Annotated in this window: 53 protein-coding genes; 27 read left to right on the top strand and 26 right to left on the bottom strand. The window is 53.2% G+C overall.

Annotated features, from left to right (window positions below; all coding sequences use genetic code 11):
- Positions 1 to 165: 165 nt before the first annotated feature.
- From FHW66_RS19365 to FHW66_RS19350, 4 genes are all read right to left on the bottom strand, one after another.
- Positions 166 to 1599: an NAD(P)(+) transhydrogenase (Re/Si-specific) subunit beta gene (locus tag FHW66_RS19365; RefSeq protein WP_183381474.1), complete on the bottom strand. Its 1434-nt coding sequence runs from the start codon at positions 1597 to 1599 to the stop codon at positions 166 to 168.
- Positions 1596 to 1925 carry an NAD(P) transhydrogenase subunit alpha gene (locus FHW66_RS19360; RefSeq protein WP_183381473.1) on the bottom strand — a complete coding sequence of 110 codons (330 nt, stop codon included), beginning with the start codon at positions 1923 to 1925 and terminating at the stop codon, positions 1596 to 1598. Before FHW66_RS19360 ends, FHW66_RS19365 begins: the two co-directional genes overlap by 4 nt.
- 63 nt (positions 1926 to 1988) lie before the next feature.
- Complete coding sequence (panD, locus tag FHW66_RS19355) at positions 1989 to 2351, bottom strand: aspartate 1-decarboxylase (RefSeq protein WP_183381472.1); 363 nt, start codon at positions 2349 to 2351, stop codon at positions 1989 to 1991.
- 66 nt (positions 2352 to 2417) lie between these two features.
- Entirely contained in the window at positions 2418 to 3533 is a 1116-nt protein-coding gene (locus FHW66_RS19350; RefSeq protein WP_183381471.1) for a Re/Si-specific NAD(P)(+) transhydrogenase subunit alpha, read from the bottom strand.
- Positions 3534 to 3741: 208 nt separating this feature from the next.
- On the opposite strand from FHW66_RS19350, the gene FHW66_RS19345 reads away from it, so the two are divergent.
- The 9 genes from FHW66_RS19345 to bfr all read left to right on the top strand — a co-directional run bounded on the left by FHW66_RS19345 (position 3742) and on the right by bfr (position 9019).
- Positions 3742 to 4245, top strand: a complete 504-nt coding sequence (locus FHW66_RS19345) for an NUDIX hydrolase (protein ID WP_183381470.1) — start codon at positions 3742 to 3744, stop codon at positions 4243 to 4245.
- Positions 4238 to 5335 (top strand): tRNA 2-thiouridine(34) synthase MnmA, encoded by a 1098-nt coding sequence (gene mnmA / locus FHW66_RS19340; protein WP_255459075.1) that lies wholly within the window; start codon positions 4238 to 4240, stop codon positions 5333 to 5335. Before FHW66_RS19345 ends, mnmA begins: the two co-directional genes overlap by 8 nt.
- Before the next feature lie 206 nt (positions 5336 to 5541).
- Positions 5542 to 5730 carry a hemin uptake protein HemP gene (gene hemP / locus FHW66_RS19335; RefSeq protein WP_183381469.1) on the top strand — a complete coding sequence of 63 codons (189 nt, stop codon included), beginning with the start codon at positions 5542 to 5544 and terminating at the stop codon, positions 5728 to 5730.
- A gap of 112 nt (positions 5731 to 5842) precedes the next feature.
- Entirely contained in the window at positions 5843 to 6166 is a 324-nt protein-coding gene (locus tag FHW66_RS19330) for a hypothetical protein (protein WP_183381468.1), read from the top strand.
- A gap of 30 nt (positions 6167 to 6196) precedes the next feature.
- On the top strand, positions 6197 to 6421 hold the full coding sequence (locus FHW66_RS19325; RefSeq protein WP_183381467.1) for a bacterioferritin-associated ferredoxin: 225 nt from the start codon (positions 6197 to 6199) through the stop codon (positions 6419 to 6421).
- Between the two features lie 28 nt (positions 6422 to 6449).
- Entirely contained in the window at positions 6450 to 7127 is a 678-nt protein-coding gene (locus FHW66_RS19320) for an energy transducer TonB (RefSeq protein WP_183381466.1), read from the top strand.
- Positions 7128 to 7157: 30 nt separating this feature from the next.
- Entirely contained in the window at positions 7158 to 7892 is a 735-nt protein-coding gene (locus tag FHW66_RS19315; protein WP_183381465.1) for a MotA/TolQ/ExbB proton channel family protein, read from the top strand.
- Positions 7892 to 8308 carry a biopolymer transporter ExbD gene (locus tag FHW66_RS19310; protein ID WP_183381464.1) on the top strand — a complete coding sequence of 139 codons (417 nt, stop codon included), beginning with the start codon at positions 7892 to 7894 and terminating at the stop codon, positions 8306 to 8308. The genes FHW66_RS19315 and FHW66_RS19310 overlap by 1 nt, the downstream gene beginning before the upstream one ends.
- Before the next feature lie 237 nt (positions 8309 to 8545).
- Positions 8546 to 9019 (top strand): bacterioferritin, encoded by a 474-nt coding sequence (gene bfr, locus FHW66_RS19305; protein ID WP_183381463.1) that lies wholly within the window; start codon positions 8546 to 8548, stop codon positions 9017 to 9019.
- Between the two features lie 105 nt (positions 9020 to 9124).
- Here the strand turns inward: bfr and FHW66_RS19300 are convergent, their stop codons facing one another.
- Positions 9125 to 9730 carry a glutathione S-transferase N-terminal domain-containing protein gene (locus tag FHW66_RS19300; RefSeq protein ID WP_183381462.1) on the bottom strand — a complete coding sequence of 202 codons (606 nt, stop codon included), beginning with the start codon at positions 9728 to 9730 and terminating at the stop codon, positions 9125 to 9127.
- A gap of 197 nt (positions 9731 to 9927) precedes the next feature.
- Here FHW66_RS19300 and purB point away from each other — a divergent pair, with 197 nt between their 5' ends.
- The 5 genes from purB to FHW66_RS19275 all read left to right on the top strand — a co-directional run bounded on the left by purB (position 9928) and on the right by FHW66_RS19275 (position 14668).
- Positions 9928 to 11295, top strand: coding sequence for an adenylosuccinate lyase (gene purB, locus FHW66_RS19295; RefSeq protein ID WP_183381461.1), 1368 nt, complete (start codon positions 9928 to 9930; stop codon positions 11293 to 11295).
- Positions 11296 to 11370: 75 nt separating this feature from the next.
- The gene (locus tag FHW66_RS19290; protein WP_183381460.1) at positions 11371 to 11895 is read left to right on the top strand and encodes a cytochrome b; all 525 of its coding nucleotides are present in this window, start codon (positions 11371 to 11373) and stop codon (positions 11893 to 11895) included.
- A gap of 73 nt (positions 11896 to 11968) precedes the next feature.
- Positions 11969 to 12493 (top strand): YceI family protein, encoded by a 525-nt coding sequence (locus FHW66_RS19285; protein WP_255459077.1) that lies wholly within the window; start codon positions 11969 to 11971, stop codon positions 12491 to 12493.
- Between the two features lie 264 nt (positions 12494 to 12757).
- The gene (gene pdxH / locus FHW66_RS19280) at positions 12758 to 13393 is read left to right on the top strand and encodes a pyridoxamine 5'-phosphate oxidase (protein ID WP_183381459.1); all 636 of its coding nucleotides are present in this window, start codon (positions 12758 to 12760) and stop codon (positions 13391 to 13393) included.
- Between the two features lie 63 nt (positions 13394 to 13456).
- Entirely contained in the window at positions 13457 to 14668 is a 1212-nt protein-coding gene (locus tag FHW66_RS19275) for a cyclopropane-fatty-acyl-phospholipid synthase family protein (protein WP_183381458.1), read from the top strand.
- 15 nt (positions 14669 to 14683) lie between these two features.
- On the opposite strand, the gene msrA is transcribed toward FHW66_RS19275, so the two are convergent.
- Positions 14684 to 15235, bottom strand: coding sequence for a peptide-methionine (S)-S-oxide reductase MsrA (msrA, locus tag FHW66_RS19270; RefSeq protein ID WP_183381457.1), 552 nt, complete (start codon positions 15233 to 15235; stop codon positions 14684 to 14686).
- Between the two features lie 227 nt (positions 15236 to 15462).
- Between msrA and FHW66_RS19265 the strand changes: the two genes are divergently transcribed.
- The gene (locus FHW66_RS19265) at positions 15463 to 15969 is read left to right on the top strand and encodes a flavin reductase family protein (RefSeq protein ID WP_183381456.1); all 507 of its coding nucleotides are present in this window, start codon (positions 15463 to 15465) and stop codon (positions 15967 to 15969) included.
- Between the two features lie 76 nt (positions 15970 to 16045).
- On the opposite strand, the gene FHW66_RS19260 is transcribed toward FHW66_RS19265, so the two are convergent.
- The 8 genes from FHW66_RS19260 to FHW66_RS19225 form a co-directional block, all read right to left on the bottom strand.
- Positions 16046 to 16813 (bottom strand): OmpW family protein, encoded by a 768-nt coding sequence (locus tag FHW66_RS19260; RefSeq protein WP_183381455.1) that lies wholly within the window; start codon positions 16811 to 16813, stop codon positions 16046 to 16048.
- A 267-nt stretch (positions 16814 to 17080) separates the two neighbouring features.
- Positions 17081 to 18103, bottom strand: a complete 1023-nt coding sequence (locus FHW66_RS19255; protein WP_183381454.1) for an L-threonylcarbamoyladenylate synthase — start codon at positions 18101 to 18103, stop codon at positions 17081 to 17083.
- A 10-nt stretch (positions 18104 to 18113) separates the two neighbouring features.
- Positions 18114 to 19340, bottom strand: coding sequence for a 5-(carboxyamino)imidazole ribonucleotide synthase (locus tag FHW66_RS19250; protein ID WP_183381453.1), 1227 nt, complete (start codon positions 19338 to 19340; stop codon positions 18114 to 18116).
- Entirely contained in the window at positions 19337 to 19840 is a 504-nt protein-coding gene (gene purE, locus FHW66_RS19245; RefSeq protein WP_183381452.1) for a 5-(carboxyamino)imidazole ribonucleotide mutase, read from the bottom strand. The genes FHW66_RS19250 and purE overlap by 4 nt, the downstream gene beginning before the upstream one ends.
- 8 nt (positions 19841 to 19848) lie before the next feature.
- Positions 19849 to 20745 (bottom strand): phosphoribosylaminoimidazolesuccinocarboxamide synthase, encoded by an 897-nt coding sequence (locus tag FHW66_RS19240; RefSeq protein WP_183381451.1) that lies wholly within the window; start codon positions 20743 to 20745, stop codon positions 19849 to 19851.
- A gap of 135 nt (positions 20746 to 20880) precedes the next feature.
- Entirely contained in the window at positions 20881 to 21945 is a 1065-nt protein-coding gene (gene fba, locus FHW66_RS19235; RefSeq protein ID WP_183381450.1) for a class II fructose-bisphosphate aldolase, read from the bottom strand.
- Positions 21946 to 21969: 24 nt separating this feature from the next.
- Entirely contained in the window at positions 21970 to 23400 is a 1431-nt protein-coding gene (gene pyk, locus FHW66_RS19230) for a pyruvate kinase (protein WP_183381449.1), read from the bottom strand.
- A gap of 89 nt (positions 23401 to 23489) precedes the next feature.
- Positions 23490 to 24680: a phosphoglycerate kinase gene (locus FHW66_RS19225; RefSeq protein WP_183381448.1), complete on the bottom strand. Its 1191-nt coding sequence runs from the start codon at positions 24678 to 24680 to the stop codon at positions 23490 to 23492.
- Positions 24681 to 24951: 271 nt separating this feature from the next.
- Here FHW66_RS19225 and FHW66_RS19220 point away from each other — a divergent pair, with 271 nt between their 5' ends.
- The 5 genes from FHW66_RS19220 (at position 24952) to FHW66_RS19200 (ending at position 28263) form a co-directional block, all read left to right on the top strand.
- A complete protein-coding gene (locus tag FHW66_RS19220; protein ID WP_183381447.1) occupies positions 24952 to 25872 on the top strand; it encodes a branched-chain amino acid transaminase in 921 nt (306 codons plus the stop codon).
- A gap of 79 nt (positions 25873 to 25951) precedes the next feature.
- Positions 25952 to 26149: a zinc-finger domain-containing protein gene (locus FHW66_RS19215; RefSeq protein ID WP_183381446.1), complete on the top strand. Its 198-nt coding sequence runs from the start codon at positions 25952 to 25954 to the stop codon at positions 26147 to 26149.
- 84 nt (positions 26150 to 26233) lie between these two features.
- Positions 26234 to 26665, top strand: coding sequence for a nuclear transport factor 2 family protein (locus FHW66_RS19210; protein ID WP_183381445.1), 432 nt, complete (start codon positions 26234 to 26236; stop codon positions 26663 to 26665).
- Positions 26666 to 26710: 45 nt separating this feature from the next.
- Complete coding sequence (locus FHW66_RS19205) at positions 26711 to 27664, top strand: YheT family hydrolase (RefSeq protein WP_183381476.1); 954 nt, start codon at positions 26711 to 26713, stop codon at positions 27662 to 27664.
- Entirely contained in the window at positions 27664 to 28263 is a 600-nt protein-coding gene (locus FHW66_RS19200; protein WP_183381444.1) for a DUF2946 family protein, read from the top strand. The genes FHW66_RS19205 and FHW66_RS19200 overlap by 1 nt, the downstream gene beginning before the upstream one ends.
- 13 nt (positions 28264 to 28276) lie before the next feature.
- Here the strand turns inward: FHW66_RS19200 and FHW66_RS19195 are convergent, their stop codons facing one another.
- Entirely contained in the window at positions 28277 to 29794 is a 1518-nt protein-coding gene (locus FHW66_RS19195; RefSeq protein WP_255459073.1) for a M48 family metalloprotease, read from the bottom strand.
- Positions 29795 to 29934: 140 nt separating this feature from the next.
- On the opposite strand from FHW66_RS19195, the gene moaC reads away from it, so the two are divergent.
- The gene (gene moaC, locus FHW66_RS19190; protein WP_183381442.1) at positions 29935 to 30459 is read left to right on the top strand and encodes a cyclic pyranopterin monophosphate synthase MoaC; all 525 of its coding nucleotides are present in this window, start codon (positions 29935 to 29937) and stop codon (positions 30457 to 30459) included.
- Between the two features lie 97 nt (positions 30460 to 30556).
- Here moaC and FHW66_RS19185 read toward each other — a convergent pair whose 3' ends face one another.
- From FHW66_RS19185 to recA, 5 genes are all read right to left on the bottom strand, one after another.
- On the bottom strand, positions 30557 to 31045 hold the full coding sequence (locus FHW66_RS19185) for a pilin (protein ID WP_183381441.1): 489 nt from the start codon (positions 31043 to 31045) through the stop codon (positions 30557 to 30559).
- A 285-nt stretch (positions 31046 to 31330) separates the two neighbouring features.
- Positions 31331 to 32212, bottom strand: a complete 882-nt coding sequence (gene sucD / locus FHW66_RS19180; protein ID WP_183381440.1) for a succinate--CoA ligase subunit alpha — start codon at positions 32210 to 32212, stop codon at positions 31331 to 31333.
- A 17-nt stretch (positions 32213 to 32229) separates the two neighbouring features.
- Positions 32230 to 33396 carry an ADP-forming succinate--CoA ligase subunit beta gene (gene sucC, locus FHW66_RS19175; RefSeq protein WP_183381439.1) on the bottom strand — a complete coding sequence of 389 codons (1167 nt, stop codon included), beginning with the start codon at positions 33394 to 33396 and terminating at the stop codon, positions 32230 to 32232.
- A 351-nt stretch (positions 33397 to 33747) separates the two neighbouring features.
- Positions 33748 to 34224, bottom strand: coding sequence for a recombination regulator RecX (recX, locus tag FHW66_RS19170; RefSeq protein WP_183381438.1), 477 nt, complete (start codon positions 34222 to 34224; stop codon positions 33748 to 33750).
- Between the two features lie 96 nt (positions 34225 to 34320).
- Positions 34321 to 35367, bottom strand: a complete 1047-nt coding sequence (gene recA, locus FHW66_RS19165) for a recombinase RecA (RefSeq protein ID WP_183381437.1) — start codon at positions 35365 to 35367, stop codon at positions 34321 to 34323.
- 445 nt (positions 35368 to 35812) lie between these two features.
- Between recA and FHW66_RS19160 the strand changes: the two genes are divergently transcribed.
- The 4 genes from FHW66_RS19160 to FHW66_RS19145 all read left to right on the top strand — a co-directional run bounded on the left by FHW66_RS19160 (position 35813) and on the right by FHW66_RS19145 (position 40106).
- Entirely contained in the window at positions 35813 to 37444 is a 1632-nt protein-coding gene (locus tag FHW66_RS19160) for a tetratricopeptide repeat protein (protein ID WP_183381436.1), read from the top strand.
- Positions 37445 to 37446: 2 nt separating this feature from the next.
- On the top strand, positions 37447 to 38052 hold the full coding sequence (locus FHW66_RS19155) for a sensor histidine kinase KdpD (protein WP_183381435.1): 606 nt from the start codon (positions 37447 to 37449) through the stop codon (positions 38050 to 38052).
- A 143-nt stretch (positions 38053 to 38195) separates the two neighbouring features.
- Positions 38196 to 39185 carry an aliphatic sulfonate ABC transporter substrate-binding protein gene (locus tag FHW66_RS19150; protein ID WP_183381434.1) on the top strand — a complete coding sequence of 330 codons (990 nt, stop codon included), beginning with the start codon at positions 38196 to 38198 and terminating at the stop codon, positions 39183 to 39185.
- A gap of 24 nt (positions 39186 to 39209) precedes the next feature.
- Positions 39210 to 40106: an ABC transporter permease gene (locus FHW66_RS19145; protein WP_183381433.1), complete on the top strand. Its 897-nt coding sequence runs from the start codon at positions 39210 to 39212 to the stop codon at positions 40104 to 40106.
- A gap of 21 nt (positions 40107 to 40127) precedes the next feature.
- Here FHW66_RS19145 and FHW66_RS19140 read toward each other — a convergent pair whose 3' ends face one another.
- From FHW66_RS19140 to FHW66_RS19120, 5 genes are all read right to left on the bottom strand, one after another.
- Positions 40128 to 41924, bottom strand: coding sequence for a M61 family metallopeptidase (locus FHW66_RS19140; protein WP_183381432.1), 1797 nt, complete (start codon positions 41922 to 41924; stop codon positions 40128 to 40130).
- 146 nt (positions 41925 to 42070) lie between these two features.
- A complete protein-coding gene (locus FHW66_RS19135) occupies positions 42071 to 43534 on the bottom strand; it encodes a glutamate synthase subunit beta (RefSeq protein ID WP_183381431.1) in 1464 nt (487 codons plus the stop codon).
- A gap of 104 nt (positions 43535 to 43638) precedes the next feature.
- Positions 43639 to 48315: a glutamate synthase-related protein gene (locus FHW66_RS19130; protein ID WP_183381430.1), complete on the bottom strand. Its 4677-nt coding sequence runs from the start codon at positions 48313 to 48315 to the stop codon at positions 43639 to 43641.
- A 184-nt stretch (positions 48316 to 48499) separates the two neighbouring features.
- On the bottom strand, positions 48500 to 49228 hold the full coding sequence (locus tag FHW66_RS19125; RefSeq protein ID WP_183381429.1) for a transposase: 729 nt from the start codon (positions 49226 to 49228) through the stop codon (positions 48500 to 48502).
- 96 nt (positions 49229 to 49324) lie between these two features.
- Positions 49325 to 50278, bottom strand: coding sequence for a TerC family protein (locus tag FHW66_RS19120; protein ID WP_370543503.1), 954 nt, complete (start codon positions 50276 to 50278; stop codon positions 49325 to 49327).
- A gap of 154 nt (positions 50279 to 50432) precedes the next feature.
- On the opposite strand from FHW66_RS19120, the gene nhaR reads away from it, so the two are divergent.
- Positions 50433 to 51350 carry a transcriptional activator NhaR gene (gene nhaR / locus FHW66_RS19115; RefSeq protein ID WP_183381428.1) on the top strand — a complete coding sequence of 306 codons (918 nt, stop codon included), beginning with the start codon at positions 50433 to 50435 and terminating at the stop codon, positions 51348 to 51350.
- 278 nt (positions 51351 to 51628) lie between these two features.
- On the opposite strand, the gene FHW66_RS19110 is transcribed toward nhaR, so the two are convergent.
- Positions 51629 to 53143 (bottom strand): AMP nucleosidase, encoded by a 1515-nt coding sequence (locus FHW66_RS19110; protein ID WP_183381427.1) that lies wholly within the window; start codon positions 53141 to 53143, stop codon positions 51629 to 51631.
- Between the two features lie 373 nt (positions 53144 to 53516).
- Here FHW66_RS19110 and FHW66_RS19105 point away from each other — a divergent pair, with 373 nt between their 5' ends.
- Positions 53517 to 54584, top strand: coding sequence for a type II asparaginase (locus tag FHW66_RS19105; protein ID WP_183381426.1), 1068 nt, complete (start codon positions 53517 to 53519; stop codon positions 54582 to 54584).
- Positions 54585 to 54788: the final 204 nt, after the last annotated feature.

The raw sequence follows: 54788 nt of genomic DNA, 5'->3' as shown, positions 1-54788 counted from the left end.
TAAGCAATTATTTAAACTTTTTACCAAACCCCTCGCAAACCCACGCCCACACTCACTCTCTTCGAACAAACAAAAAAAACCAACACCATAAACAACAAGGCCATCCCTGCGGGATGGCCTTATTGTTTTACAAAACTACTCAATTACTAGCAACGGGTCATGCAATCACTCGACAGCCTTGACCATATCTTCAATGACCTTCTTGGCATCACCGAAGACCATCATGGTCTTGTCCATATAGAAAAGCTCATTATCAAGGCCGGCATAGCCAGCTGCCATTGAGCGCTTATTGACGATGACTGTCTTCGCTTTGTAAGCCTCAAGGATAGGCATGCCAGCGATCGGCGACTTCGGATCCTTCGCAGCAGGGTTCACGACGTCATTGGCTCCAAGCACAAGAACCACATCAGCCTGACCAAATTCGCTGTTGATATCTTCCATTTCGAAAACCTGATCGTATGGAACTTCGGCTTCTGCAAGCAGTACATTCATATGCCCAGGCATCCGTCCCGCAACCGGATGAATTGCATATTTCACCGTCACGCCATTATGGGTAAGCTTCTCAGTTAACTCTTTGAGTGCATGCTGCGCCCGTGCAACTGCCAGACCATAACCGGGAACGATAATCACGGTTTCGGCATTTCCCATCAAGAACGCAGCATCATCAGCAGATCCTGACTTGACGTTACGCTGTTGCTGAGCGCCGCCAACCGCTGCTGTCGCTTCGCCGCCAAAACCACCAAGAATCACGTTGAAGAACGACCGGTTCATCGCTTTGCACATGATGTACGAAAGGATTGCACCAGACGAGCCCACCAGGGAGCCAGCAATGATCAACATCGAATTGTTGAGCGAAAAGCCAATACCAGCCGCGGCCCAGCCTGAATAGCTGTTGAGCATGGAGACCACCACCGGCATATCTGCACCACCGATGGGAATAATGATCAGCACTCCCAAGATAAAGGCGATGGCAGCCATAATGATGAAAGGCAGCCAACTTTGTGTCAGCACAAAGATCACGCCAAACCCAATCATGGCCACGGCCAGCAACAGATTCAACAAGTGCTGACCAGCAAAACTGACTGGCGCGCCTTGGAACAAACGGAACTTGTATTTACCAGAAAGTTTTCCAAAAGCAATGACAGAGCCCGAGAACGTGATTGCTCCTACAAACGTACCAATGAAGAGTTCGACACGGTTACCTAAAGGGATTGCCTCGCCGTGTGCCGCAATATTAAAGGCCCATGGCTCTGCAACGGCAGCAACGGCAATACATACAGCGGCCAAACCAATGAGCGAGTGCATCGCAGCGACCAGCTCTGGCATTTTGGTCATCTCGACATTACGTGCCAAAAAGGCACCAACTCCGCCACCGACAACAACACCGCCGGCAACCAGCCAGAAACCAAGCCCGGAGGCCGATAAATCGCCCTTCAACTTAATAATCAATGCGATAGTCGTCAGAACAGCGACACTCATGCCAATGATGCCAAAGGCATTACCTCTGCGTGCAGTAGACGGATGCGACAAACCCTTCAAGGCTTGAATGAAGCAAACCGATGCAATCAGATACAGCAAAGTGACCAGATTCATACTCATGCTGATGCCCCCGAATTTTCCTTGTTGTTCTTGGCCTTAGGTTCCTTTTTCTTGAACATTTCGAGCATGCGCTGGGTGACCATGAAGCCACCAAATACATTCACCGCAGCTAGCGCAACGGCCAATGTTCCGGCAATACGGCCAACTGGGCCTTCCGTCAAGCCTGCTGCAAGCATGGCGCCAATGATAATGATTGCTGAAATAGCGTTCGTCACCGCCATCAGCGGTGTGTGTAACGCAGGTGTGACGGTCCACACGACGTGGTAACCGACATAAATTGCTAGTACAAAAATAATCAGATTGATGATGGTGTGACTGACTTCCATGATCTTATTCCTTTCAATGGTGCATGCTGACGCATCTCCCCGCCAATATGCACCTGGGTAGTTTTAGATGGTCTTCAGGCTGGTGATGTGATTCTTGTCATCGACAAACACGATCTTGGGAACATAGGCTGCAACTTGCTCCTCAGTCATCGGCGCATAAGTGCAAATGATCAGCAAATCTCCGAGATGGGCGAGTCTTGCTGCGGCACCGTTGAGAGAAATCTCGCCACTACCACGCTTGCCACGAATGGCATAGGTTGAGAAACGCTCTCCATTGTTGACGTTATAGAGCTCGATTTTTTCGAATTCCCGGATATCTGCTGCTTCCAGCAAGTCTTCGTCAATACCACAGGAACCTTCATAGTTCAGATCACATTGGGTGACAGAGGCGCGATGTATTTTTGCGCGCAGCATGATTCGTTGCATAAGACTTTACTCGTCGTTACTGACCTTCAGCGAGAAGGTCATTGTGTTGAAAATGGATTGAATGAATTATTTGCGCAGAATTTCGCCATCACGGCACAACAGTGTCGCAGCGACGATGTCATCTTCACGATTGATGAGAAGCTTGCCCTCTGCATCCACGATGAGCTTGAGGAAATCGAGCACATTGCGGGAATACAGCGCCGACGCATCGGCAGCAACCAGTGCAGCCAGATTGCCTTCACCAATGATATGCACGCCATGCTTGACCACTGTCTTTCCGGATTCCGATAAGGGGCAGTTACCACCCTGATCTACTGCCATATCGAGAATCACGGAGCCGGGCTTCATGGCCTTGACGGTTTCTTCGCTGATAAGTACAGGAGCCTTTCGTCCCGGAATCAGCGCGGTCGTAATAATGATATCGGCCTGCTTAGCCCGTTCATGGACCAGCTCAGCTTGGCGTCGCATCCAGTCCGCAGGCATGGGGCGTGCATAGCCGCCTACGCCTTGTGCGATTTCCTTTTCTTCTTCCGTGATGAAAGGCACATCGAGGAATTTCGCGCCCAATGACTCGATCTGCTCTTTAACAGCCGGACGCACATCTGATGCTTCAATCACGGCACCGAGACGTTTAGCGGTCGCAATCGCCTGCAAACCAGCCACGCCAGCACCCATGATCAGAATACGCGCCGCTTTTACTGTGCCAGCTGCCGTCATCAGCATTGGCATGAATCGCTGATAGGTATTAGCAGCAAGCAACACCGCCTTGTAACCTGCGATATTGGCCTGGGATGACAAGACATCCATTGATTGCGCACGCGTGGTCCGCGGCGCAGCTTCCAGCGCAAAGGCAGTCAGTCCGGCCTGCGCCATGGCAGCAATATTGTCGACATCGAAGGGATTCAGCATCCCGACGACCACGCTACCAGCCTTGATACGCGCACGTTCTTCCGCGTTCGGTGCCCGCACCTTTAATAAAGCATCCGCAGCATAAACTTCATCTGCTGAAGCGATCTTGGCGCCAGATGCCACATAGGCCTCGTCAGTGATGCTGGATTTTAGTCCTGCTCCAGACTCCACAAGCACTTCATGCTTGGCGGCCACTAGTTTCTTGATTGTCTCCGGCGTTGCTGCGACACGCGTCTCTCCTTCCCGACTTTCGACGGGGATGCCTAGCCTCATTCAAAGCTCCTAAAGTAATAAATGTAGTAAGTTGTAGTGGATTGTAGTGAATTCTTACCTGAATCTTACACGGAAAATTTAAACGTTCATCAATTTTGTCAATCATGCAAATTCATGCTGAAAATACTCCTGCACCAAGCCGGTTATGCCTGCGGCAACTGAAAGCTTTATCAAGCCACGGTAAAATAATGCCTCTTGAAGGAAAATCATGCTTGATGTTTGGAAACCCTCTGTTACCGTCGCGGCGATCGTTGACCGCGATGGGCGTTTTTTATTGGTGGAAGAGCAAGCCGCCGACGGCTTGCGCCTGAATCAACCTGCCGGCCATCTGGAAGAAGGCGAAGCATTAACCCAGGCGGTCGTGCGCGAGACACTCGAAGAAACTGCATTCGGTTTTACACCAACCGCATTGGTTGGTATGTATATGTCACGCAATGTGTCTTCACAGCGTTCCAATGCAGGCGTTACTTACCTCCGTTTTGCATTCGCGGGCACACTTGGCGCACAGTATGATCGAGCACTGGATACAGGCATCGTCAGAACACTCTGGATGACCCGCGACGAGCTCGCTGCCTGTCCCGAAAGACATCGTAGTCCTTTGGTATTACGCTGTGTCGATGATTATCTTGCTGGCCAGCGCGCGCCGCTATCTCTGCTTTACACGGATGCCAGTGTCGGCGCTGAAAGCAGCATTGGGGACAACCATGGCTAAAAAGCGCGTAGTCATTGGCATGTCCGGTGGCGTAGACTCCTCCGTATCGGCCTGGTTGCTAAAAGAACAAGGCTACGAAGTCATTGGCCTGTTCATGAAGAACTGGGAGGATGACGATGATTCCGAATACTGTTCAACCCGAGAAGACTGGATTGATGCCGCAAGCGTCGCCGATGTAGTGGGAGTTGACATCGAAGCAGTCAATTTTGCAGCTGAATACAAAGAACGGGTTTTTGCCGAATTCCTTCGCGAGTATCAGGCTGGACGCACGCCGAATCCAGACGTGTTATGCAATGCCGAGATCAAATTCAAGGCATTTCTAGATCATGCAATACGCCTCGGCGCCGATCTGATCGCGACAGGACACTACGCACGTGTGCGCGAAAACAAGACAGGTACGTTCGAATTATTGAAGGCAATTGATGCGAGCAAGGATCAAAGTTATTTCCTGCACCGTTTAAATCAGGCTCAGCTCTCAAAAACCCTGTTCCCGCTGGGTGAAATCCATAAAACCGAAGTCCGCAGGATTGCCGAGCAGCTCAAATTGCCAAATGCAGCAAAAAAAGACTCGACCGGGATTTGCTTCATTGGTGAACGACCGTTCCGGGAATTCCTGAATCGCTACCTGTCTTACAAGCCAGGCCCGATGAAGACGGCTGAAGGCGATATCGTTGGCGAGCACGTCGGGCTTAGCTTTTATACTCTGGGGCAACGCAAGGGAATCGGCCTGGGCGGCATCAAAGCACACCAGAATGCTGATGGCCAAAGCGATGCGTGGTACGTTGCACGCAAGGATATCGGCACCAATACGCTGTATATCGTACAAGGCCATGATCATCCCTGGTTACTGTCGACGCAGCTTGCTGCGAGCCAAAGTAGCTGGATCTCAGGCAGTGCGCCAGATGTTGAGGCACTCAGCGCCAAGACACGCTATCGACAGGCAGATGTGGCCTGCTCAATCAGCGATGCGGGTGCGGATCGCTTTGCGCTGCACTTCCGCGATCCACAATGGGCAGTCACTCCCGGACAGTCAGCAGTCCTTTATGACGGCGATATCTGCCTCGGTGGCGGGATTATCGAATCGATCTGAGACTCGATACTTCTCAAAAAACAACACCATGTAAACGCCCCGCTATGGCAATAGCGGGGCGTTTTTTATTGTGCAGACCATTTTTAGCCTTGTTCTCAGAATTGCCAACACTAACTCACCTACTCCTCTGCATAAAGAGCTTGCAATCTGAAACCAAATGAAGAATAATCTAAATAAGAATTGTTCGCATTTAATAGGAGGTCATCATGAACCAACTGATTGAGCACGGAAACGAACGTCAAAACACCCAGGCTACAGCCGCTAACGGTACGCCCATCACGCGCATTAAAAGCCAGGATTTGTTTCGTCAGATGCGCGAATTGGAAATTGATCACGGTGGACGTATTTACAAACTCCGTCTGACGCAACTGAACAAGTTGATCTTGACGGCGTGAACTGGCGAAAAGCGCCGCGAACCGAGTCATTTCATTGATAGCAATACCAGCCAGCAGACCGTGAAGAATTCTTCACCGAAGCCAGCCAAGCTTCCTGACCAAGGAGAGTTTGATGGTTAACGACAAGATCGATTCCGCCTTTGTAGAACCGAACACCGCCCCGGCGCAGCCGGAGTTGCTGGTATCTGCGGTATTGCATCTGATGTCTCATTACACGGCAAATAATGACAAGGAATCCAGAAGCTGCGTCAAATTGGCATCAGTCATCGAGCGACATCTGAAAGCACTGGCAGATTTGCCGAACCTGGCACCAGTTTTACGCGCAACCTGTCAGCAACTTTCAGAACAATGGGCCTTGGTAGTCGAACGCAGCATGCCACAGCCTGAAAAATTCAATCTATTCACGCGTATTGTTTCCGGCGCGAGAACTATATAGGACCTGCAGAGCCAGGTAGCAAGGCATAAAATGATTGTCTGTGTTTGTCACAATGTCTCCGAGGGAAAGATTCACCAAGCCGTCAGTTCTGGAATGCACTCGATGGCAGAGTTGCGCAAAGAGCTGGGAGTTGGTACTTGCTGCGGCAAATGCCACAGCTGTGCCAAACAAGTCTTGCGAGAATGCCTGAGCAGCGTCAGTCAAACCCGTTCGCCGTTGCAGAGCGTGGTATTTCACCGCGCTATGTCTGCCTGAAACCATCGTTTTTGCACTGTCTTTCATCATGCGCAGCACTTATTACCAGCTTCAGCCCCTATTGAAGCAAAGCCAAAAAGTTAGTTTATTAGGTCTCATAGTCCTGCTGCACGTGGCCTTTTTTTATGCACTACAAAGCGGCCTCACGCTTCAGGTCAGCAGTGTCGCGCCAAAGGATGTATTGGTATCTTTCCTCACACCTGAACACGCACCTGAGCCAACACCAGCCAAGACGCCTCCAGCACCGCCCAAAGTCGTGCCGACGGTAAAAAAATCTGTCCCGCAACCTCCGATACCGTTGACACAAGCGCCGGCACCGACGGCAGTAAGCTTGCCCACAACACCACCGCAACATGCCGAACCTGCACCAGCGGCAGTTCCCGCCCCTGCGGCACCGGCATCGCCGCCGGGCCCAGTGTTACCAAAGCAGATCACTTCAGGTATTGAATATATCGAGTCTCCGGCAGTGACCTATCCCCCGGCATCTCGTCGGCTGGGCGAACAAGGCGTGGTGCAATTTCGGGTTCTGGTCAATACCAGTGGAAAAGCAGAAAAAGTGGAAATCATCAAAAGTTCCGGCTTTACGCGGCTTGATGACGAGGCTAAACGCGCAGTTATGCGCGCTGTGTTTAAACCCTATATCGAAGATGGCAAGCCGATCCTGGTATCGACCACCGGCGTCATCAATTTCAAGCTGGATCGTTAGTTCATCAAATTCAACACAAAGGAAGTCAACATGGAAGTAAGTCCATACGGATTGCAGAGCCTCTGGGCACAAGGTGATTTTGTTACCAAAGGCGTCGCCATACTGCTGCTCTCGATGTCTATCGCATCATGGTATGTCATTGTTACCAAAGCATTTCAGTTACTGCGTTTTCGTCGCGCCTCGGCGGCAGCTGGACATACCTTCTGGGATACCACCAGTCTGCCAGAGGGCGTTGCAACGCTTGGCAATGACAATCCTTTTTCCGATGTCGCCAAAGTTGGCGTGACCGCAATGACGCATCATGCCGCCCACAAAGGCCATCTGCATGACCAACTCTCAGTGAGCGACTGGATCACACTCTCCTTGCGTCAGGCAATTGATGAAGCGTCAGGGAAATTACAGGCAGGTATGGCCGTACTCGCATCAGTCGGCTCGACAGCTCCATTTGTTGGCCTGTTCGGCACCGTCTGGGGCATTTACCATGCCTTGGTCTCGATTGGCACCTCTGGCCAGGCTAGTATCGACAAGGTTGCCGGCCCAGTCGGCGAAGCGCTGATCATGACAGCCTTAGGTCTGGCCGTCGCTATTCCTGCAACCTTCGGCTACAACGCACTGGTCCGCGGCAACAAAACCACTATCGCTAAGCTCAACAAGTTCGGCTTCGACTTGCATGCACTGTTCGTCACTGGTGCGCGCACCAGCTCAGAGGACGGTCAGAACGGGAATAGCAAAAGTGCCAAGCTGACCGCAGTAGGAGGCAAATAATGGCCATGGGATCATTGTCCGATGGCGAGGACGACTTCAATCCGGAGATCAACACGACGCCGTTGGTCGACGTCATGCTAGTGCTGTTGATTATTTTCATCATCACCATCCCTGTCATGAATCATGCTGTCAAAATTGATTTGCCACATGCCAGCAATCAGCCGGAAGAGGCCAAGCCCCAAAATATCAATCTAGCGATCGATGCATTAGGCAAGCTGTACTGGAACGACGAACTGATCGACTCCAATCAATTGACGCTTCGCCTTGCTAACGCTGCCAAGAAGCAGCCGCAACCGGAACTGCATTTACGCGCCGAACGTACGACTCAGTATGAAAAAGTAGCCCAGGTCATGGCTGCAGCACAATCGGGCGGACTGACTAAAATTGGCTTTGTCACGGATCCAAAAGCCAAATAAAGCCAACCCACGCCAATCTTCAAGCCTCCATCGAATCTGATGGGGGCTTTTTCAATTTTGAACTGATCGCAAGCTCAAACAAAGGCAAGAATGATTCGCGCTAAATATTGCTGATCTGTCTTCTCTACTGCGTTATGATCCGCCCATTGAGCTGCCCGGCAGCAAAGGTTGATTGCAAAAAAACAATCGACATGCCAGACAGTCTCGTTCTCCCACACCATTTTCCAAGAGGTAGCTATGAAAGGCGATCCAGCAGTCCTGAAGTTGCTCAATGCGCAACTGACCAATGAACTGACAGCCATTAATCAGTATTTTTTGCATGCTCGTATGTATAAGCACTGGGGCTTCGAAAAAATCGCAAAAAAGGAATACGCCGAATCGATCGGTGAAATGAAACATGCCGACAAGCTGATTGATCGCATCCTGATGCTGGACGGTCTTCCGAATCTGCAGGCATTGCACAAGTTGATGATCGGAGAAAACACGGCGGAAATGCTGGAATGCGACCTGAAACTGGAAAAAGCCGCACAAAAAACAGTCAAGGAAGGTATCGCCACCTGTGAACAACAGGCGGACTATGTGTCACGCGAGTTGTTCCAGTTGATTCTGGATGACACTGAAGAGCATATCGACTGGCTCGAAACACAGATCGACATCATCGATAAAATCGGCATCCAAAACTACCTGCAAACGCAAATCATTGAAGAGTGATGCGATTTTTCAGGCGATCAGATATCGATAGCAGTTACTGAAAAGCAAAAAAGCGCGATCAAATCGCGCTTTTTTATTGCCTGGCCGCAAATGGCAAAGCTGCTCCTAACCGGGCACAGTGTCCTTGAACGACTGGCGCTCCGACAGTTTCTCAAACAAACGCTCAAGCTCTGGATAGGGCTCGCGCCAGTCCGTTTCCGGAAACCGAAAATCCAGCCACCCCAGCGCACAGCCCACCGCAACATCGGCTAGCGAATAATGATTACCGACACAATACGACTTTTCACCCAGACCAACCGCCATGGCGTGTAAGGCAGCCTCAACCTTGCTCCATTGGCGCCTGATCCATTCCGGACTCTGCTGACGCGTAGGACGTTGTTTTTCGCGAAATACCAGGATAGCCGCATCAAGCAGGCCATCCGCAAGGGCTTCCCAGCACTTGACTTCGGCCCTATCTCGGCCGCCTGCCGGCAGCAGCTTGCCAACCGGTGTCAAGACATCGAGATACTCCGCGATGACGCGCGAATCAAACATGGCACCACCGTCATCCATCATCAGACAGGGAACCTTGCCCAACGGATTGAATTGCTGGATCGTGGTAGTTTCGGCCCACACGTCTTCCAGCACGAGCTCGTAATCGATCTTTTTTTCCGCCATGACAATGCGGACCTTGCGAACGAAGGGGCTTCTCAGCGAGGCAATCAGTTTCATAGGGTTTCTTGTAATAATCCGTTTTGATTATAGCATCGGCTAAAACGCGATCATGTGAACAAGCGTGCACCGCAGCAGTCCCCATACAGATTTCGGGGGAATGGTAAAATCTCCCTTTGACGCAGACAAATCCGGCTATGCATGTCCTCCCGCTGGCCAGTCTTCTTATTTCAACGTACATCACTCCTCTGTTCATCATGTCCCTGTCCCCACTTTCCGCTCTCTCACCACTCGACGGTCGTTATGCCTCAAAAACCGACAAATTGCGTCCAATTCTGTCGGAAGCCGGTTTTATGCACCATCGTGTAAAGGTTGAGATTGCCTGGTTGCAAGCATTGTCTGCTGCAGGTTTTGCCGAAATCAAGCCATTTTCGGCAAGCGCATCGGCACTGCTGGATAAGTTAGCAAGCGACTTCACTGAAGCCGATGCAGCGCGCATCAAGGAAATTGAAGCCGTTACCAATCACGACGTGAAGGCAGTCGAATATTGGCTCAAGGAAAAGGTCAAGGACGTACCTGAACTGGTCGCAGCCTCGGAATTCATCCACTTCGCCTGCACTTCTGAGGACATTAACAATACCTCCCACGGCATGATGCTCAAAGCAGCACGTGAGAGTGTCGTCCTGCCAGCATTGCAAGGACTGGTCGACAAGCTGACTGAACTGGCGCACGAGCACGCTGCGGTGCCAATGCTGTCGCGCACTCATGGCCAACCCGCTAGCCCCACCACGCTAGGCAAGGAAATCGCCAACGTCGTTGCACGTCTACAACGGGCTGTACAGCGCATCGCCAGTGTTGAGATCCTCGGCAAGATGAACGGTGCGGTTGGCAATTACAACGCCCACCTGTCTGCCTATCCGGAAACTGATTGGGCTGCCTTCTCCAAAAACGTGATCGAGCAGCGTCTCGGGCTCGTATTCAATCCCTACACCATTCAGATCGAGCCACATGATTACATGGCAGAGCTGTTCGATGCGATTGCGCGTACCAACACCATTCTGCTCGACCTGAATCGCGATATCTGGGGTTACATTTCGGTCGGCTACTTCAAGCAACGTACCAAGGCGGGTGAAATCGGCTCGTCAACCATGCCACACAAGGTCAACCCTATCGACTTTGAAAACTCCGAAGGCAACCTCGGCATGGCCAATGCGGTACTCAAGCATCTTTCTGAAAAACTCCCCGTATCTCGCTGGCAGCGTGACCTGACAGATTCAACAGTCCTGCGTAATATTGGTGTCGCCTTTGGTTATGCGGTCCTCGCTTACGACAGCTGCCTGCGCGGCCTCAATAAGCTCGAAGTCAATCCTGTGCGCCTGGCAGAAGATCTCGATGCCACCTGGGAAGTGCTGGCGGAACCGGTTCAAACCGTGATGCGTCGCTATGGCATTGAAAATCCCTATGAGCAGCTCAAGGAACTGACCCGCGGCAAGGGTATTTCCAAAGAGGCATTACGCGACTTCATCAATGGTTTGGCCATCCCGCAGCAAGCCAAGGACCAGTTGCTGGCGATGACGCCTGCCAACTACATTGGCTCGGCAATGACGCTGGCTAAAAACATTTAATATGGCCCGGGATCAAGCGGAACTGCCTTCCATTTGATCCTCTCGATAGCGCAACATCAAACAACCCCCTCCATCATGGAACGCTACACAAAACCTGCCGTCTTGTTGCACTGGATTATTGCCCTGCTGATCATCGCCGCGTTTGCGCTTGGTCTGACCATGGTGGATATCCCTGGACTCACACCAACCAAACTCAAATATTTTTCCTGGCACAAATGGATGGGCGTTACCGTACTGGGGCTAGCTTGTCTACGCCTGCTCTGGCGTCTCACCCACGCGGCGCCGGCTTATCCTGCGCATATGCCACAATGGCAGCAAAAAGCAGCACATCATCTGCACGCGCTGCTTTATGTATTGATGTTTGCCATTCCTGTATCCGGCTATATCTACACACTGTCAGCCGGTGTACCGGTGGTCTACCTGGGCCTGTTCCCGCTGCCAGTCTTCATGGCACCAGATCCCCAGCTCAAGCCACTGCTCAAACTGGTCCATTACTGGCTGAACATGACATTGCTCGCGGTTGTCTGCCTCCATGTACTGGCGGCCCTGAAGCATCAATTCATTGATCGCGATGGCATCTTCAAACGCATCCTTCCCTGAAATTCTTTTACAAGGAAATTCCATGATTTCTCGCCTGTCCCTTATTCTCGCCGGCACCATCACCGCGCTGACCATGACCTCTGGCGTCATCGCAGCGCCGCTCAAGACGGATCCGACCAAAAGTACCGTAACCGCTGTTTTCAAACAAATGAACGTGCCTGTTGAAGCCAAGTTCAAGAGCTTCAAAGCGCTGATCGATTTCGACGTGACCAAACCAGCAATGGCAAAAGCCGGCGTTGACATCGATATTCCGAGCTTTGACCTGGGTGATCCAGAGTACAACAAGGAAGTGTTGAAAAAGGAATGGTTCAACGCTGCCCAGTTTCCCAAGGCCGGCTTTGTTGCCAGCACAATCAAGCCATCTGCAGGAGCACCAGCGGGTACCAAATATGATGTAACTGGCAAGCTAACCATCAAAGGCAAGACAATCGATGTCCAGTTTCCACTCACTGTTAAAAAAGACGGAAACGCACAGATATTCGATGGCAGCTTGCCCATCAAGCGTTTGAGCTTCAATATTGGTGAAGGCGACTGGAAAGACACCAGCATGGTCGCCGATGAAGTGACGATCAAGTTCCATATTGTGGCAACCCCTTGAAGTTGTACAGACGGGCAGCACGCTGGTGACATCAAGTACCCAAGATGACCTAGTCGCGAATCAGAGACAACAGAAGGCTGATGCATGATTAATGCATCAGCCTTTTTTGTTCTACGTCATATGTTGCCATGCCGATGTCACGCATAATTGCATGGCTTTGCAGCGGGATAGTGCAATTGACAACTCGCAATTTTTAAAGACCCTGCCTGCAGATTTTATAAAATCGCGCTAATCTAGCGCAGTCTTGAAAGAAAGATCAAACATATGTCGATAGCCGACCTTCGCAAGGACTATAGTCGTGCCAGTTTGTCTGAACTGGAGGTATCCGCCGATCCGATCCTACAATTCTCAATCTGGCTTGAAGAAGCGATCAAGGCTGAGATACCAGAACCTACTGCCATGGGGCTGTCGACGGTGGGCGCGGACGGCAAACCGTCATCACGCATCGTGCTGCTCAAACAGGTGGATGCAAGCGGCTTCTCACTATTCACCAACTATCTCAGCCGCAAGGGACAAGATATTGAGCAACATCCCCATGTGGCCTTGCTGTTTCACTGGGTTGAGCTGGAGCGTCAGGTACGTATCGAAGGCAGGATAGAAAAGCTTGGGGCGGGCGAAAACGACAATTATTTTGCCAGTCGCCCGTTGCGTAGTCAGCTTGGCGCAATTGCCTCACAGCAGAGTCAAGTTATCGATCGTAGGGAAACGCTGGAGGCGCAATTTGCCACAGCAGAGCAGCAATATGGAGAACATCCAGTGCGTCCAGAGCATTGGGGTGGTTACCGCGTCGTGCCAGAAGCGCTTGAATTCTGGCAGGGTCGTCGGTCCCGCCTGCATGACCGCGTGCTCTATACTTTGCAACAAGACGGCACCTGGAATCGGCAGCGCCTGCAACCCTGACTTATTCAAGGAACTTGCTAAAGCGCTGGTATTGCATCACATCACTTGCACGGAGGAAGGATCGTGTTTTGGGAAAAGAAGCTTACCAATTGGGTTCAAGAAATTCGCCACGCGTCAGCAATACCACTAAGGCTCGAGTTATGGAACGGAAGGCAATTCGACTTCAGTGACGGCACACCACAAGTGACCTTGCGTGTGCCCGACGTATCAGCGCTTACCTATCTGTTCAAACCCTCGCTATCGAATCTGGGCGAAGCCTACGTCGAGGGCAAAATCGATGTAGAAGGGCCACTCGGGAGTATTATCAGCGTGGCCAACACCTTAGCGGCGAGGACCTTGAAAGCCAATGGCAAACTGGGTCGCATCGCCCGGATCGTCAAGCATAGCAAGGAAAGGGATGCTGAGGCGATTCGCTATCACTACGATGTCTCAAACGACTTCTACCGGCTATTCCTCGATGAGAATATGGTCTACTCATGCGCCTATTTTGAAAATGGCGATGAAGATCTGGCCACTGCGCAATTAAAAAAAATTGACCATATCCTGACCAAGATCCAGGTTCGTCCCGGCGATACCTTGCTCGATATTGGCTGTGGCTGGGGTGCTCTCGTTTTGCGAGCAGCCGAAAAATATGGCGCACGTTGCGTTGGCATCACCCTATCAGAAAATCAATATGCACTCGCCAAAGAGCGGGTCGCAAGAGCTGGCCTGAGTGACCGCATCGACATTCGTCTACAAGACTATCGTGATGTCACCGGCACGTTCAAACGCATCACCAGCGTTGGTATGTTCGAGCATGTTGGACTAAAAAATTTGCCAATGTATTTTTCACGTATCAATGCACTGCTCGCCGATGATGGCCTGGCAATGAATCATGGAATTACGACTACTGACATCGAAAATGGCGAGTCACCTTATGGTGGCGGTGAGTTTGTTGATAAATATGTATTTCCTGCGGGCGAACTGCCGCATATCAGCCTGGTGTTGAGGGCCATCCAACAAGGTGGTTTGGAAACATTCGACGTAGAAAACCTAAGGCGGCACTACGCACGTACTTGCAGCATATGGGCAGATAATTTTGAGAATCATGCTGAAATGATTCGCAAAATTACTGATGAAAGGCATTACCGTATCTGGCGAATCTATCTGGCAGGTAGTGCGCATGGTTTCAATCAGGACTGGATTTCGCTTTATCAGGTGGTTTGCGGCAAAGCGAATCGTCCCGCAAACGCTCTGCCGCAATCCCGCCAATATATTTACGCACCCGATAAGTGAAACTAAAAACCTGAATTACTCGGCTTTACTTTTTTCGGTGAAAACTTCGCGAAATTTAGCCAGTTTAGGTGCTACGACGAACGCACAATAGCCTTGGAAGGGATGCTGCTGAAAATAGTTCTGATGATAGTCCTCAGCCTTGTAATAGGTTTCTGCAGGACTTAATTCGGTCACGACAGGCGCATCCCAGACCAATGCCATCTCGGCGATGATCTGTTTGGCAATCTCTTGCTGATCGCTGGATTGATAATAGATAACAGACCGATATTGCGTGCCGACGTCGTTACCTTGGCGATTAAGCGTTGTCGGGTCATGAATGGTAAAAAACACTTCGAGAATTTCTCTGAAACTAATCACCTGCGGGTCAAAACTGAGCTTGACCACCTCGGCATGGCCTGTTTCACCATGGCACACTTCCTCATAGGTCGGATTTTTGACCTGGCCTCCGGTATAACCAGACTCGACATGTACTACTCCTTTGAGCTGCTGATATACCGCTTCAAGGCACCAGAAACATCCTCCGCCGAGTATTGCTGTTTCTGTTGATCGTTTTACTGCAGTGTCCATGATCTGCTCCTGGGTGTGTAGATTCCGGGCTAAGCAATTACCTCTGCCAGCATGAATGCCGTCACATTGACGTTCAAACTTTTGAGTCTTTCCAGCATACTAACAATTGCCAGCTTTTTTTGCACTGCGGCCACAAGGCCGTTCCACCAACAATACGGCACCGCAATACTGCGCTGCAAAAATTGTGCATAATGCTTGTTTGTTAGTATCGAATCAACAGGCCCCACATGCATTCACGCTCGCCACGCGCTGCTTCGCGCAACTTCGATAGCGCTCATTTCCGTAAAGCCTTATCGCAATTCGCCACCGGCGTTACGATTATTACGACTCGTCTGGAGGACGGTAGTTTGATAGGTCTGACTGCGAGTTCGTTCAATTCAGTTTCATTGACCCCGCCACTCGTTCTATGGAGCTTGGGAGAAAAGTCCAGCAGCATGCCTGTTTTTTCTGGCAATTCGCACTATGTGATCAATATTCTGGGTGCCGAGCAGGCGGGATTGGCAGAGCAGTTTTCGCGCAAGTCGGGCGACCGCTTCAAGGGTGTTGAGTATGCGCTGTCACGGACTGGCCAACCCATCTTGAAAGGTGTGTCTGCCTGGTTTGAGTGCCATAATCGTAGCCGCTATCCAGAAGGCGATCATGTGATTTTTGTCGGCGAAGTCGAGCATTGTGAAGTGTCCCCGCAAGCACCACTGATTTATCACAATGGCCAGTTCACGAAAACAATGGGATGAATCTGTGACTTTCACTCCATAGTAAGGAAATAAAAAAAGCGCCGAATCGGCGCTTTTTTTATTCGTGCGATCAATCCTAGAACTTGTAGCCTAGCGAAACGAAGCTGACGACAGGATTGATGGTGATGCTTGTTTTGTAGACGATCGTTGAAGAAACACCAGCAGCTTGTGCTGTAGCAGTCGTATTACCAGTAATCGTTGCGTCCGTCTTGAATTTCAAATATGACACCGATAAACCAATCGACAGTCGATCGGTGAGGTTATACGTTGCACCAGCAGAAATCACAGGCGCGACAGACGAACTCAAAGAGGCTGACGCAGTCCCGCCTGTCAACGCACTATTCACGCTTTCACCACCTGCGTACTGCTGGAATCCATTTGAGAGATGAACATCAGAGTAGGTAATGTAAGAGACACCAGCGCCGACAAATGGACGAAATTTATCTTGTGGTGAGCCGAAGTAATATTTGGCAACAACCGCTGGACTCCATTGCTTGGCGTTACCAATCTCCCCGAAGGATGCCAAGGATCCTTTGCCGTACAAGGTAAATTCTGGCGGGATACCACCATCAAGCGTAACAGCAATATTATCTGTAAAAAAATGCGTCAGCGCGAGACCGAGGGTGTTGCCGTTGCTTACAGCGGAATGCGCTGTCGACGTGTAAGTACCAGCCCCAGTGCCGCTTGCGACGGTGATACCTGTACTTGAATCTTGTGGAACAATATGAAACCAACCTGCACTGACGATATTGTCACCAGCCTGTTGCGCCATGACAGGCGCAGCAAATGCGGCCAGAACGGACAATGCAGCGATTTTAGGCAAAAGTGTGGCTTGTTTTTTCATGTGTCGTCTCCGTGTTTTAAGGGCTGCGCCCGAATTTTATAAATAGTTTCGTTTTTTGCTGCAGGAGCAGCGATTTTTCCGACGTGTTCTTGTGCACGCTTGAAACAATATCGGCACCTCCGTTTTTTGCTTGCGATTTAAAACGAACGTGCGTGCTATTCTTTGAGAATACTATGCCAGCTTTGAAGCGCTTTGTATAGACGTGTATTTTTTTAACAACCGAAAATTGTTTATTTTTTCCGTGTATCGACGCCAGAAAAAAGCACGCTAAGTTGATAGCAAACGCGACAATATCCCTGTGGAATCAAACGCTGCGCGTCGCAGCCGATCATTGATCCCTTGCCATGCTGCGGTCTGCGGCAATGCCTCAACCAAGATAACCTTTGCCTGGCGCTGATCAAGCTCACGCAAACCCGAGTAAAGATCGTGCGCGTAATGCTCGGCATCTTGGGGCATTGTGATCACATGTTCGATGGATGAGACACGCATATTGCGCTGCATCAGTGCAGCTTTGATGGCACGCTGGCTTAAGGCATTCAAGACAGCAGATAAGTCTTCAGCCGCTACCTGCGCAACGGGAGTCTGGGGTGCGTAATGTGCATCCAGCGTGCCGGAGGCGCGTGGTGCGGTTGCATCGGGCAAATTCGGAGGTGCGCCAAGGACGGCCGCGATCTGATCGACCGTAATCTGTCCTGGGCGCAATAACACCGCGCCATGGGTCTCGATACGCGACAAATCGAGAATCGTGGACTCAATACCGACTTCGCTCTGGCCACCATCGAGAATATAGTCCAGCAAGACATCGTTGACGCTACTGAACTCATCACGCACATGTTGTGCAGTGGTTGGACTCACATGACCAAATTTATTGGCGGATGGTGCAGCGACACCGCCCTTGCCGCCTTTGAACTCTCGCAGCAATGCCTGTGCCACGGGATGCGATGGACATCTGACGCCAATAGAATCCTGCCCACCTGAAGCCGCCGCCGGTATCTGAGCAGCCCGCTTCAGAATCAAGGTCAACGGTCCGGGCCAAAACGCTGCGATCAGCGCGCGTGCCTGGGCCGGTACGCTCGCTGCCCAATAAGCGATGTCCGCCTCGGGAGCGATATGCACAATCACAGGATGATTGGATGGCCGTCCCTTGGCAGTATAAATGTCGGTGATCGCCGCAGCATTCTCGGCATCGCCACCAAGGCCATAGACGGTCTCGGTTGGAAACGCCACTAACTTGCCCTGCTCAAGCTTGCGGGCAGCCAATTTGATCGATGCCATATCGATTGCTGTCATGAGAGCGTCCTTATCCTGCGATACCCAAAATCTGGCATGCGATGCTTAATTGCGCTTGCGCCTCAGCCAAAGTCGGCGCAACAAAGGTGATGTGTCCCATTTTACGACCGCGTCGTGCCTCAGCCTTGCCGTACAGGTGCAAATGCGCTCCAGGCAGCGCCAAAATCTTGTCCCAGTCCGGCTCGCGCACTTCTGCACCATTCTCTGGATACCATACGTCACCAAGGATATTGAGCATCACAGCAGGTGAGTGCTGTCGCACATCACCCAGTGGCAGTCGTGCCATTGCCCGTACCTGCTGCTCGAACTGACTGGTAATGCAGGCATCGATGGTGTAATGACCGCTATTGTGAGGTCGTGGCGCCATCTCGTTGACCACCAGCGAACCATCTTTCAGCACGAAAAATTCAATGCACAAGACACCGACATAATCGAGTCGCGAGATCAGCGAGAGCGCCGCATCCTGCGCCTGCTTGGCAACGCTGGGAGCAACATGGTCAGAAGGTACGGTGGTAGTGAACAAAATACCATCACGATGCACATTCTCCGCAATCGGGTACACTACCGCGGCACCATCGGCGCCACGCGCTACTAACACAGACACTTCGTAGGCCAGTGGCAGCATCTTTTCGAGCAGACAGATCACACCACCCATATCGGCAAACGCAGCGCGCACCTCATCGACGCTACGTACACGTACCTGCCCTTTGCCGTCATACCCCATACGGACCGTCTTCAAAATCCCCGGCAAGAGATCTTCGGTAATCGCTGCAATATCGGCGTCAGAAGCAATCGTCTTGTGCGGCGCAGGGTGAACACCCGAAGCACTGCTGCTCTCAACAAAGAAGCGCTTCTCGGCAATCCGATCTTGCGCAATCGATACTCCATTGGCAGCCGGTGCGACATAGGTCTTAGCGGCCAATGTCGCCAGGCTCTGCGCAGACACATTCTCGAATTCGGTGGTTACCGCGCTGCACAGGCTACCCAGCTGAGCCAGACCTTCGGCGTCGGTGTATGCGGTACGGATCAAGCGATCCGCTACTTGCCCTGCAGGACAATCCAACTCCTGCTCCAGCACGGCAACTTTGAAACCCATAGCCTGTGCGGCATGTGCAAACATCCGGCCAAGCTGACCGCCGCCCATGACACCGAGCCAGGTGGCCGGCGTCGTGGTGGGCAACGCTACACTATTGTTAGCGGCCAGTTGAGATGACGATGAGGACTGCGATGCGTTCATAACGGTAACTTCATCTCCAGCGCAACTTGAGTCTGCTTGACACGGAAATCTTCGAGTCTGGCTGCCAGGGCATCATCCGTTGTCGCCAACATGGCGATCGCCGACAACGCAGCGTTGGCAGCACCAGCTTCACCAATGGCATAGGTGGCCACCGGAATTCCCTTGGGCATTTGCACAATCGACAGCAGTGAGTCTTCGCCGCGCAAATATTTGGAAGGTACAGGCACGCCCAGTACCGGCACGATCGTTTTGGCTGCAATCATGCCCGGCAGATGGGCTGCGCCACCGGCACCGGCAATAATCGCGCGCAAACCACGTCCACGCGCCTGTTCCGCATAGGCGAACATCTGATCTGGCATACGGTGTGCAGACACGACCTGGGCTTCGTGCGGGATACCAAATTCCTTCAGAATGGCAACTGCATGTTGCATCACATCCCAGTCGGACGACGATCCCATGACGACACCGACCACCGGCGTCTGTGCATTGTTCTGGCTCATGTTGATCCTTAATCTTTCAGTGGATTGCCGGTCAGGCGCTCCAGCGCTTCACGATACTTTGCACCGGTCTTTTCAATGACCTCTGCCGGCAGTGCCGGCGCAGGCGGGGTCTTCTTCCAGGTAGTGACAGTTTCCAGGTAATCGCGCACAAACTGCTTATCGAACGATGGCGGAGAGATACCGACCTGATAGCTATCCGCAGGCCAGAAGCGCGAAGAATCCGCAGTCAAAACCTCATCCATCAGATGCAATACGCCATTGTCGTCCAAACCAAATTCGAACTTGGTATCAGCGATGATGATGCCGCGGGTGGCAGCATAATCGGCTGCTGTCTGATACAGCTTGATGCTGATGTCACGCATTTTGTTGGCCAGTTCGCTACCGATACGCTTTTCCATTTCTGCAAAGCTGATGTTCTCATCGTGCTCACCGAGATCAGCCTTCGCCGCAGGGGTGAAAATTGGCTGCTCCAGTTTGGCGGCCTGTTGCAATCCTGCTGGCAATTGAATGCCGCAGATGGCGCCACTTTCCTGATAATCCTTCCAGCCGGAACCAATGATGTAACCACGCACGACGGCCTCTACCAGAATCGGTTTGAGGCGCTTGGCCACGACGGCACGGCCGCGCACCTGTTCGATTTCATGAGCCGCAACCACAGTTTCCGGAGCAACACCGGTCAGATGATTGGGAACAATATGGCCCAGCTTCTCGAACCAGAAATCCGACATCTGGTTCAGCACCTTGCCCTTACCGGGAATAGGTTCATTCATGATGACATCGAACGCCGACAGGCGGTCAGTGGTGACGATCAACAGTTTGTCATCGCCAACGGCATAGTTGTCACGCACTTTGCCATTGCCCAGCAGAGGCAGGGATGAAATAGAAGTTTTGTAGAGGCTGGTCATGATGATTCCGATCAATCTGTGAGTGGCTCTGGAGCGGCTGCGCTTGTCATTGCACTACCATTTTCCACCCACCTTTAAAGTCAAAAAACCGGGACTGGTAAATCCAGGTCCCGGTCGCATGTGGCGCGTGATCGCTTACTGCACGATTTGCGACAGCTCGCCCTTCTTGTATTTCTCGGCAATTTTTTCCAGCGGAATTGCCTTGATCTTGCCTGCTTGCCCCTCGCAGCCGAAGGACAGATAACGTGCCTTACACACCAGCTTGGCAGCTTCGCGCGCTGGCTTGAGGAAGTCACGTGGGTCAAACTTGGACGGATTTTCAGCCAGATAGCGACGTACCGCGCCAGTCATCGCCAGACGGATATCGGTATCGATATTGATCTTGCGAACGCCGTGCTTGATACCTTCCTGGATTTCTTCCACAGGAACACCGTAGGTTTCCTTCATGTCACCGCCGAACTGGCGAATTTCGGCCAGCAGTTCCTGCGGTACGGAAGAAGAACCATGCATCACCAGGTGCGTATTGGGAATGCGTGCGTGGATTTCCTTGATGCGATCAATCGCCAGAATATCGCCAGTCGGCTTACGCGAGAACTTGTAGGCACCATGCGAAGTTCCAATGGCAATTGCCAGTGCATCGCACTGAGTCAGCTTGACAAAATCGGCGGCTTGCGCGACATCGGTAAGCAGCTGCTCACGGGTCATCTTGCCATCGGCACCATGACCATCTTCCTTGTCACCCATCATGGTTTCCAGCGAGCCGAGAACACCCAGCTCCGCTTCCACCGTGACACCGATCGCGTGCGAAAACTCTACCACCTTGCGCGACACTTCCACGTTGTACTCATAACTGGCAACTGACTTGCCATCTTCCATCAGGGAACCATCCATCATCACCGAAGTAAAGCCGGATTTGATCGCTGCCATGCAGACAGCTGGCGACTGGCCATGGTCCTGATGCATCACAACAGGGATATGCGGATAGGCCTCCACCGCTGCCTCAATCAGATGACGCAGGAAGGCTTCGCCAGCATACTTTCGAGCACCGGCAGAAGCTTGCATGATCACCGGCGCACCGACTTCATCGGCGGCCTGCATGATCGCAGCGACCTGCTCCAGGTTGTTGACGTTGAAAGCTGGCAGACCGTAGCTGTTTTCAGCGGCGTGGTCCAGCAATTGACGCATTGATACGAGAGGCATGATAAAACTCCAGAACGATAAAAATCAGTACTCGCCGACCCTGAGTATTTTCAGCGCATTGGTGCCACCGACTTGGCCAATCGGCTCACCCCAGGTCACGACGATCAAATCCCCTTTTTGCACCACGCCCTGCGCCAGCAGCAAGTCCTGAACGCCCTTCAACACGACTTCTGTGTCGGTCGACTGCGCCAGCTCAAAAGTACGGACATTGCGGAACAACGCTGCCTTCTGACGGGTGGCGACATTGGGGGTAATAGCAAAAATAGGAACATCAATATTGTGTCGGCTCATCCACAGTGCAGTGGAGCCAGACTCGGTCAACGCAGCAATTGCCTTGACGCGTAAGTGGTGGGCAGTAAACAACGCGCCGTAGGCAATCGACTGATCAATACGGGTGAACTGCAGATTCAGGAAATCGGCATCCAGCTTGCAGTCTTCTGATTTTTCAGCGGCAAGACAGATCGACGACATGGCTTCAATCGTCTCAACCGGATACTTGCCGGATGCGGTTTCTGCGGAAGTCATCACGGCATCGGTACCGTCCAGCACCGCATTGGCCACATCCGATACTTCCGCACGAGTCGGTACGGCATTGACGATCATCGATTCCATCATCTGAGTCGCGGTGATTGCCAGTTTGTTGGACGCACGCGCCATCTTGATCATGCGCTTTTGCAAACCGGGAACAGCGGCATTGCCAACTTCAACCGCCAGGTCGCCACGCGCGACCATGATGCCATCGGAGGCATCCAGGATTTCCTGCAGCAACGGAATCGCTTCCGCACGCTCGATCTTGGCGATCATCATTGGCTTGTGACCATAGGGTTCGCCAGCAACGTTACCAAGCTGACGTGCCATTTCCATGTCGGTCGCATTCTTGGGGAAGGACACTGCCACGTAGTCAGCCTGAAAGCTCATCGCCGTCTTGATATCGTCCATGTCCTTGGCGGTCAGTGCCGGTGCAGACAAACCACCGCCCTGACGGTTGATACCCTTGTTGTTAGACAGTTCACCACCGATCTTGACGACTGTATGAATCTCATTGCCGAACACGCGCTCCACCACCAGCACAATCAGACCATCGTTGAGCAACAAAACATCTTCGCCGCGCAAATCACGTGGCAATGCCTTGTAGTCGAGACCTACGCGCTCTTGATTACCCAATTCGCAATCGGAATCGAGAATGAATTTGTCACCGTTGGCGAGCACAATCTTGCCGTTTTCAAACTTGCCAACACGGATCTTCGGACCTTGCAGATCGGCCATGATGGCGACTTTACGGCCACAGGTATCTGCTACTTCACGTACCAGCTTGGCACGATCGATGTGATCCTGTGCTTTGCCGTGCGAAAAATTCAGACGTACGACGTCAACGCCGGCCTTGATCATCCGAGTCAGTGTCTCCCTGTCGCTGGATGCTGGGCCGATAGTGGCAACAATCTTGGTGGCTCTCATTGATATCTTTCTCTTGGCGAGGTTAAAGAAGCTGCATTCTTGTTTTATTGGGTTCGCTTCCAGGTACTGCAATTACTTGTCGTTCGTGATTATTGTGCGCGCTGTAGCAGTATTTCCACGGCAGGCAAGGTCTTACCTTCCAGAAACTCGAGGAAAGCACCGCCACCGGTCGAAATATAACCAACCTTGTCCGTAATGCCATATTTAGCAATTGCTGCCAGCGTATCGCCGCCACCCGCAATTGAAAAACCAGAGGAGTCAGCAATGGCGTGCGCCAGGGCTTTGGTACCAGCACCAAACTGATCAAACTCAAACACGCCCACAGGGCCGTTCCATACGATGGTACCTGCCTTGCCGAGTTGTTCCGCCAGCAGCTTCGCGGTCTTGGGACCAATATCAAAAATCATGTCATCGTCGGCAACATCGGCCGCGTCCTTGACCGTCGCAACGGCGCTCGGTGAGAACTCCTTACCACAGACAACATCAACCGGAATCGGCACGGACGCGCCACGCTTTGCCATCATGTCAATAATGGCGCGCGCTTCTTCCACCAGGTCCGCTTCCACCAGCGATTTGCCGATGTTCAGACCAGATGCCAGCATGAAGGTATTGGCAATACCACCGCCGACGATCAGGTTATCGACCTTGTCCGCCAACGCTTTCAGAATAGTCAATTTGCTCGATACTTTCGAGCCGGCGACAATCGCCACCAGTGGCCGTGCGGGTTGATTAAGCGCCTTGCCCAACGCATCCAGTTCTGCCGCCAGCAGCGGGCCGGCACAAGCAATCGGTGCAAACTTGGCAACGCCATGGGTCGTGGCTTCAGCACGATGCGCAGTACCAAAGGCGTCATTGACGTAGATATCGCACAATTTGGCAATTTTTTGCGCAAGTTCGTCGTTATTCTTTTTCTCGCCCTTGTTCAAGCGGCAATTTTCCAACAATACGACTTGCCCAGGAGAAACACTAACACCATCGGTCCAGTCAGCAACCAGCTTGACCTCTGCACCCAAGAGTTCAGACAGGCGCTTGGCGACAGGTGCCAGCGAATCCTCAGGCTTGAACTCTCCCTCAACCGGCCGACCCAGATGCGAAGTCACCATGACAGCTGCACCAGCATCACGGGCCTGACGAATTGCCGGAACCGAAGCCCTGATGCGTGTATCTTCGGTGATATTACCAGCATCATCTTGCGGAACATTGAGATCTGCACGGATAAAGACACGTTTGCCTTGCAGCGCATTGGCGGAGATCAGATCGCTGAGTCGGTTGAATTTCATTTTTATGCGTAATCCAGGAGGGGCAAAAAGGCGTTATTTTACTCCACCCGCCCTGCTCCCAGCATGGTTTTTGCAGCATCCGTACAGCACCGGCAACAGCAGCATGGACAACCCGACTAAAGTGAGCGAAGCCTGCGTAAAGAATCACACTCCGGGAGGTTTATCTACAGCAAACACAAATCGCAGAAGAAACTTTTTGAGGCCTGCTTCCGTTAAAATGATGACTTTGATTCACTTGATCCGCACTCTCATTTGATTGGAGATTTCCATTATGTCCATGGCTGACCGCGACGGAAAAATTTGGAAGGACGGCGCATTGATTGACTGGCGCGATGCCACCATCCACGTGCTGACCCATACGCTGCATTACGGTATGGGTGTCTTTGAGGGCGTACGCGCCTATAAGACGCCGCAGGGCACGGCGATTTTCCGCCTCAAGGAACACACACAGCGCCTGTTCAATTCGGCAAAAATCTTCCAGATGCAAGTTCCGTTCGATCAGGAAACCATTATCCAGGCACAACTGCAGGTCGTCAGAGAAAACCATTTGGAGTCGTGCTACTTGCGACCATTGATCTGGATTGGCTCCGAAAAACTTGGCGTCTCCGCCAAAGGCAACCGCATTCACGTCGCAATCGCAGCGTGGCCATGGGGCGCTTATCTGGGTGAAGACGGCATCAACAAAGGTATTCGCGTGAAAACGTCCTCGTTCACCCGACACCACGTCAACGTCTCGCTGGTGCGCGCCAAGGCTTCCGGCTATTACATCAATTCGATCCTGGCCAATCAGGAAGCATTGACCGACGGCTACGACGAGGCCTTGCTGCTCGACACCGATGGCTACGTCTCCGAAGGATCGGGAGAAAATGTTTTCATCGTCAAGAACGGGAAGCTTTACACGCCAGACCTGGCTTCCTGTCTCGACGGCATTACCCGTGACGCCATTCTGACCATGGCCCGCGACCTCGGCATCGAGGTGATCGAAAAACGTATCACGCGTGACGAGATGTATTGCAGCGATGAAGCCTTCTTTACCGGCACCGCAGCCGAAGTTACCCCGATTCGGGAACTCGACAACCGTACCATTGGTAACGGCGCACGCGGCCCAATTACCGAAAAACTGCAGGCACTGTTCTTTGACGTGGTGTCTGGCAAAGCACCACAATATCAACATTGGCTGACGCTGGTCTGAAGACAGACTGCAGCTTCAGCGTTAGCTAAGGATTAGTTTTAGATTAAGCAATTTTAGTTATAACACCCCGGAGAACAATATGAGCACCCAACAACAAACCCAGCCAGTCCAACTCGATGGCAAGGACCTGCCGGCCCACTGCCCCAATCCGAATATGCCGCAATGGTCATCCCATCCGCGCGTATTCCTTGAACTGGACGATCACGGCGCGGCCAAATGCCCTTACTGTGGCACGCAATATCAGCTCAAGCCGGGCGCGGTCGTTAAAGCGCACTGAGCAGAGGATCAGACCACAAGGAAATTCTGGAATGGAGGGCCAGCAAACGCGTTGGCCCTTTTGGCATTCTTCGCCGGAGATACCATGCCACGCGTCAAACTGATACAAGGTTCCCCTGATGAAATTGAAGCTGCCTACTATGACGCGCTGGCACGCGCCGATATCGAAGCGCTGATGCGTCTATGGGCTGAGGACGAGGAAATCGTCTGTATCCACCCTGGCGCAACGAGACTGGTTGGACATGTAGCCATCCGCAATACCTGGGAAGAGATTCTGTCACGTGGCGGACTGCATATCCAACCTCGCCAATTGCATGCGACCCACTCCATGACCACGGCCATTCACAGCGTCATCGAAGAAATTGCCCGACCTGAGAATGTGATGGCGGAGATTCACATCGTTGCGACTAACATTTACTTGAAAACGGCACAAGGATGGCGCATGGTCATGCACCATGCGTCGGTGGCTCCCGGCCCTGCGCCGACGGAGCCCATTGCCGAGACCATGCTGCATTGATCCCAGCACATACCAAGACACAGTTTCAATTCAACCAACCTGATGATGCAATACAGCCCTCCCCGCTGGCTACCTGGCGGCAATCTTCAAACCATCTATCCAGCGCTCTTTATTACCAAGCCCAATGTTGACTTCCGGCGCGAACGCTGGGAAACGCCCGACCGGGATTTCATCGACGTCGATTTCGTTGATGGTCAGCCCGGGCAACCAATGGTGGTGCTGTTTCACGGCCTCGAAGGTTCTTCAGACAGTCATTACAGCCGCTCACTCATGGCCGCCGTTGCGGCACGCGGGTGGTCTGGTGTCATCCCGCATTTTCGGGGGTGCTCAGGCGAACTGAACCTTGCCCCGCGGTTCTACCATTCAGGTGATAGCGGAGAGCTTGACTGGATCTTGCGTCGCCTGCAAACGCATTTTCAGGCCATCGGCGCCACCAAATTTTATGTCGCCGGCGTTTCACTGGGCGGCAACGCCTTGCTACGCTGGCTGGGCGAATCTCAACATGAGGCTGAGTTTGTGGATGCGGCGTGCTCCATTTCAGCGCCACTTGATCTGGCTGGCGGTGGCGTGACACTCAGCAAAGGATTTAACCGGCTTTACACGCAGTCATTCCTGCGAACACTCAAGCCAAAGTGCCTTCTCAAGCTGCAACAGTTTCCGGGCTTGTTCGATCGCAATGCGCTGCTGAGCGCACGTGATCTGTACACCTTCGACAATATCGTGACAGCACCCTTGCACGGCTACGCCAATACCGAAGATTACTGGGACCGTGCCAGCGCGAAACATATATTGCACGACATTACCGTCCCCACGCTGGTACTCAATGCACGTAACGACCCGTTCTTACCGGAGCGCTACCTGCCACAGAGCGCATCGAATGCGGTGCAGCTGGAATATCCACAACACGGCGGCCATGTAGGCTTTGCCGTTGGCGCTCCACCGGGAAGCCTGGATTGGCTGCCCAGTCGCATACTGCACTTCCTGGAAGGTAAAGCGTAATGGATGACATCGTCAGGCAGGCCATGACCAAGTGGCCCAATGTGCCACATTGCTTTGGCTGGCTGCGGCTCGATGCCCGCGGATATTGGCGCATGCGTGACACTTACGCACAGGAGAACGATCTGCCTGGCACCAGAATCGATCACGCGACCCTGATAGGATTCATCAATCGCAATTATGGCGGCGACGATACTGGCCGCTGGTTTTTTCAAAACGGACCACAACGGGTTTATGTCGACCTCGAACTGACACCGTATATTGTGCGCACAGATCCTACGGCTGATCTGAAGCTACACACAGATGAACCGCTGCAACCCACCGCAGCCTGGCTCACAGAGCGTGGCCAACTACTGCTGGCGAGTCCGGACAAAGTGGCAACGCTCGACGATAGAGATGGCGCAGCGCTCTTTTCCGGATTGCACTGCGCGGGCGAGCACGCCAGCGAAGAGCAAGTGCTGCAGTGGCTCGACGGCAGCACCAGTGTGCAACTGGAATGGCGGCGCGGTAATTTGATACTACCGGTTCAGCGCATCGACAGTCATTCTCTGGAAACGCACTTCAAATTCGTGGCGCAACCTCGTGCTGATGAAACTGCTTAAGTAGGCTGCAGTACTATTTAAACTCCTCGTTCTCAGCCTGCTCATCTTTCCATCTCACCTTGAGCTCACGTTCCCGAGCATCCACCATGGACTGATCATAGAAAGTGGCATCCGGTGCAGTACGTGCCAGGCCAAGTTGCTCAATCGCTGCTGGCAGACTGCCGCCCAAGGCATAGGATTCAGCTAATGCCATGTGCTGCAAGGCCAGCTTACCCTGACCGGCATAGGCTCTCGCCAGCGCATCTTGTACAGCTTTATCTTGTCGGTACATTTGCGACTCCTCCCGCAAAAAGTCCACAGCTTCCTGCCACCGCTTATTCTCAATGAGCGCTTGTGCGAACTGATGTACTGCAACACGCGAGAAGGGATATTGATCACACTGCGCCTCAGCCAGCTTCAGGGCTGCAGGATATTGGCGCTGAGCGCTCTTGATCTCGATTTCCAGCTGCGAGAACAACATACTTGGGACCATTGATTGCGCGGCATTGCGCGCCTGCTGCAAGAAGCCTTCGGCCGCAGCATATTTACCCTGGAGATACGCAGCGTAAGCCAAACCATAATTAGCAGCCATGATTTGCTGCTTGGTATTCTGGCGCAGCTGCGCCTCAAAGTATTCCTGAGCATCTCGCAGACCCTGCGATGAATTATTCTGGAGAATACGAACCCTGGCCCGAATCAGCTGAAAATCTGGATTATCCGCATGTTGTCGGTAGCGCTCATCCCTGATACGCGCCTGAATATCTGCCATACGCTCGGTCGTCAAAGGATGCGTGAGCAGATACGGTGGCACCGACTCACTAAAGCTGCGTGTCGCGGTCTGCATGCGCCCAAAGAAAACCACCATACCCGAGGTATCAAAGCCACCATCACGCAGTATCTGAAAGCCAATTCGATCTGCTTCACGTTCGGCATCGCGGCTGAAACTGAGTTGTCGCTGCATGGCAACTCCAGCGCCACCCATCACCGTTGCCATTGCCGTATCGCTACCGGCTTTTGCCAACCCGGCCAGCGCACCAAGCACAAAAGCGCCTAACTGGATTATCCCATTCTGCTTTTGCTGCCCTAGCATACGTGCAATATGACGCTGTGCGACATGCCCGATCTCATGCGCCATGACTGATGCCAGCTCCGATTCACTCTGTGCCGCCAGCAACAAGCCCGAATGCACGGCAATAAAACCTCCGGGCAGTGCAAAGGCATTGAGCATCGGATCGCGTACTGCAAAGAAAAAGAAATCGAAGCCAGCCTCGCCGCGCACCTCGGGACGTACGGCAACCAGCCCAGTACCAAAATTATTCAGATATTCAAGCAATGGCGCATCATCGAGATAATCGGGATCGTGCCGGATATCGCGCATGATTTGTTCACCCAGCTTGCGTTCCATCAAGGGCGACAGATTTTCACGCTCCGTATCGCCCAACGTAGGCAACGACTGCGCATGTCCCGATAAGATGCTGATATCCATTAACGCCACCAGCATCAGACCGAGTGCAACATATCGTCGCACTGCAGCAGAAAAATGACGTGCCATAGGATTCTTCAAAGACATAGGTACATTGAACAAAGAGACGGGCATTTATCCAAAGATAAAGAAAATGATCTGAGAATAATGCCTGCTATGATACCTTCGCAAAACTAATTTTCGCCCCCCCCCTTTTTACCATGACCACAATGCCATCCTCCACAGAAAATACTGCCAATCCAGTTGCCGATAACGCGCAGCCTGGGTTGACGCATTTTGATCAACAGGGACAAGCCCACATGGTCGATGTTGGCGGCAAAAACGATACGCACCGCATTGCCGTCGCCAGCGGAACAATCCGCATGCAGCCAGCTACGCTCGCTGTGATTCAGTCAGGTACAGCAAAAAAAGGCGATGTCCTGGGAATTGCACGTATCGCGGCCATCATGGCGTCCAAACGCACCAGCGATCTGATTCCACTATGCCATCCGCTGGCGCTCACTCATGTATCGGTTGAATTCGAGATCAACGCTAAGCAGGCGAGCATTACCTGCCAGGCGCGCATAGAAACACAGGGCAAGACCGGCGTAGAAATGGAAGCGCTGATAGCCGTTCAGGTTGGACTGCTCACCATTTACGATATGTCCAAGGCGATTGATCGCGGTATGGTGATGACCGATATCCGGGTGCAAGAAAAGCATGGCGGGAAATCCGGGTCGTGGTCGCAAGCTTGAATGGCGACTCACACTAGATTTTTTTATTTGCATCCAACTCTTCGACAATAAAAAAGCGCGCATAAATGCACGCTTTTTTTGCTCAACCAGGCAGTGATCAACGGCAGTTTTCTGGCGCGAATTCTGCTGGCAATGTGCCTGAATTCGCCACTGGCGGGGTAGCTACCGAAGCAGCACGGCAACTCCAGCTAATGGCTGCGTCACTAACATTAGGCACCAGATTAATGGTCTTTCCGTCGAGATTGTTGCCAATATCAGCGTACTTGATTGTAATAACCCCTTGCGCTCCAATCGTGATAGCGCTGACATTCTTGATATCAGCACTCGGCGTAAAGGTATAGCCGGTTCGCGTAGGATCGATATCCAAACTCCCTTTAGTCTGAATCGCTTCGCTGACCGCCATTTTCGCTGGCGCTGCCAGATTCAGACCATCCACCACCTTGGTACGAATCAGGTACGAGCGATATTGCGGTACCGCGAACATCGCCAATACGCCGACAATGGCAATAACGATCATCAACTCAATCAAGGTGAAGCCGCCTTGTGCGCGTGGCGAATGGCGGTTGGACTGCTGCATTGCTTGCATATATTTTCCTCTGACAAAAATCGATTGCTCGACATGGTGCGCGGCCGCTTGATGCGGTCACATTGCTCTGGACTACGGCACCGGAATCCCTGTGCGGATAATAGGCGTACAGAGCATCTTTGTGAATAAGTTTTATTCTTCAGGACAACCGAATACGATATCGCATTCAAACTGATCAATGACTTAAAAGCAATATGGGGAGCAAAAGCTCCCCATATTGCCGGACGGACGACAAGTCAGCCGAGGCGACCTGTCACCGCGATGCCTGTCTTGACGACAAACAAATTACAGTACCGACTTCAACAGACGACCCATTTCGGAAGGATTGCGTGTGACCTTGATGCCGCACGCTTCCATGATCGCCAGCTTGGCTTCAGCCGTATCAGCACCGCCAGAGATGAGCGCACCAGCATGGCCCATGCGCTTGCCTGGAGGCGCTGTCACACCAGCGATAAAGCCTACAACTGGCTTCTTCATGTTGTCCTTGATCCAGTAAGAAGCATTGGCTTCGTCAGGACCACCAATTTCACCGATCATAATGACGGCGTCAGTATCAGGGTCATCGTTGAATGCCTTCATGATATCGATGTGCTTCAGACCGTTGATTGGATCACCGCCAATACCAACTGCCGACGATTGGCCCAGACCCAGTGCGGTCAATTGACCCACTGCTTCATAGGTCAATGTGCCCGAACGGGACACGACACCAATACGGCCCTTTTTGTGGATGTGACCTGGCATGATGCCGATCTTGATTTCGTCTGGAGTGATCAGACCTGGGCAGTTTGGTCCCAGCAGCAAAGTCTTGCTGCCAGACTTGGCCATACGATCCTTCAATGCCAGCATGTCGCGTACTGGAATGCCTTCTGTGATACAGATGGCCAGATCCAGTTCAGCTTCAACAGCTTCCCAGATCGCGGCAGCAGCGCCTGCTGGCGGAACATAGATGACCGACACGTTTGCGCCAGTAGCCTTCTTGGCTTCGGTCACATTGGCGAAAATCGGGATGCCTTCGAAATCTTCACCAGCCTTCTTCGGATTCACGCCAGCGACGAATGCATTCTTACCATTCGCGTATTCGCGGCACATACGTGTATGAAATTGGCCGGTCTTGCCGGTGATACCTTGGGTGATGACTTTGGTGTCTTTATTGATCAGAATCGACATAGCTATTCCTTGTCCTATTATTTACCGTTAGCTGCAGCAACAACTTTTTGCGCAGCTTCTTCCATGCTGTCTGCCGAAATGATTGGCAGGCCGGAGTCGGCCAGCAGCTTCTTGCCGATTTCTTCGTTGGTACCCTTCATGCGCACCACCAGTGGCACTTTCAGGGAAACAGCCTTGGACGCAGCGATCACGCCTTCGGCGATCACGTCACAGCGCATGATGCCGCCGAAGATGTTGACCAGGATTGCCTTCAGTTCTGGGTTCTTCAACATGATCTTGAAGGCTTCGGTCACCTTCTCGGTAGTTGCGCCACCACCAACGTCGAGGAAGTTGGCTGGTTCGCCGCCGAACAGCTTGATGGTGTCCATGGTTGCCATAGCCAGACCTGCACCGTTGACCAGACAGCCAATGTTGCCATCCAGGGAGATGTAAGCCAGGTCAAACTTGGAAGCTTCAATTTCAGCTGGATCTTCTTCGTCCAGATCGCGGTAAGCGACGATTTCTGGATGACGGAACAGCGCGTTGGAGTCAAAGTTGAACTTGGCGTCCAGTGCGATCACCTTGCCGTCGCCGGTCAGGATCAGTGGGTTGATTTCGGCCAGGGACGAATCAGTTTCCCAGTAAGCCTTATACAGACCTTGCAATTGCTTGCGCGCATCGACAACCGAAGCAGCAGGAACGCCGATTTTAGTCGCAATGCTGTCAGCATCGGCGTCAGTCAGGCCAGTTGCCGGATCGATAGCGATCTGGTGAATCAGTTCTGGATGCTTTTCCGCAACTTCTTCGATGTCCATACCGCCTTCGCTGGAAGCCATCAACACGACACGTTGGCTAACACGATCGGTGACCATACTGACGTACAGTTCCTTCTTGATGTCTGCGCCTTCTTCGATCAGCAAGCGACGAACCTTTTGACCATTGGCATCAGTTTGGTGCGTGACCAGTTGCATGCCGAGGATTTGGTTCGCGTATTCCTTGACCTGTTCCAACGACTTTGCAACCTTCACGCCACCACCCTTACCACGGCCACCTGCGTGAATTTGCGCCTTGACGACCCAAACTGGTCCGCCCAGTGTTTCGGCTGCCTTGACAGCATCCTCAACGGATTGGCATGGAATGCCGCGTGGAACGGTCACGCCGAATTGGCGGAGGATTTCTTTGCCCTGATACTCGTGGATTTTCATGGGAGCTTCCCTTTAGACACTATTGAATAAAACTTACTGGATTGAAATCCGGCTGGCGGGACAACCGCGCGGCGCGAATGGGGACGACAAATCGTGGCTGGGCGTGGTAATCGCACGCAACAGCGCGCAAGCCGACGGGCTTAGCGATTTGCCTGATAGACGGTGCTGAAAGTACTTGGGGCATAAAGATGCCATTTGATCAACATTGGTTGTTGTCGCATTGCGTGTCGTCATCACAAAGATTGCCATGACAGCCGCTAATGCGGCGCAGCAAAAACCCCGAGATTTTAGCACAGCTGAAGGCGCATCAACAGCAGCACGAACGACTAGCCGCTATTTACTGCATCTCCATCAGGTATCCGCATCCGGGTCATCCGGCAGCTCATTCCATGCCATCTTGACCGCGTCACGGATCGCGCGCGAAGAAAATCCTCTCTGCTGCAGGAAACGCTGACATTTCGCGCGCGCCTGTATATCTTGTGGCGGCGAGGCAAACTTGCGACGTAAAACCTCGCACGCTCTGAGCGATTCGTCTTCTACCAATCGTTGGCGGGTATCAACAAGCATTTCGCCATCAATACCGTGACTTTGCAGCTCGGACAAAATGCGGTTATTGCCGTAACGAGCCGAGCGCCTGTGCACCAGCGACTCCGAAAAACGTTCCTGAGAAAGAAATTTTGAAGCTTCGAGCCAGTCGAGCAAGACTTCGATATCGTCGTCATCTTGCGCGTAAGCACTTAGCTTACGCGCAAGTTCCAGACGACTATGCTCACGTGAAGAGAGATATTTGAGCGCTCGCGCTTTCAGACTAATGGGTGGTCGGGCCATTTTTATACCCATCGTTCCAAAGCGTCGAGCAACGACTTGTGGACAAACAGAGAAAACTATAAATCAAACAACAGCTGCAATGTGGGCTCAGAAAACTCAGGAAGCCTCTGCCGGAGCTGTACCTGCCAACGCTGGTACGCCCAGAGATGCACGCACCTTATTTTCAATTTCGCGCGCCAGTTCTGGACGCTCTTTCAGATAATTACGCGCATTATCTTTACCCTGACCGATACGTTCGCCGTTGTAGCTGTACCAGGCGCCCGACTTCTCGACAATCTTGGCTTCCGAACCTAGATCCAGAATTTCACCTTCGCGGGAAGTACCTTCTCCATACAAAATATCGAAATGCGCTTCGCGGAATGGCGGCGCCACCTTGTTCTTGACCACTTTGACCTTGGTTTCGCTGCCGATGACTTCATCGCCAGACTTGATCGATCCTGTACGACGGATATCCAGGCGCACGGACGCATAGAACTTCAGGGCATTACCGCCAGTGGTCGTTTCGGGATTACCGAACATCACACCGATCTTCATACGGATCTGATTAATGAAGATCACCGTTGTATTGGTGCGATTGATGCTGCCAGTCAGCTTGCGCAAGGCTTGGGACATCAGACGCGCTTGCAGACCAGGCAAGGAGTCTCCCATGTCGCCTTCGATTTCTGCGCGTGGGGTCAATGCCGCTACCGAGTCAACGACAATCAGGTCAACACCACCGGAGCGCACCAGCGCATCGGTAATTTCTAGCGCCTGCTCACCTGTATCGGGCTGGGAAATCAGCAGGTCAGACAAATTGACGCCCAGCTTCTGGGCATAGGTAACATCCAATGCATGTTCCGCGTCGATAAAGGCGCAGGTTCCGCCAGTCTTTTGCATTTCGGCAATTGCCTGCAGAGTCAGCGTTGTTTTGCCCGAAGATTCAGGGCCATAAATCTCAATGACACGACCACGTGGCAAACCGCCAACGCCGAGAGCGATGTCCAAGCCCAACGAACCAGTGGATACCACCTGAATCTCTTCGACCACTGCACCGTCTTCCATGCGCATGACGGAGCCCTTGCCGAATTGTTTCTCGATCTGCGCCAGTGCAGCGGCAAGAGCTTTGCTCTTTTCTGAGTTATTGGCGGATTTCTTGTCGTCCATGGGAGTGTCTTTCGGCAAAATAGTCTCTAACAGTTCGCAATCAAATAAGAATCGGGGACTGTGCACCAGTGCCAATCCAGTAATGGATCAGAATCAGTCTGGTGCAGCAGAATGGCTTAGACAGCACTGTATAAAAAAACAGTTATTCGCGCAAGCTCTTTTTTTATGTTGCAAATTTGCGCCAAAAACGACTTTGCCAGACTGATCGCAGAGCACCCCATTCAAGTAGGCGAGAATTTGACCGATAGTCTGTTAGTATGCGGCCGTTTATACTGTCATATCTGACAACAGTTCAGAGACACAAAAGAACGGCCATTCGGTCAAAAAAGCTGCATCGGATACTTGTGAAACACATAATTATCGGAAACGTAGCGGCTTTTTAACGAATTTTGCCTTATTTGATATACATTTCTAGTTGGTAATATAAAGCGTATCTGTTTTTCTTATGACTCTGGTTCCCTTCAGTCGCATTAGCAGCCTGCGTTCGCTTGTCATTGATGACATGCCAACCATGCGCCAAAACATCCGTATGCACCTGGGGCAACTCGGCGTGACGAAGGTAGATCAGGCCGGCACGCCTGACGAAGCAATTCGTTTTGTTCAAGCCGGCTCCTATGATCTCATTGTCTGTGACTACAATCTCAACAAGGAAACCAACGGTCAGCAACTGCTGGAATTCTTCCGCACTCAGAACATGTTGTCACCGACGACCATGTTCATCATGGTGACCGCTGAGAGTGGCTACAATCTGGTCGCCAGCGCTGCGGAATTTCAGCCTGACGCCTATATGCTCAAGCCATTGACGGCGTCCAAGATTGCCGAGCGGATTGATCGTCTGCTGGAAAAGCAGAATGCATTGTTGCCGATCAACAAGAAGCTTGAGCGCAAGGATCTGGCCGGTGCCATTGTCGAATGTGACAATGTGCTCAAAACCGCACCGAAATGGATGGTTGATATTCTCAAGACCAAGGCGAGCCTGCTGATTGATTTGCGCCGTATCGACGAAGCCAAGGCGGTATATTCAGAAGCACTGCAGATGCGCGAAGATTTGGTCTGGGCCAAGATTGGTATGGCACGCTGCAATATCGTGTCCGGTCAGCTCGACGACGCCAAGGTACTGGTGCAGGACGTATTGGCGCAAAATGCGCAATACATCGAAGCCTATGACCTGCTGGCACAGATCGAGGAAGCACAGGGCAACAATACCCAGGCGCTCGATGCGCTGTCGCGCTCTTCGGAAATCATTCCTTCCGCCCGCCGTAGCCGTATGGTGGGCGATGCGGCTTATCGCGCAGGCGAACTGGAACAGGCGAAAACTGCGTTCGACAAGGTTCTCAAACATACCAAGGGTTCGCTGACCGCACAGCCAAGCGATTTATTGACGCTCGCGCAGGTGCATGTCGATAGCGGCGATGCCGATGCTGCACTGACCCTGCTATCAACGGCGCCCAAGCGTTATGCTGAATCGTCGATCTTCAACTCCACCCAAGCGGCCGTATCGGCCCAGGCTCACGTCAAACTGGGCAATATGGCAGCGGCTGAACAGGCTTTTGCATCGGCGAAGAGTGCTGCCGGTGGCAAGCCGTCGGAGATGGCTATTCTGGCCTTGGCCAAAGCGGCGTTTTCAGTTGGCAAGGATGAAGAAGGCGCCAAGCTGATTTCGCAGGCCGTCAAGTCGGATCACGAAAACAAGACCCTGCTGACGCTGGCCCGCAAGGCACTTGCTGACAGCGGCAAGGAAGATCTCGCCTCGGAACTGGTGGATGGTGCAGTACAGCAATGCATGAGCATCATTACTGAAGCCAATGCCTTGATGCGCAGCGCCAAACCCGATGAATCGCTGGCCAAGCTGGAAGAGGCGTTACAGAGCTTGCCGGAAAATACCGGCATTTTGATGGCTGCAGCGCAGCTGCATTTGCTGTGGATGAGTCAACGCGGCATTAACACGGATTACGTCAAGCGCGTCAACCGTTACCTGACCACGCTTGATCGCCTGATCCCGGGCAATGACCGGGTAGCCAAAATGCATCGCTTCCTGCGCGACACCATCGCCAAGGCAGCCCAAAAGAAGAGCTGACCATGAACGCCGAACTGGCAGCCATTATTGTCCATGACATCAAAAATGCACTTGGCGTGCTGGAAGGCCAGTTGCGCGTGCTCACGACGGACTCTTCGGATCCACGGACCAACCAGGCACATCTGACCTGCCTGAACCTGCAGGAAAAGCTGATCGGCTTCCTCACCCTTTACAAGGCTTCCTCGCAAGGACTCAAGGCGCATATCGAAGTGCTGTCGCCGAAGGATTTCCTGACTGCGCTGATTGACCAATATCCAGCTGGTCATGCGGACCTGACGATGAAGATCAACGAAGAAGAGATGCCGGTCATTGCCTTCTTTGATGAAAATCTGGTCAGCCTGGCACTCGAAGCTGCATTGCAGAATGCGACCCGTTTTGCGCGCAAGCAGATCGAGCTATCCTGCCGCAAGCATGGTTCCGGAGTTGTCTTCCAGGTGCGCGACGATGGGCCTGGCATCGGCGTTCAGGAGACCAAGCAATCCACCGGCCTCGGCATGTATCTGTGCAATGCGATTGCTGATGCACATGTCAAAGGCGATCAACACGGGCAAGCACAATTAGGTAACCACCCCGATGGCGGCGCCCTGTTCGAACTGGTTCTCCCCTGACCCACATTCAGCGTTGCAAGCCTACATCGAACGCATAAGCTTGCACGAAAAAAATCGTTCTTTTCTATAGTGCAGATCCGTACAGTTCTGTCGAATCAGGTTTTATTGCCTGTCGCAACCAGATGTGTACAAGGATCAAACTCATGGAACGCCGCCACTTTCTCCGCCTGACTACCGCTGCTGCTGCCGGATTGGGCCTGCCTGCATTATCCGGATTGGCCAATGCCGCTGATCTGCCCGCCACGATCCGGCTTGACTACGCGACCTATTCACCGCCAAGCCTGGTGCTGAAGAAATTCGGCTGGCTGGAAGAAGATCTCAAGAGCAGCGGCACGAACGTCAAATGGGTGCAGAGCCAAGGCAGCAATCGGGCGCTGGAGTTTCTCAACAGCGACAGCATCGACTTCGGCAGCACCGCCGGACTGGCAGCATTGCTGGCGCGAGCCAATGGCAATCCGATCAAGGCAGTCTATGTCTATTCGCGACCAGAATGGACTGCACTGGCAGTCAACAAAGACTCCCCGATTGCGACAGTCAAGGAACTCAAGGGCAAGAAAATTGCGGCCACTAAAGGCACCGATCCTTACCTGTTTCTGCTGCGCACCCTGCATGAAAATGGCCTGAGCAAAAGCGATGTCGAGATCGTCCACCTGCAACACCCGGATGGGCGTGTCGCACTGGAACAAAATCGCGTTGATGCTTGGGCAGGACTGGATCCGCATCTAGCCGCCAGCGAGCTGGAAGCCGGTTCGCGACTGATCTATCGCAACGTCAACTTCAATACCTACGGCTTTTTAAACGTTTCCGACAACTTCGCTGCACGGTATCCTGAACAGGTCAAACGCGTACTGCGCGCCTACGAACGCGCACGCCTGTGGATCATCAACAATCCCGCAGAGACTGCCAAACTGATTGCCGAAGAAGCGCATCTGTCGTTACCCGTTGCGCAATTGCAGCTCAAGCGCAACGATTTCTCGCACCCACGGATCGGCAAGGAACATAGTGACGCCCTACGCGCAGCCGCGCCGATTCTGCTGGAAGAAGATCTGGTCAAACCAGGAACCGATTTGAACAAGACCATTCAGGCACTGATCGATCCGGGCTTCTCCCAAAGTATCGTCGCCTCATTCTGAGCCAGAGCAAAGACAGGAAACATCATGCACATCGAGTCGCATGCACTGTCGTCACATCCGCTATCCGATGCGGAAACGGATTTTCCATTCACTGACAGTGCTGGCACCCACAAGCCAACGCATACAGACAACCTCGACGCCACCCGATTGCGCCACCGATCTGCGACGTGGTCATTGGGCGCATTGTTGCCGTTGCTGGTATTAAGTTTGCTAGAGCTTGGCGGTGCACGCGGCTGGATTCCTGAGCATCTGTTGCCGCCACCCAGTGAAATTGCCCAGACCATCGTCAATCTGGCAGGTCATGATTTAGCAATCCACGTGCTGGCCAGTGTGACGCGCGTGGCGGTGGGCTTTGCACTGGGATCCTTGCTGGCAATAGGTTTTGGCTTGCTGGTTGGTATGCAAAGGCAGGCAGAGGCCTTGCTCGAACCCTCTTTTCAAGCCTTGCGAGCTATTCCAAGCCTGGCCTGGGTACCGTTGCTGTTGTTGTGGCTGGGGATTGATGAAACACCCAAGATTGTGCTGATCGCTATCGGTGCATTTTTCCCGGTCTATATCAACCTGGTCGCCGGCATACACAGCGTTGACCGCAAGCTTCTGGAGCTGGCCAAGATTCACGGCCTGTCTTCACGCGAGGTGATTCGCCGCATCGTACTGCCATCAGCATTGCCACAACTGTTCACCGGATTGCGTACCGGGCTCAGTCTGGCCTGGATGTTTCTGGTCGCTGCCGAGATGATGGCGGCCACCAAGGGCGTCGGTTATCTGCTCTCCGATGGTCGCGAGAGCAGCCGTCCGGATATCGTACTGGCTGCCATCCTGATTCTGGCGATTATGGGGAAGCTCTCCGACAGCATTCTCAAACGGATCGAAACCCGCAAGCTGGCGTGGCGCGATGTCCTCGTGTCATCGCCACGCTAGCTTTGTGACACTAAAGCTACCTCAGCCACCAAGCCATGCCTGTTGCTTGCGCAACGCCGCAACAGGTTTAGCCACCGCTTCCAGCTTGATCTGAGGCGCATCATCACTCTTTAGCTTGAGTTTAATCTGAAGCAATTCATCGCGTCGGAACACATGGAGAGCCACTACATCGCCCTCACGATAGCGCGCCAGCAATCCTTCAATGCCGCTGGATGGGATACGAATGCCATCCAGCGCCACCAGCAGATCCCCTGCCGATAATCCGGCCTGATGCCCGGCACCGCCTTCATAAAGATTGACCACCTTGGCATGGTCACCACCTGCCCCACGGGTAACACGAATACCGAGGCCCGGTAACTGCTGCTTGCGCTGATCGGTATATTGCACAGCAAACGGCGCTAGCATGTCTTCCAGCGGCAGGTCGTCGGTCCCGCGAATGTAGCGATCAAAGAAGCGCTTGAGCGCGACGCCGCTGACCTCTTCAAACAACGCTTCTACGTCAGCTTCAGCAACTCCCAGCCCACCATCACGTGTATAGAACTTGCGTCCGTAGCGTTGCCACAGGGCCAGCATCACATCATCGAGCGACTTGCGTCCACGGGTCTCCGTGCGGATCAACAAATCCAGCCCCAAGGCGACCAGCGAGCCTTTGGTGTAGTAACTGACGATCGCATTGGGGGCATTTTCGTCTTGCCGGTAATACTTGACCCAGGCATCAAAGCTGGACTCAGCCACACTTTGCTTTCGACGGCCGCTGCCGCGCAACACCCCATTGATGGTCTTGCTCAACAAGGACAGATAAGACGTCTGATCGATCACGCCACTGCGTACCAGGAACAGATCATCGTAGTAGCTGGTGAAGCCTTCAAACAGCCACAATAGCGAGGTATAGCCTTCCTGATTGAGATCGTAAGGAGCAAACGCTGCCGGCTTGATGCGCTTGACGTTCCAGGTATGAAAATACTCATGGCTGCACAGCCCCAGGTAGGTGCGATAGCCATCTGTGATCTCGCTCTTGCCCTTGACCGGTAAATCGGCGCGGGCGCAGATCAACGCAGTTGAGGCGCGATGCTCCAGGCCACCATAGCCATCACCAACAGCCAAGGTCATGAACACGTAGCGGGACATTGGCGCACGTTTGCTCTTGGGTTCGAAAAAGGCAATCTGGGCTTCGCAGATTTTTTTCAGATCGGCGGACAAGCGCGGCAAATCCAGATTCGGCACGTTACCGGTAATCACGATGTCGTGCGGTACGCCGTGCGCGTTGAAACTGGCCAGCGAGAACTCTCCCAATTCCACCGGATGATCAATCAATTCATCGTAATCGCCTGCAATGTAGCTACCAAAACCATAGCGCTTGGCTTTTAGTTCAGGCAAGGCTGTCGCCACGCGCCAGCGCTTGTATTGCTCGCCAGGCGGACGCTGGATATCGACAACATGCGGCGATTGCTCTTGCCCCGCCACACGCAGAAAGACGCTGGTGCCATTGAAGAATGCATGGGTCTGATCGAGATGCGCCGCGCGTACCGACAAGTCCCAGGCATAGACCTGATAGTGCAGCGTCAACGCGCCAGCACAGGGAGCGGCTTGCCAGGTATGCTTGTCGCGCTTTTTAAGAGCGACCTTCTTGCCGTTCGACTCGGCGCGAATCTTGACGATGTTGCGCGCAAATTCACGGATCATGTAGCTGCCGGGGATCCACGCCGGTAACGCAAAAATCTGTCCCTCAGCGGCAGGAACATCGACACTGAGCGTGACATCAAAGAGATGTGCGGCACAATCGTTAGAAGTAATGCTATAGCGAATCGGGGTACTCATGTGGCTCCTGGATAGCAGCAAAAATGGCTGAGAACGTTATTTTACTTGAGCCTGCGGCCAGCTGATGCACCCACAACGCACGTAAAAAAAACCGGAGGAGCCAAAGCTCATCCGGTTTTACAAAATAACAAAACGCGCTGCGGTGATCAGCGTGGCAGTACCGACGATCCCATCAGGAATTCATCGACTGCACGGGCGCACTGACGGCCTTCACGAATCGCCCAGACCACCAGCGACTGACCACGGCGCATGTCACCCGCAGCAAAAACCCTGTCTACCGAGGTCTTGTAGCAGCCTTCGCCATCGGTCGTGGCGCGGGCGTTACCGCGCTGGTCCTTGTCGACGCCAAAAGCGTCCAGCACTTGCTGCACTGGTGACACAAAACCCATGGCCAGCAAGACCAGATCGGCCTTCATCTCGAACTCGGAGTTCGGTACTTCCTGCATCTTGCCGTCCTTCCATTCGACACGTGCAGCGATCAATTTTTCTACTTTGCCGTTCTTGCCCTCAAGACGCTTGGTCGCGACTGCCCAATCACGGTCACATCCCTCTTCATGCGACGAGGAAGTGCGCAGTTTGGTTGGCCAGTAAGGCCAGACCAGTGGCTTGTTTTCGGTTTCTGGTGGCTGCGGCATCAGTTCGAACTGCGCTACCGACGCAGCGCCATGGCGATTGGAAGTACCGACGCAGTCTGAACCGGTATCGCCGCCACCGATGACGACGACATGCTTGTCGGTTGCCAGAATCTGGCCTTTGAGCTTGTCGCCGGCATTGACCTTGTTCTGCGATGGCAGGAATTCCATGGCGTAATGCACGCCCTTCAGTTCACGTCCTGGCACTGGCAAGTCACGTGGCTGTTCAGCGCCACCGGCGATCACCACTGCATCAAAGTCCTGCTTGAGCTGATCGGCCGAAATGGTTTCCTTGGACCAGTTGGTGATATTGGCCGGGAAGTCTTTGCCCACCAGTACGCCGGTACGGAAGGTCACACCTTCTGCCTTCATCTGCTCAACGCGCAAATCGATGTGCGATTTTTCCATCTTGAAATCAGGAATGCCATAACGCAGCAAACCACCAACGCGGTCATTTTTTTCGAACACGGTCACATCGTGGCCGGCACGCGCCAGTTGCTGCGCGGTTGCCAGACCGGCAGGCCCGGAACCAACCACGGCGACCTTCTTGCCAGTTTTTACTGCAGCTGGCTGTGGTACGACCCAACCGTTTTCCCAGCCTTTGTCGATGATGAAATGTTCAATCGACTTGATGCCAACGGCGTCGCTATTGATGCCCAGTGTGCAGGCTGCTTCGCAAGGTGCGGGGCAGATCCGGCCGGTGAATTCAGGGAAGTTGTTGGTCGAGTGCAGTGTGTCGAGTGCTTCCTTGTAATTGCCGCGATACACCAGATCATTCCAGTCAGGGATGATGTTGTTGACCGGGCAGCCATTGTTACAGAAAGGAATACCGCAATCCATGCAACGTGCGCCTTGCACCTTGGCAGCAGCATCGTCCAGATGCACCACGAATTCCTTGTAATGCTTCAGGCGCGCCTGTGGCGCTTCACTCGCCTCTTTCAGGCGCTCAAATTCCATAAAGCCGGTTACTTTACCCATGTTCCACTCACATTCTTCGCTAAGGATAGGTGACTGACGCTGACTCCATTGAGTCGCAAGCGTCAGCCTTGCGGTTTGTTGACGATGTCCAGGCTGGCGACTGCTTAAGCAGGCACCACTTCCTTGGCCTTTACTTTGGCAGCATTCAACTCGGCCAGTGCACGCTTGTATTCGGTCGGGAAGACCTTCACAAACTTGGCACGGGAAGTCGCCCAGTTATCCAGCAGGTTGCGCGCACGCGTGCTGCCGGTGTACTTGAAGTGACGTTCGATCAATCCACGAAGAATCACTTCATCGGTTTGACCCAGACCGCCGCGTTGCAGGCTATGCCAGACGGCACGGTCGGTCGATGCCACTTGCTCGGTATCGGCCAGGACCTTGTCCAGCGCTACCATCGCGAGATTGCACTTACCGGCAAAATCACCCGTCTCGTCATACACGTAAGCAATACCACCGGACATACCGGCGGCGAAGTTACGGCCAGTTCCACCAAGCACGACCACGGTACCACCGGTCATGTATTCGCAACCATGGTCGCCAGTACCTTCGACGACGGCAATCGCTCCCGAGTTACGGACAGCGAAGCGCTCACCGACCACGCCGTTGATAAATGCTTCACCCGTTGTGGCACCGTACAGCACGGTGTTACCGGCGATCATGTTGTCCACGGCGCGGCCACGGAACTCGGTATTCGGACGCACGATGATGCGGCCACCCGACAAACCCTTGCCAACATAGTCGTTGCCTTCGCCGACCAGATCCAGTGTCACACCGTGCGCCAGGAAGGCACCAGCAGACTGGCCAGCAGTACCTTGCAGCTGGATATGGATGGTGTCGTCTGGCAAACCATCGTTGCCATAACGCTTAGCCACTTCGCCCGAGAGCATGGCACCGACGGTACGGTTCAGGTTGCGGATCGGCGAGATGAAGGAAACCTTCTCGCCCTTGTCCAGCGCAATGCGTGCCTGCGCGATCAACTTGTGATCGAGTGCCTTGTCCAGGCCGTGATCCTGCACATCGGTATGGTAGTAGGGCGTATCGCTGACCGGTTGATAGAAAATACGGCTGAAGTCCAGTCCCTTGGCCTTCCAGTGCGCGATTGCCTTGCTGCGGTCGAGCAGATCGGAACGGCCGATCAGTTCGTTGAAAGTACGCACGCCCAGTTGCGCCATGATCTGACGTGCTTCTTCAGCAATGAAAAAGAAGAAGTTCACCACGTGCTCAGGCTTACCTGAGAACTTGGCACGCAATACCGGATCCTGTGTCGCAACACCGACCGGGCAGGTATTCAGATGGCACTTGCGCATCATGATGCAGCCTTCCACCACCAGCGGCGCAGTGGCGAAGCCGAATTCGTCGGCGCCCAGCAGTGCACCGATGACCACGTCACGACCCGTCTTCATCTGACCGTCAGCCTGCACCCGAATACGGTTACGCAAGCCATTGAGCACCAGCGTTTGCTGGGTTTCTGCCAGACCCAGTTCCCACGGGGTACCAGCATGCTTGATCGAGGACAACGGCGAAGCACCAGTACCACCATCGTGACCAGCGACGACGACGTGGTCCGATTTGGCCTTGGCAACGCCGGCGGCAACGGTACCGACACCCACTTCAGACACCAGCTTGACCGAGATCGATGCACGTGGGTTGACGTTCTTCAGATCGTGAATCAGCTGAGCCAGATCTTCGATCGAATAAATGTCATGGTGCGGTGGTGGCGAAATCAGACCAACGCCTGGTACCGACACACGCAGGGTCGCGATGTAATCGGTCACCTTGTGACCTGGCAACTGACCACCTTCACCTGGCTTGGCACCTTGGGCCATTTTGATCTGAATCTGATCAGCAGAAATCAGGTATTCAGCCGACACGCCAAAGCGGCCCGAAGCAACCTGCTTGATGCGTGAACGCAGCGAATCACCGGCTTGCAGTGGAATATCAACTTCAATCACGTCCTTGCCGATTTCAGATGCCAATGTCGCGCCTTGCTTGATCGGGATGCCCTTGAGTTCATTGCGATAACGATTGACGTCTTCACCACCTTCACCGGTATTGGATTTGCCACCGATGCGGTTCATGGCGATTGCCAATGTTGCATGCGCTTCGGTCGAGATGGAACCGAGCGACATCGCACCAGTCGCAAAACGCTTGACGATTTCCTTGGCCGGTTCGACTTCATCGATCGAGATTGCCTTGCTTGGATCAATCTTGAATTCGAACAGACCGCGCAAGGTCATATGACGCTTGGACTGATCATTGATGATCTGGGCGTATTCCTTGTAGCTGTTGAAGCTGTTGGAACGGGTCGAATGCTGCAGTTTGGCAATCGCATCCGGGGTCCACATGTGTTCTTCACCACGGATACGGAAGGCGTATTCACCGCCAGCGTCGAGCGCGTTGGCCAGCACCGGATCGCTGCTAAAGGCAGCACGATGCAGACGCAAGGCTTCTTCGGCAACTTCGAACACGCCGATACCTTCAACGTTGGAGGCAGTACCCTTGAAGTACTTGTCCACCAATGCCTTGTTCAGACCAATGGCTTCGAAGATCTGCGCGCCGCAGTAGGACATGTAGGTCGAAATACCCATCTTCGACATGACCTTCAGCAAGCCCTTGCCGATGGCCTTCTGGAAGTTGTAGATGGCCTTGTCCGCCGACAGGTCTCCAGGCAAGCCCTTGGCGATTTCCACCAAGGTATCCATGGCCAGGTACGGATGGATCGCTTCTGCGCCATAACCAGCCAGCAAGGCGAAGTGATGGGTTTCACGCGCCGAACCGGTTTCGACCACCAGACCGGTGGAGGTACGCAGACCCTTGCTCACCAGATGCTGGTGAATCGCGGAAGTCGCCAGCAATGCAGGAATGGCGACTTGCTCGGCATCGAATTTGCGGTCCGAAATGATCAGGATATTGTGACCCGACTTGACCGCATCAACGGCCTTGGCGCACAACGAGGCCAGACGGGCTTCGATACCTTCTTTGCCCCATGCTACCGGATAGCAGATGTTCAATTCATGCGACTTGAACTTGCCGCCGGTATGCACGCTGATGTTGCGCAACTTGGCAATATCCGCATAGTTGAGCACCGGCTGCGTGACTTCCAGGCGCATCGGCGGGTTGATGTTGTTGGTATCGAGCAGGTTAGGACGTGGGCCGATGAACGACACCAGCGACATCACCATGGCTTCACGGATCGGATCAATCGGCGGGTTGGTCACCTGTGCAAACAACTGCTTGAAGTAGTTGTAGAGCGGCTTGTTCTTGTTGGACATGACCGCCAGTGGCGAGTCATTGCCCATGGAGCCGATCGCCTCTTCAGCGCCAGCTGCCATTGGCGACATCAGGAACTTGACGTCTTCCTGGGTATAGCCGAATACCTGCTGGCGATCCAGCAGCGGAATGGTCGAGACCGGTTCTGCCGGCTCGGACTTAAGCTCATCGAGCTTGACGCGCACCGACGAAATCCATTGCTTGTAAGGCTTGGCGTTGGCGTAGGTATCCTTGAGTTCCTTGTCGTCGATGATGCGGCCGGCATCGAGGTCGATCAGGAACATCTTGCCCGGTTGCAGACGCCACTTCTGAATGATCTTCGATTCCGGAATCGGCAGGACACCCGACTCGGATGCCATCACGACCAGATCGTCATCAGTGACGATATAACGGGCTGGGCGCAAGCCATTGCGGTCCAGCGTACCGCCAATGTGGCGGCCATCAGTAAAGGCCAGCGCAGCCGGACCATCCCATGGCTCCATCATGGCAGCATGGTATTCGTAGAAGGCACGACGGTTATCGTCCATCAGGGTGTGGTTTTCCCACGCTTCAGGCACCATCATCATCATCGCCTGTGCCAATGGATAGCCTGCCATGAGCAGCAATTCCAGCGCATTGTCGAAACAGGCGGTATCAGACTGACCTTCATAGATCAGCGGAAACAGTTTCTTCAGGTCATCGCCCAATACAGCCGACTGCATCACGCCTTCACGCGCACGCATCCAGTTGAAGTTACCTTTGACGGTGTTGATTTCACCGTTATGGGCGATCAGGCGATACGGGTGAGCCAGTGGCCACTCGGGGAAAGTATTGGTCGAGAAACGTTGGTGCACCAGAGCCAGTGCCGATACACAGCGAGGATCCTGCAGATCCTTGTAGTACACGCCAACTTGGTCAGCCAGCAGCAAACCCTTGTAGACCACGGTACGCGCCGACATCGATGGCACGAAGAATTCCTTGCCATGAATCAGGTTAAGCGCCTGAATGGCGTGACCGGAGGATTTACGGATCACATACAGTTTGCGCTCCAGCGCATCGGTGACCATGATGTCCGGACCGCGCCCGATGAAAATCTGACGGATAACCGGCTCTTTTTCACGCACGGTCGGCGACATCGGCATTTCCATGTCGACCGGCACATTGCGCCAACCCAACACGACCTGACCTTCAGCCAGCACCGCACGCTCAATTTCTTGCTCGCAGGCAATGCGTGAGGCATTTTCTTTCGGCAGGAAGATCATGCCAACGCCATACTCGCCCGGTGGCGGCAAGTTCACGCCTTGCTTGGCCATTTCTTCGCGATAGTACTGATCCGGAATCTGGATCAGGATACCGGCACCGTCACCCATAAGCGGATCGGCACCAACTGCCCCCCGGTGATCCAGATTCTTCAGAATGAGCAAGCCTTGCTCGACGATGGAATGGTCTTTCTTGCCCTTGATATGGGCGATAAAACCGACGCCACAGGCGTCATGTTCATTAGCTGGGTCGTATAGGCCTTGCGCGTGCATATCAGTGCTCCACCACATTGAGAGTAAGGATTTGAAGGATAGTGCAGCGCAACCAATTCTTCAACCTAAACAAAAAGGGTCAGAGTAATTTAATAGCGCACACGTTTTTTTAAAAAAATTAAATAGGGACAGAGTAATTCAAAAAATTCGCCAAGTACTTGTTTTTATTATGTTTTCATGAATTTCACACCAAATAAGAAGATGCTTCTTTCTCCTCATCAACTTTTACCTTTTTCGCCGGCCTTCCCCGTTTAGCTGGGCTGACACGCCGATTAGCCTGTTTTTCCAGCATCTGCATGAATTGAGCGCCCCCCAATGCCCATCCCTTGAGCGTAGCCTGCGTGATCGCTGTCATCTCATTGGCACTTAATGGCTGCTCCACCAGTTTCTTGTAGGCAATCTCGCGGTCAAAAGGCGTATTGCCCAAATCCCAATAAACTTGATGGTCCGTGATCAGTGGATCCTGACGGGCACCAATGTGATGCACATAACTTGACCACTGGTAATCCGTTGGTGCAGCTACCAGACCACTACGGACCGGATTGAGCTCGATATAACGGCTACACAACAGCAGATAAGTCTCAGCATCGACCACAGTGGCCTTGTAGCGGCCCTGCCATAAGGTCCCGGCGCGGTCATATTTCTGATTGAAATATGGTACGTAGTACCGACCAAGCCATTGCATCATGCGTGCCAGCCCCTCGGCATCGCTGGGGGTGGCCAGCAAATGCACGTGGTCAGGCATCAGGACATACGCATGGAGTGCAACTTTGAAGCGCTTGGCACCTTCCTTGAGCCAGTCGAGGAAGGCAATATGATCGGCCGCATCGCGAAAAATCAGCTGTTGATGATGACCACGCTGAATGACGTGATGGGCTTGAAAAGGAACAACGAGACGGGGCAGGCGTGCCATGGGCGGGTCGGAAGGGTAGCATAACGAAACCCCATTTTAAACCACTCCGACCCCAATTATTTCAAACTCCCCCTACACTTCTGATTGCGAATGAACCTACTTGCGCGACAGAAACAGACTCAGCAGGATAGACGCCAGCAGAATCACTCCGACTACCAGTAACGACAACAGCACCGGAATATGGAACCAGTAGGCAATCAGCATCTTGGCGCCAACGAACATCAACACCAGCGCCAGGCCATACTTCAGATAATGGAAGCGATCTGCCACGTCTGCCAGCAAGAAATACAGTGCACGCAAACCCATGATCGCAAACATGTTGGAAGTGAAGACGATGAACGGATCGGTTGTAATGGCAAAAATAGCGGGAATACTGTCTACCGCAAAAATCAGGTCGGATATCTCGATCAATACCAGCACCAGCACCAGCGGCGTGAAGTAAATCAGTCCATTGCGACGGGTAAAGAATTTCTCGCCATCGTAGTTGTCGCTGATGCGCATATGCCGGCGCAGAAACTTCAGCAAGACGTTGTCATTGAGATCACTCTCCTTATCGGCAAAGATCAGCATCTTGACCCCGGTGACCACCAGGAACGCACCAAACAGATACATGATCCAGCTGAACTGGGCGATCAGCCATGCTCCCAGCAGGATCATCACTGCGCGCATCACAATCGCACCGACCACGCCGTACAGCAGCACGCGTCGCTGCATTTCAGCAGGCACAGCAAAATAGCCAAAGATCACCAGGAAGACAAAAATATTGTCGACCGACAAAGATTTCTCGATCAGGTAGCCGGAAAGAAATTCCAGGCTGCGCTGATTGGCGAATTCACGTCCGATATGATGATCCAGATACCACCACAGCAAACCGCAAAACAGCAGCGCCAGCACGAACCAGGCGAGCGACCAGCCAAGCGCTTCCCTGACCGTCACCTTGTGCGCATGACGCCCTCCCAGCAGCACAATATCGACAGCCAGCATGCCCAGCACAAAGACGATGAAGCCGCCCCACATGCCCAGACTGGCAAAACTCTCAACTCCGTTCACTTGATTCCCTTGGTAAATGATTTCTGGCACATGCCAAGCACTGCAAATTCGCTTTGCAGCCAGCACTTTACCGAAATGTAAACAACATGAAAATTCGAATATACTTTTCTAAATCTTCGAAAAACACGAACATTAACACCATCATCAGACTAGCATGTCAGCACTCAATTACAAGCACCTGCATTACTTCTGGATGGTTGCCAAAACCGGCGGCGTAGCCCGCGCCAGCGAGCGCCTGCATCTGACCGCCCAAACCATCAGCGGACAGTTGAGCCAGTTTGAGGACAGCATCGGTTACCGGCTGTTTAACCGGACTGGTCGCAAGCTTGAACTGAACGATGCTGGCCGTACAGTCTTTGCCTATGCCGACCAGATGTTCACCCTGGCCGAAGAGCTGGAAGCCGTGATCCGTCAGGGCGCAGCACCTACGACCTTGCCGCTGCGGGTCGGCGTTGCCGATGCCGTTCCAAAGACGATTGCCTATCTGCTGCTGGAAACTGCCTTGAAGCTGCCCGAAGCGGGCCGCATCGTTTGTCGCGAAGGCAAACTTGACAGCCTGCTGGCGGACCTTGCCATTCATCGGCTCGATATTGTCATTGCTGACAGTGCCATACCGGGCCACATCAACGTGCGCGGCTACAGTCATCGGCTTGGCGAAAGCAACACCAGCTTCTTCGCCACGCCTGCACTGGCGGCCACTTGTACAAAGAAGTTTCCGCATAGTCTGGATCAGGCTCCTTTTCTCATGCCAGGCGAGGATGCTGCGGTACGACCAGCACTGTTGCGTTGGTTTGAAAAGCACAATATCCATCCGCACATCACCGGTGAATTCGATGATGGCGCCCTACTTAATGCCTTCGGTGAGGCGGGAACCGGTATCTTTGCTGCGCCTTCGGTCGTCTCCACACATCTATGTCGGCAACTGGGCGTGCTTGAGATCGGCCAGACCGACCAGGTCACCGAGCAGTTCTTTGCGATTTCTGTCGAGCGGCGCCTCAGTCACCCTGCCGTGCTGGCGATTCAGTCTGCGGCCCGCGAAAACCTGATCGTGCCGTCCGGCAAATCCACGTAGCGTAACTGATCAAAAGAAAAGCCCCGCAGACCTTGCAGTATGCGGGGCAAATCCCGTTCCCTTGGGGTGAGAGAACGGAGGGGGACCTGAACTATAGGAAACGACTTCCCAAGGTGCACCGGCTTTTACAATTTCTTACTTAGCTTGAACGCCATGCTGGCAGTCTGCACCGATATCCAGCATGACCGCTGCCGTAATCGCAAATCAGATCACTGCGTGCCCCCTCTCCTACCACATTCAGGATTGCCTCAGAGTAACCATGACGCTGTAGCGCAATGTCAGCGGAAAGCCGGCTCGCTGAAGCTGCGCAGCTTGCGGCTATGCACTTGTTCAATCCCGTGATTGCGCAACAGCTCCAACGCACGAATCCCGATCTTGAGATGCTGTGCAACCCGTTGCTCATAGAACTTGTTTGCCATACCGGGCAACTTGATTTCTCCGTGCAGCGGCTTGTCCGAGACGCACAGCAAGGTGCCATAAGGAACCCGGAAGCGGAAACCGTTGGCAGCCACGGTTGCACTCTCCATATCCAGCGCAATTGCACGACTTTGGCTAAAGCGCAGCAGCGGCGTGCGATGGTCACGCAACTCCCAGTTACGGTCATCCACCGAGGCTACGGTACCGGTTCGCATGATGCGCTTGAGCTCGTAGCCATCAAGCTCGGTGATGCTCGCTACGGCATCCTGCAAGGCCAGTTGCACTTCCGCCAGCGCCGGAATTGGCACCCACAGTGGCAAATCGTCGTCGAGCACATGATCGTCACGTACATAGGCATGCGCCAGCACATAATCGCCCATGCGTTGCGACGCCGACAGGCCGGCACAATGGCCGAGCATGATCCAGCCATGTGGACGCAACACCGCAATATGGTCCGTGATGGTCTTGGCATTGGAGGGGCCGACACCGATATTGACCAGCGTGATGCCGGTACCATCCGGACGTTGCAAGTGATAGGCCGGCATTTGTGGCTGCCGCACCGGTGGCGTGCCCGAACTGGCAACACCTTTCATTCCTTCCAGATTGGCATTAGGCGTCGTCACATTGCCGGGTTCGACGAAGGCACTGTATTGCTGCCGATAGCTACGCAACTCGGGATCATCGGTTGCCTGCATCAACTCGCGCCCAAGTCGCACAAATTCATCGACATAAAAAGCGTAGTTGGTGAACAGCACGTAACGCTGGAACTGATGCGGCGCCGTTGCCGTGTAATGGCGCAGACGATGCAGCGAATAGTCAATACGCGGACCGGTAAACAGCGCCAGCGGATGCACGCCATCGCGCCAGCCGCCATTGTCGACCTCGTAGGTGCCATTGACGATACGATCATCCATCTCGGCCAGGTCAGGCAAGTCAAACAGGTCAGGCAACAATCGCAAGTGATCCGGATCCAGATCGCCCTCAACGTGAATGCCGTCGTTGAAAGCAAAGTGCACCGGAATTGGCAATTCACTGACGCCAATTTCCAATGGCACCTGATGGTTTTTCAGCAGCAGGTTGAATTGCGCCAGCAGGTAGTTCTTGAACAAGGCCGGCCGCGTCAATGTGGTCTGGTAAGTCCCCGGCCCTGACACATAACCAAAAGACTGGCGCGTATCGGCATGGGTTGCCTTGTCAGTCGTGATGCGCACAAACGGATAGCAGGCACGCACACGCTTGGGCAAGACTTCGCCTTTGGAGAACTGCCTGAATGCATCGCGCAAAGTAGCTGTGTTGGCATCATAGATTTCGATCACACGATCGACCGCCGCTTGTGGGTCGGTAAATTTTTCAGTCAACACTTGGGCTCCCCTCATTTACGGTTCTCGACGCATCACCGACGGCACACAAACACGCAAAAAAAGATCGAAAAACGATTAGGCGATAACGACGGTGACGTCCGTTTTCATTCTACCGAGTTGGCAAAAAAGGCCAACTGAAATCAACAAAAATTTCTACCTCCGTACGCATGGAAACCAGACATAACACTCATTGCAGAACCTACGCGCGACGCGGTAACAGAGAATCTGCCGCCAGACAATCCATCACATTATGCATAAAAATTATAGTTACATGCATACAAAGCATTGGCATCGACCTGTGACGCTCCCCTACGATGGCGGCGCTACTGCTGCCAGAGAAGCATGCAGAGAATCATTCAAAACAGTATTTTCAACAAGAGGAAGAGACATGATTTCCAAAAAAATATTCAGCACTTTTCTGTTGCTGGTCTGCGTGGCATTCGCCTCAATCGCACAAGCCCAAAAACTCCCTAACGTCATGATCCTAGCCACCGGCGGCACGATTGCCGGTACCGGTGCAACCAGCACCACCACGGTCGGCTATACCGCGGCCAAGATCGGCGTTGATGCCCTGATCGATGCGGTTCCAGAACTCAAGAAGGTCGCCAACGTCAAGGGCGAACAAGTGTTCCAGATCGCCAGTGAAAACATGAACAATGACTACTGGCTGAAGCTGGGCAAGCGGGTCAATGCGCTGCTGGCGCAGGATGATGTCGATGGTATCGTCATCACCCATGGCACCGACACCATCGAAGAAACGGCTTACTTCCTGGATCTGGTCGTCAAGAGCAAGAAGCCGGTCGTGATCGTTGGCGCAATGCGTCCATCGACCGCCATCAGTGCCGATGGCCCGATCAACCTGTACAACGCGGTGCTGCTGGCTGGCAGCAAGGAAGCGATTGGCAAGGGTGTGCTGGTCACACTCAATGACCAGATCAACGCTGGCCGTGAAGTGACCAAGACCAATACCTCAACACTGGACACATTCAAGACGCCAGAACTCGGCTTCCTTGGCTATATCCAGGGCAGCAAGCCGTTCTTTTATCGTCAGTCGACCCGCAAGAACACCGCCGATACCGTCTTCGACATCTCCAAACTGGACAGCCTGCCACAAGTTGACATCGTCTACGGCTACGCCAACATGAACCCGATCGCGCTCAATGCCTTCGTTACCGCTGGCGCCAAGGGCATCATCCATGCTGGCGTCGGTGACGGTAGCCTCAACAACACCGTCGTACCATCACTGGTCGAGGCACGCAAGAAAGGCGTCGTGATTGTGCGTGCCAGCCGTGTTGGTCAAGGCATCGTGGCGCGTAACGGCGAAGCCGATGATGACAAGCTGGACTTTGTTGTCTCCGATACGCTCAATGCCCAGAAGGCACGCATCCTGTTGATGCTGGCACTGACCAAGACCAGCGACAGCAAGGAAATCCAGAAAATGTTCTACGAGTATTAATCAAGCGCAGAACCAGTCAATTGAGAGAATCTACCAGGCCCACCGACCTGGCAGAGCAGGCAGGCGGCCCGCACAAGGGGCCGTCAGCATCAAGGCAAAACCCACCGATCTGAACCGCACCCCAAAAGTTGGACACCAATCCAACCTTTGGGGTGTTTTTCATGGCGAAGTACGAAACGAAATTCAAGCATGAGGTAGTGCAAC

Origin of the sequence: Herbaspirillum sp. Sphag64, from assembly GCF_014192645.1 — a bacterium.
Classification (GTDB): Bacteria; Pseudomonadota; Gammaproteobacteria; order Burkholderiales; family Burkholderiaceae_D; genus Herbaspirillum.
This window is presented reverse-complemented; position numbering and strand designations above follow the sequence as displayed.

Bases quoted from the DNA above. Each gene is read 5' to 3' on its own strand.
- FHW66_RS19365 (WP_183381474.1), bottom strand. From the start codon at position 1,599: ATGAGTATGAATCTGGTCACTTTGCTGTATCTGATTGCATCGGTTTGC.
- FHW66_RS19360 (WP_183381473.1), bottom strand. From the start codon at position 1,925: ATGGAAGTCAGTCACACCATCATCAATCTGATTATTTTTGTACTAGCA.
- panD (WP_183381472.1), bottom strand. From the start codon at position 2,351: ATGCAACGAATCATGCTGCGCGCAAAAATACATCGCGCCTCTGTCACC.
- FHW66_RS19350 (WP_183381471.1), bottom strand. From the start codon at position 3,533: ATGAGGCTAGGCATCCCCGTCGAAAGTCGGGAAGGAGAGACGCGTGTC.
- FHW66_RS19345 (WP_183381470.1), top strand. From the start codon at position 3,742: ATGCTTGATGTTTGGAAACCCTCTGTTACCGTCGCGGCGATCGTTGAC.
- mnmA (WP_255459075.1), top strand. From the start codon at position 4,238: ATGGCTAAAAAGCGCGTAGTCATTGGCATGTCCGGTGGCGTAGACTCC.
- hemP (WP_183381469.1), top strand. From the start codon at position 5,542: ATGAACCAACTGATTGAGCACGGAAACGAACGTCAAAACACCCAGGCT.
- FHW66_RS19330 (WP_183381468.1), top strand. From the start codon at position 5,843: ATGGTTAACGACAAGATCGATTCCGCCTTTGTAGAACCGAACACCGCC.
- FHW66_RS19325 (WP_183381467.1), top strand. From the start codon at position 6,197: ATGATTGTCTGTGTTTGTCACAATGTCTCCGAGGGAAAGATTCACCAA.
- FHW66_RS19320 (WP_183381466.1), top strand. From the start codon at position 6,450: ATGCGCAGCACTTATTACCAGCTTCAGCCCCTATTGAAGCAAAGCCAA.
- FHW66_RS19315 (WP_183381465.1), top strand. From the start codon at position 7,158: ATGGAAGTAAGTCCATACGGATTGCAGAGCCTCTGGGCACAAGGTGAT.
- FHW66_RS19310 (WP_183381464.1), top strand. From the start codon at position 7,892: ATGGCCATGGGATCATTGTCCGATGGCGAGGACGACTTCAATCCGGAG.
- bfr (WP_183381463.1), top strand. From the start codon at position 8,546: ATGAAAGGCGATCCAGCAGTCCTGAAGTTGCTCAATGCGCAACTGACC.
- FHW66_RS19300 (WP_183381462.1), bottom strand. From the start codon at position 9,730: ATGAAACTGATTGCCTCGCTGAGAAGCCCCTTCGTTCGCAAGGTCCGC.
- purB (WP_183381461.1), top strand. From the start codon at position 9,928: ATGTCCCTGTCCCCACTTTCCGCTCTCTCACCACTCGACGGTCGTTAT.
- FHW66_RS19290 (WP_183381460.1), top strand. From the start codon at position 11,371: ATGGAACGCTACACAAAACCTGCCGTCTTGTTGCACTGGATTATTGCC.
- FHW66_RS19285 (WP_255459077.1), top strand. From the start codon at position 11,969: ATGACCTCTGGCGTCATCGCAGCGCCGCTCAAGACGGATCCGACCAAA.
- pdxH (WP_183381459.1), top strand. From the start codon at position 12,758: ATGTCGATAGCCGACCTTCGCAAGGACTATAGTCGTGCCAGTTTGTCT.
- msrA (WP_183381457.1), bottom strand. From the start codon at position 15,235: ATGGACACTGCAGTAAAACGATCAACAGAAACAGCAATACTCGGCGGA.
- FHW66_RS19265 (WP_183381456.1), top strand. From the start codon at position 15,463: ATGCATTCACGCTCGCCACGCGCTGCTTCGCGCAACTTCGATAGCGCT.
- FHW66_RS19260 (WP_183381455.1), bottom strand. From the start codon at position 16,813: ATGAAAAAACAAGCCACACTTTTGCCTAAAATCGCTGCATTGTCCGTT.
- FHW66_RS19255 (WP_183381454.1), bottom strand. From the start codon at position 18,103: ATGACAGCAATCGATATGGCATCGATCAAATTGGCTGCCCGCAAGCTT.
- FHW66_RS19250 (WP_183381453.1), bottom strand. From the start codon at position 19,340: ATGAACGCATCGCAGTCCTCATCGTCATCTCAACTGGCCGCTAACAAT.
- purE (WP_183381452.1), bottom strand. From the start codon at position 19,840: ATGAGCCAGAACAATGCACAGACGCCGGTGGTCGGTGTCGTCATGGGA.
- FHW66_RS19240 (WP_183381451.1), bottom strand. From the start codon at position 20,745: ATGACCAGCCTCTACAAAACTTCTATTTCATCCCTGCCTCTGCTGGGC.
- fba (WP_183381450.1), bottom strand. From the start codon at position 21,945: ATGCCTCTCGTATCAATGCGTCAATTGCTGGACCACGCCGCTGAAAAC.
- pyk (WP_183381449.1), bottom strand. From the start codon at position 23,400: ATGAGAGCCACCAAGATTGTTGCCACTATCGGCCCAGCATCCAGCGAC.
- FHW66_RS19225 (WP_183381448.1), bottom strand. From the start codon at position 24,680: ATGAAATTCAACCGACTCAGCGATCTGATCTCCGCCAATGCGCTGCAA.
- FHW66_RS19220 (WP_183381447.1), top strand. From the start codon at position 24,952: ATGTCCATGGCTGACCGCGACGGAAAAATTTGGAAGGACGGCGCATTG.
- FHW66_RS19215 (WP_183381446.1), top strand. From the start codon at position 25,952: ATGAGCACCCAACAACAAACCCAGCCAGTCCAACTCGATGGCAAGGAC.
- FHW66_RS19210 (WP_183381445.1), top strand. From the start codon at position 26,234: ATGCCACGCGTCAAACTGATACAAGGTTCCCCTGATGAAATTGAAGCT.
- FHW66_RS19205 (WP_183381476.1), top strand. From the start codon at position 26,711: ATGCAATACAGCCCTCCCCGCTGGCTACCTGGCGGCAATCTTCAAACC.
- FHW66_RS19200 (WP_183381444.1), top strand. From the start codon at position 27,664: ATGGATGACATCGTCAGGCAGGCCATGACCAAGTGGCCCAATGTGCCA.
- FHW66_RS19195 (WP_255459073.1), bottom strand. From the start codon at position 29,794: ATGGCACGTCATTTTTCTGCTGCAGTGCGACGATATGTTGCACTCGGT.
- moaC (WP_183381442.1), top strand. From the start codon at position 29,935: ATGCCATCCTCCACAGAAAATACTGCCAATCCAGTTGCCGATAACGCG.
- FHW66_RS19185 (WP_183381441.1), bottom strand. From the start codon at position 31,045: ATGCAAGCAATGCAGCAGTCCAACCGCCATTCGCCACGCGCACAAGGC.
- sucD (WP_183381440.1), bottom strand. From the start codon at position 32,212: ATGTCGATTCTGATCAATAAAGACACCAAAGTCATCACCCAAGGTATC.
- sucC (WP_183381439.1), bottom strand. From the start codon at position 33,396: ATGAAAATCCACGAGTATCAGGGCAAAGAAATCCTCCGCCAATTCGGC.
- recX (WP_183381438.1), bottom strand. From the start codon at position 34,224: ATGGCCCGACCACCCATTAGTCTGAAAGCGCGAGCGCTCAAATATCTC.
- recA (WP_183381437.1), bottom strand. From the start codon at position 35,367: ATGGACGACAAGAAATCCGCCAATAACTCAGAAAAGAGCAAAGCTCTT.
- FHW66_RS19160 (WP_183381436.1), top strand. From the start codon at position 35,813: ATGACTCTGGTTCCCTTCAGTCGCATTAGCAGCCTGCGTTCGCTTGTC.
- FHW66_RS19155 (WP_183381435.1), top strand. From the start codon at position 37,447: ATGAACGCCGAACTGGCAGCCATTATTGTCCATGACATCAAAAATGCA.
- FHW66_RS19150 (WP_183381434.1), top strand. From the start codon at position 38,196: ATGGAACGCCGCCACTTTCTCCGCCTGACTACCGCTGCTGCTGCCGGA.
- FHW66_RS19145 (WP_183381433.1), top strand. From the start codon at position 39,210: ATGCACATCGAGTCGCATGCACTGTCGTCACATCCGCTATCCGATGCG.
- FHW66_RS19140 (WP_183381432.1), bottom strand. From the start codon at position 41,924: ATGAGTACCCCGATTCGCTATAGCATTACTTCTAACGATTGTGCCGCA.
- FHW66_RS19135 (WP_183381431.1), bottom strand. From the start codon at position 43,534: ATGGGTAAAGTAACCGGCTTTATGGAATTTGAGCGCCTGAAAGAGGCG.
- FHW66_RS19130 (WP_183381430.1), bottom strand. From the start codon at position 48,315: ATGCACGCGCAAGGCCTATACGACCCAGCTAATGAACATGACGCCTGT.
- FHW66_RS19125 (WP_183381429.1), bottom strand. From the start codon at position 49,228: ATGGCACGCCTGCCCCGTCTCGTTGTTCCTTTTCAAGCCCATCACGTC.
- nhaR (WP_183381428.1), top strand. From the start codon at position 50,433: ATGTCAGCACTCAATTACAAGCACCTGCATTACTTCTGGATGGTTGCC.
- FHW66_RS19110 (WP_183381427.1), bottom strand. From the start codon at position 53,143: ATGAGGGGAGCCCAAGTGTTGACTGAAAAATTTACCGACCCACAAGCG.
- FHW66_RS19105 (WP_183381426.1), top strand. From the start codon at position 53,517: ATGATTTCCAAAAAAATATTCAGCACTTTTCTGTTGCTGGTCTGCGTG.